Annotated in this window: 57 protein-coding genes (1 of these 57 cut by a window edge); 38 read left to right on the plus strand and 19 right to left on the minus strand. The window is 69.1% G+C overall.

Annotated features, from left to right (window positions below):
* Positions 1–60: 60 nt before the first annotated feature.
* The gene (locus L687_RS40565; RefSeq protein WP_021201573.1) at positions 61–528 is read right to left on the minus strand and encodes an Lrp/AsnC family transcriptional regulator; all 468 of its coding nucleotides are present in this window, start codon (positions 526–528) and stop codon (positions 61–63) included.
* Positions 529–640: 112 nt separating this feature from the next.
* Here L687_RS40565 and L687_RS40570 point away from each other — a divergent pair, with 112 nt between their 5' ends.
* On the plus strand, positions 641–1,891 hold the full coding sequence (locus tag L687_RS40570; RefSeq protein WP_021201574.1) for a trans-sulfuration enzyme family protein: 1,251 nt from the start codon (positions 641–643) through the stop codon (positions 1,889–1,891).
* 28 nt (positions 1,892–1,919) lie between these two features.
* On the opposite strand, the gene L687_RS40575 is transcribed toward L687_RS40570, so the two are convergent.
* Positions 1,920–2,393 carry an acyl-CoA thioesterase gene (locus L687_RS40575; RefSeq protein ID WP_021201575.1) on the minus strand — a complete coding sequence of 158 codons (474 nt, stop codon included), beginning with the start codon at positions 2,391–2,393 and terminating at the stop codon, positions 1,920–1,922.
* A gap of 214 nt (positions 2,394–2,607) precedes the next feature.
* Here L687_RS40575 and L687_RS40580 point away from each other — a divergent pair, with 214 nt between their 5' ends.
* The 3 genes from L687_RS40580 to L687_RS40590 all read left to right on the plus strand — a co-directional run bounded on the left by L687_RS40580 (position 2,608) and on the right by L687_RS40590 (position 5,464).
* Positions 2,608–4,035 carry a hypothetical protein gene (locus tag L687_RS40580; RefSeq protein ID WP_084487476.1) on the plus strand — a complete coding sequence of 476 codons (1,428 nt, stop codon included), beginning with the start codon at positions 2,608–2,610 and terminating at the stop codon, positions 4,033–4,035.
* 227 nt (positions 4,036–4,262) lie between these two features.
* Entirely contained in the window at positions 4,263–4,877 is a 615-nt protein-coding gene (locus L687_RS40585; protein ID WP_021201577.1) for a ClpP family protease, read from the plus strand.
* On the plus strand, positions 4,874–5,464 hold the full coding sequence (locus tag L687_RS40590; RefSeq protein WP_021201578.1) for a ClpP family protease: 591 nt from the start codon (positions 4,874–4,876) through the stop codon (positions 5,462–5,464). Before L687_RS40585 ends, L687_RS40590 begins: the two co-directional genes overlap by 4 nt.
* A 111-nt stretch (positions 5,465–5,575) precedes the next feature.
* Here L687_RS40590 and L687_RS40595 read toward each other — a convergent pair whose 3' ends face one another.
* The 4 genes from L687_RS40595 to L687_RS40610 form a co-directional block, all read right to left on the minus strand.
* Positions 5,576–5,905 (minus strand): helix-turn-helix domain-containing protein, encoded by a 330-nt coding sequence (locus tag L687_RS40595; protein WP_021201579.1) that lies wholly within the window; start codon positions 5,903–5,905, stop codon positions 5,576–5,578.
* Between the two features lie 63 nt (positions 5,906–5,968).
* Entirely contained in the window at positions 5,969–6,889 is a 921-nt protein-coding gene (locus L687_RS40600) for a helix-turn-helix transcriptional regulator (RefSeq protein ID WP_021201580.1), read from the minus strand.
* A 71-nt stretch (positions 6,890–6,960) separates the two neighbouring features.
* Positions 6,961–7,434: a MarR family winged helix-turn-helix transcriptional regulator gene (locus L687_RS40605; protein WP_021201581.1), complete on the minus strand. Its 474-nt coding sequence runs from the start codon at positions 7,432–7,434 to the stop codon at positions 6,961–6,963.
* Between the two features lie 38 nt (positions 7,435–7,472).
* On the minus strand, positions 7,473–8,132 hold the full coding sequence (locus L687_RS40610) for a GTP cyclohydrolase II (protein ID WP_031208311.1): 660 nt from the start codon (positions 8,130–8,132) through the stop codon (positions 7,473–7,475).
* 129 nt (positions 8,133–8,261) lie between these two features.
* Between L687_RS40610 and L687_RS40615 the strand changes: the two genes are divergently transcribed.
* Entirely contained in the window at positions 8,262–9,281 is a 1,020-nt protein-coding gene (locus L687_RS40615) for a zinc-dependent alcohol dehydrogenase family protein (RefSeq protein ID WP_031208314.1), read from the plus strand.
* Here the strand turns inward: L687_RS40615 and L687_RS40620 are convergent.
* Positions 9,271–10,263 (minus strand): DMT family transporter, encoded by a 993-nt coding sequence (locus L687_RS40620; protein ID WP_235045258.1) that lies wholly within the window; start codon positions 10,261–10,263, stop codon positions 9,271–9,273. The genes L687_RS40615 and L687_RS40620 overlap by 11 nt on opposite strands.
* Positions 10,264–10,382: 119 nt before the next feature.
* On the opposite strand from L687_RS40620, the gene L687_RS40625 reads away from it, so the two are divergent.
* Entirely contained in the window at positions 10,383–11,222 is an 840-nt protein-coding gene (locus L687_RS40625) for a sulfurtransferase (protein WP_021201585.1), read from the plus strand.
* On the opposite strand, the gene L687_RS40630 is transcribed toward L687_RS40625, so the two are convergent.
* Positions 11,210–12,133 (minus strand): hypothetical protein, encoded by a 924-nt coding sequence (locus tag L687_RS40630; RefSeq protein WP_021201586.1) that lies wholly within the window; start codon positions 12,131–12,133, stop codon positions 11,210–11,212. The genes L687_RS40625 and L687_RS40630 overlap by 13 nt on opposite strands.
* Positions 12,134–12,438: 305 nt before the next feature.
* Here L687_RS40630 and L687_RS40635 point away from each other — a divergent pair, with 305 nt between their 5' ends.
* The 4 genes from L687_RS40635 (at position 12,439) to L687_RS40650 (ending at position 18,412) form a co-directional block, all read left to right on the plus strand.
* Positions 12,439–13,089, plus strand: coding sequence for a hypothetical protein (locus L687_RS40635; protein WP_021201587.1), 651 nt, complete (start codon positions 12,439–12,441; stop codon positions 13,087–13,089).
* Complete coding sequence (locus L687_RS40640) at positions 13,086–13,442, plus strand: hypothetical protein (protein ID WP_021201588.1); 357 nt, start codon at positions 13,086–13,088, stop codon at positions 13,440–13,442. The genes L687_RS40635 and L687_RS40640 overlap by 4 nt, the downstream gene beginning before the upstream one ends.
* A gap of 241 nt (positions 13,443–13,683) precedes the next feature.
* A complete protein-coding gene (locus L687_RS40645) occupies positions 13,684–16,887 on the plus strand; it encodes a glycosyl hydrolase family 95 catalytic domain-containing protein (RefSeq protein ID WP_021201589.1) in 3,204 nt (1,067 codons plus the stop codon).
* Positions 16,888–16,978: 91 nt separating this feature from the next.
* Complete coding sequence (locus L687_RS40650; RefSeq protein WP_021201590.1) at positions 16,979–18,412, plus strand: MFS transporter; 1,434 nt, start codon at positions 16,979–16,981, stop codon at positions 18,410–18,412.
* Positions 18,413–18,488: 76 nt separating this feature from the next.
* Here the strand turns inward: L687_RS40650 and purB are convergent, their stop codons facing one another.
* Together purB and L687_RS40660 are read right to left on the minus strand one after the other, a co-directional pair.
* A complete protein-coding gene (gene purB, locus L687_RS40655; protein WP_046399053.1) occupies positions 18,489–19,871 on the minus strand; it encodes an adenylosuccinate lyase in 1,383 nt (460 codons plus the stop codon).
* Between the two features lie 23 nt (positions 19,872–19,894).
* Entirely contained in the window at positions 19,895–20,344 is a 450-nt protein-coding gene (locus tag L687_RS40660) for a low molecular weight protein-tyrosine-phosphatase (protein ID WP_021201592.1), read from the minus strand.
* Positions 20,345–20,552: 208 nt separating this feature from the next.
* On the opposite strand from L687_RS40660, the gene L687_RS0122240 reads away from it, so the two are divergent.
* Both L687_RS0122240 and L687_RS40665 read left to right on the plus strand, forming a co-directional pair.
* Positions 20,553–20,810 (plus strand): hypothetical protein, encoded by a 258-nt coding sequence (locus tag L687_RS0122240; protein ID WP_029260649.1) that lies wholly within the window; start codon positions 20,553–20,555, stop codon positions 20,808–20,810.
* Positions 20,811–20,832: 22 nt separating this feature from the next.
* Positions 20,833–22,149 (plus strand): hypothetical protein, encoded by a 1,317-nt coding sequence (locus L687_RS40665; protein WP_021201594.1) that lies wholly within the window; start codon positions 20,833–20,835, stop codon positions 22,147–22,149.
* A 56-nt stretch (positions 22,150–22,205) separates the two neighbouring features.
* On the opposite strand, the gene L687_RS40670 is transcribed toward L687_RS40665, so the two are convergent.
* The 3 genes from L687_RS40670 to L687_RS40680 form a co-directional block, all read right to left on the minus strand.
* Entirely contained in the window at positions 22,206–22,607 is a 402-nt protein-coding gene (locus L687_RS40670) for a phage holin family protein (RefSeq protein ID WP_021201595.1), read from the minus strand.
* A 238-nt stretch (positions 22,608–22,845) separates the two neighbouring features.
* Positions 22,846–23,022 carry a hypothetical protein gene (locus L687_RS43190; RefSeq protein ID WP_021201596.1) on the minus strand — a complete coding sequence of 59 codons (177 nt, stop codon included), beginning with the start codon at positions 23,020–23,022 and terminating at the stop codon, positions 22,846–22,848.
* A 3-nt stretch (positions 23,023–23,025) separates the two neighbouring features.
* Positions 23,026–23,232 (minus strand): ribbon-helix-helix protein, CopG family, encoded by a 207-nt coding sequence (locus L687_RS40680; protein ID WP_021201597.1) that lies wholly within the window; start codon positions 23,230–23,232, stop codon positions 23,026–23,028.
* An 84-nt stretch (positions 23,233–23,316) separates the two neighbouring features.
* Between L687_RS40680 and L687_RS40685 the strand changes: the two genes are divergently transcribed.
* The 5 genes from L687_RS40685 to L687_RS40705 all read left to right on the plus strand — a co-directional run bounded on the left by L687_RS40685 (position 23,317) and on the right by L687_RS40705 (position 30,238).
* The gene (locus L687_RS40685; RefSeq protein WP_021201598.1) at positions 23,317–24,384 is read left to right on the plus strand and encodes a histidinol-phosphate transaminase; all 1,068 of its coding nucleotides are present in this window, start codon (positions 23,317–23,319) and stop codon (positions 24,382–24,384) included.
* A 115-nt stretch (positions 24,385–24,499) separates the two neighbouring features.
* Complete coding sequence (locus L687_RS40690; protein WP_031208325.1) at positions 24,500–25,642, plus strand: thiamine pyrophosphate-dependent dehydrogenase E1 component subunit alpha; 1,143 nt, start codon at positions 24,500–24,502, stop codon at positions 25,640–25,642.
* A gap of 11 nt (positions 25,643–25,653) precedes the next feature.
* Positions 25,654–26,619, plus strand: coding sequence for an alpha-ketoacid dehydrogenase subunit beta (locus L687_RS40695; protein WP_029260644.1), 966 nt, complete (start codon positions 25,654–25,656; stop codon positions 26,617–26,619).
* 28 nt (positions 26,620–26,647) lie between these two features.
* Entirely contained in the window at positions 26,648–27,994 is a 1,347-nt protein-coding gene (locus tag L687_RS40700) for a dihydrolipoamide acetyltransferase family protein (protein ID WP_021201601.1), read from the plus strand.
* Between the two features lie 93 nt (positions 27,995–28,087).
* A complete protein-coding gene (locus L687_RS40705) occupies positions 28,088–30,238 on the plus strand; it encodes a prolyl oligopeptidase family serine peptidase (RefSeq protein ID WP_021201602.1) in 2,151 nt (716 codons plus the stop codon).
* Positions 30,239–30,281: 43 nt separating this feature from the next.
* Here the strand turns inward: L687_RS40705 and L687_RS40710 are convergent, their stop codons facing one another.
* Complete coding sequence (locus L687_RS40710) at positions 30,282–31,502, minus strand: ROK family protein (protein WP_021201603.1); 1,221 nt, start codon at positions 31,500–31,502, stop codon at positions 30,282–30,284.
* Between the two features lie 100 nt (positions 31,503–31,602).
* Between L687_RS40710 and L687_RS40715 the strand changes: the two genes are divergently transcribed.
* The 18 genes from L687_RS40715 to L687_RS40800 all read left to right on the plus strand — a co-directional run bounded on the left by L687_RS40715 (position 31,603) and on the right by L687_RS40800 (position 49,283).
* Positions 31,603–32,952, plus strand: a complete 1,350-nt coding sequence (locus tag L687_RS40715; RefSeq protein WP_046399054.1) for an ABC transporter substrate-binding protein — start codon at positions 31,603–31,605, stop codon at positions 32,950–32,952.
* Positions 32,949–33,887, plus strand: coding sequence for a carbohydrate ABC transporter permease (locus L687_RS40720; RefSeq protein WP_021201605.1), 939 nt, complete (start codon positions 32,949–32,951; stop codon positions 33,885–33,887). Before L687_RS40715 ends, L687_RS40720 begins: the two co-directional genes overlap by 4 nt.
* Entirely contained in the window at positions 33,887–34,765 is an 879-nt protein-coding gene (locus L687_RS40725; protein ID WP_021201606.1) for a carbohydrate ABC transporter permease, read from the plus strand. Before L687_RS40720 ends, L687_RS40725 begins: the two co-directional genes overlap by 1 nt.
* A gap of 84 nt (positions 34,766–34,849) precedes the next feature.
* Positions 34,850–36,538, plus strand: a complete 1,689-nt coding sequence (locus L687_RS40730) for a glycoside hydrolase family 13 protein (RefSeq protein WP_021201607.1) — start codon at positions 34,850–34,852, stop codon at positions 36,536–36,538.
* Between the two features lie 179 nt (positions 36,539–36,717).
* A complete protein-coding gene (locus L687_RS40735) occupies positions 36,718–37,749 on the plus strand; it encodes a metal ABC transporter solute-binding protein, Zn/Mn family (protein ID WP_021201608.1) in 1,032 nt (343 codons plus the stop codon).
* Positions 37,746–38,609 carry a metal ABC transporter ATP-binding protein gene (locus L687_RS40740; protein ID WP_021201609.1) on the plus strand — a complete coding sequence of 288 codons (864 nt, stop codon included), beginning with the start codon at positions 37,746–37,748 and terminating at the stop codon, positions 38,607–38,609. The genes L687_RS40735 and L687_RS40740 overlap by 4 nt, the downstream gene beginning before the upstream one ends.
* Positions 38,606–39,484 carry a metal ABC transporter permease gene (locus L687_RS40745; RefSeq protein WP_021201610.1) on the plus strand — a complete coding sequence of 293 codons (879 nt, stop codon included), beginning with the start codon at positions 38,606–38,608 and terminating at the stop codon, positions 39,482–39,484. Before L687_RS40740 ends, L687_RS40745 begins: the two co-directional genes overlap by 4 nt.
* Before the next feature lie 46 nt (positions 39,485–39,530).
* Positions 39,531–39,947 (plus strand): Fur family transcriptional regulator, encoded by a 417-nt coding sequence (locus L687_RS40750; RefSeq protein WP_021201611.1) that lies wholly within the window; start codon positions 39,531–39,533, stop codon positions 39,945–39,947.
* Entirely contained in the window at positions 39,944–40,984 is a 1,041-nt protein-coding gene (locus L687_RS40755) for a permease (RefSeq protein WP_021201612.1), read from the plus strand. Before L687_RS40750 ends, L687_RS40755 begins: the two co-directional genes overlap by 4 nt.
* Positions 40,977–41,843 (plus strand): TIGR03943 family putative permease subunit, encoded by an 867-nt coding sequence (locus L687_RS40760; protein WP_021201613.1) that lies wholly within the window; start codon positions 40,977–40,979, stop codon positions 41,841–41,843. Before L687_RS40755 ends, L687_RS40760 begins: the two co-directional genes overlap by 8 nt.
* Entirely contained in the window at positions 41,833–43,737 is a 1,905-nt protein-coding gene (locus tag L687_RS40765; RefSeq protein WP_231924892.1) for a hypothetical protein, read from the plus strand. The genes L687_RS40760 and L687_RS40765 overlap by 11 nt, the downstream gene beginning before the upstream one ends.
* A 1-nt stretch (position 43,738) precedes the next feature.
* Positions 43,739–44,527, plus strand: coding sequence for a DNA-3-methyladenine glycosylase (locus tag L687_RS40770; protein ID WP_021201615.1), 789 nt, complete (start codon positions 43,739–43,741; stop codon positions 44,525–44,527).
* A 139-nt stretch (positions 44,528–44,666) separates the two neighbouring features.
* Entirely contained in the window at positions 44,667–44,903 is a 237-nt protein-coding gene (gene rpmB, locus L687_RS40775; RefSeq protein ID WP_017203559.1) for a 50S ribosomal protein L28, read from the plus strand.
* The gene (gene rpmG, locus L687_RS40780) at positions 44,903–45,073 is read left to right on the plus strand and encodes a 50S ribosomal protein L33 (RefSeq protein ID WP_017203558.1); all 171 of its coding nucleotides are present in this window, start codon (positions 44,903–44,905) and stop codon (positions 45,071–45,073) included. The genes rpmB and rpmG overlap by 1 nt, the downstream gene beginning before the upstream one ends.
* Positions 45,074–45,076: 3 nt before the next feature.
* Entirely contained in the window at positions 45,077–45,382 is a 306-nt protein-coding gene (gene rpsN / locus L687_RS40785) for a 30S ribosomal protein S14 (RefSeq protein WP_017829734.1), read from the plus strand.
* A 313-nt stretch (positions 45,383–45,695) separates the two neighbouring features.
* Positions 45,696–46,520, plus strand: a complete 825-nt coding sequence (locus L687_RS42300; RefSeq protein ID WP_021201616.1) for an endonuclease domain-containing protein — start codon at positions 45,696–45,698, stop codon at positions 46,518–46,520.
* Positions 46,521–46,897: 377 nt separating this feature from the next.
* Entirely contained in the window at positions 46,898–47,185 is a 288-nt protein-coding gene (locus L687_RS40795; RefSeq protein WP_017203554.1) for an HU family DNA-binding protein, read from the plus strand.
* 166 nt (positions 47,186–47,351) lie between these two features.
* Complete coding sequence (locus L687_RS40800; RefSeq protein WP_046399059.1) at positions 47,352–49,283, plus strand: cytochrome c oxidase assembly protein; 1,932 nt, start codon at positions 47,352–47,354, stop codon at positions 49,281–49,283.
* A gap of 18 nt (positions 49,284–49,301) precedes the next feature.
* On the opposite strand, the gene L687_RS40805 is transcribed toward L687_RS40800, so the two are convergent.
* A complete protein-coding gene (locus tag L687_RS40805) occupies positions 49,302–50,372 on the minus strand; it encodes a hypothetical protein (RefSeq protein WP_021201618.1) in 1,071 nt (356 codons plus the stop codon).
* Positions 50,373–50,485: 113 nt separating this feature from the next.
* Between L687_RS40805 and L687_RS40810 the strand changes: the two genes are divergently transcribed.
* Positions 50,486–51,880 (plus strand): ATP-dependent DNA helicase, encoded by a 1,395-nt coding sequence (locus tag L687_RS40810; RefSeq protein WP_021201619.1) that lies wholly within the window; start codon positions 50,486–50,488, stop codon positions 51,878–51,880.
* A gap of 38 nt (positions 51,881–51,918) precedes the next feature.
* On the opposite strand, the gene L687_RS40815 is transcribed toward L687_RS40810, so the two are convergent.
* Both L687_RS40815 and L687_RS40820 read right to left on the minus strand, forming a co-directional pair.
* Positions 51,919–52,566 (minus strand): biliverdin-producing heme oxygenase, encoded by a 648-nt coding sequence (locus tag L687_RS40815; RefSeq protein ID WP_021201620.1) that lies wholly within the window; start codon positions 52,564–52,566, stop codon positions 51,919–51,921.
* A 46-nt stretch (positions 52,567–52,612) separates the two neighbouring features.
* Positions 52,613–52,927, minus strand: coding sequence for a DUF2470 domain-containing protein (locus L687_RS40820; RefSeq protein ID WP_021201621.1), 315 nt, complete (start codon positions 52,925–52,927; stop codon positions 52,613–52,615).
* Between the two features lie 96 nt (positions 52,928–53,023).
* Between L687_RS40820 and L687_RS40825 the strand changes: the two genes are divergently transcribed.
* Entirely contained in the window at positions 53,024–54,316 is a 1,293-nt protein-coding gene (locus tag L687_RS40825) for a serine hydrolase domain-containing protein (protein ID WP_021201622.1), read from the plus strand.
* Between the two features lie 36 nt (positions 54,317–54,352).
* Entirely contained in the window at positions 54,353–55,369 is a 1,017-nt protein-coding gene (corA, locus tag L687_RS40830; RefSeq protein ID WP_021201623.1) for a magnesium/cobalt transporter CorA, read from the plus strand.
* Positions 55,370–55,383: 14 nt separating this feature from the next.
* Here corA and L687_RS40835 read toward each other — a convergent pair whose 3' ends face one another.
* Together L687_RS40835 and L687_RS40840 are read right to left on the minus strand one after the other, a co-directional pair.
* Positions 55,384–55,611, minus strand: coding sequence for a hypothetical protein (locus tag L687_RS40835; protein ID WP_021201624.1), 228 nt, complete (start codon positions 55,609–55,611; stop codon positions 55,384–55,386).
* On the minus strand, positions 55,598–55,651 hold the end of the coding sequence (locus L687_RS40840; RefSeq protein WP_021201625.1) for an APC family permease. It continues 1,332 nt past the right edge of the window; the window shows 54 of its 1,386 coding nt (coding positions 1,333–1,386); its start codon lies off the right edge, out of view; its stop codon occupies positions 55,598–55,600. The genes L687_RS40835 and L687_RS40840 overlap by 14 nt, the downstream gene beginning before the upstream one ends.

Raw genomic sequence — 55,651 nt, forward strand, 5'->3', positions numbered from 1 at the left:
CCGGTCGCACTTCGTGCCGTCTGAAACGGGATCGGACGGCACGAAGTGCGACCGGAAGGGTCAGGTGGAGAGCACTCCCGGTCCGTCGCGCAGTTCGAACACGAGCTGGGTCTCGGTGCCGCGCACGACGGGGTGCACCGTGATGTGCTCGAGAACGATGTCGCGCAGGGCCGTCGCATCCTGCACGGCCACATGCACGAGGAAGTCGTCGACGCCGGCGACGTGGAACACCTGAAGGACGCGCGGGATGTCGACCAGGGCATCGAAGAGGGCCGTCACCTTGTCTCCTGTGTGGTTCGCCAGGCGCACCTTGATGATCGCCTGCAGCGGGAAACCCAGAGCGGCCCCGTCGACGCGGATGCGCGTGTCGCGGATCACTCCGCGCTCGCGCAGCGCCCGCACCCGATGTGCGCAGGTCGACTCGGCGAGGCCGAGGCGATGTGCGAGCGCCTTGTTCGTCGTCTCGGCGTCGCGGCTGAGGACCGCGAGCAGCTCGAGGTCGGTCTCGTCGAGTTGTGCTTTCGCCAACGGGGGGCCTCCTTGCCCTTCGGATCCTGCACAGAATAGCGTTCAGCGTCGAATTCCTGGCGGCTTCTGTCGAGTTCCTGCGGTTTCATCGTGATTCCGGCAACGTGGAGTCATGACTGCACCGCTGCATCCCGACACCGTCGCCGTCCACGGCGGCCGCTCCGACCTCGAGGGGCTCGGGGTCCACGCGCTGCCGATCGATCTGTCGACCACGAACCCGCTCCCGGACATCGAGCGCGGCGGCGACTCGTACGAGGCCATGGCGACGGGAGGGCGTCCTCCGGCGGACGGCAGCATGGTCTACGCGCGACTGTGGAACCCCACGGTCGCCCGCTTCGAGGAGGCACTCGCCGAGCTCGAGCACGCCGAGGCCGCGGTCGCCTTCGCCTCGGGCATGGCCGCGATGACGGCCGTGATCCTGGCGCACACGGGAGCGACCGGGGCGCGCCACGTCGTCGCGGTGCGTCCGCTCTACGGGGGGACCGACCATCTGCTCGGCTCCGGCCTGCTCGGCGTCGAGACCACCTACTGTCGCCCCGATGAGGTCGCGGCGGCCGTGCGCCCCGACACCGGCCTCGTCGTGGTGGAGACCCCGGCGAACCCCACCCTCGACATCGCCGACATCGCCGACGTCGTGCGCCAGGCCGGCACGGTACCGGTCGTCGTCGACAACACGTTCGCGACCCCCGTGCTGCAGAATCCGATCGACCTCGGGGCGGCGATGTCTCTGCACAGCGCCACCAAGTACCTGGGCGGGCACGGCGATGTGATCGCCGGCGTCGTCGCGTGCAGCGAGGAGACGGCGGAGGCTCTGCGCCGCGTGCGGGCGGTGACGGGAGGGCTGCTGCATCCCCTCGGGGCCTATCTGCTGCACCGCGGTCTCACGACCCTCCCCGTGCGGGTGCGGCACCAGCAGGAGAGTGCGCGGCGGATCGTGCAGTGGCTCATCGATCGCCCCGAGGTCGCCGAGGTGTTCTACCCGGGACTCGACGGCGACCCGCGCGGCATCCTGGAACGGCAGATGCGCGGTACCGGCGCGATGATCGCGATGCGCATGCGCGGGGGTTTCGCCGCGGCCTCTGCGGTCACCACCGCGACCGCACTGTTCACGCACGCGGTGTCGCTCGGCGGAGTGGACTCGCTGATCCAGCATCCGGCGGCGCTCACGCATCGGCCTGTCCCTCCCGAAGCGCGTCCGGCAGCCGACGTGCTGCGTCTGTCGATCGGCTTGGAGGATGTCGACGACCTCATCGCCGACCTCGCCCAGGCGTTCGCCGGCGTTCCGGCCTTCGAGGTCGACGCGCCCCTCTCCGACCGGGTCACCTCCTCGCGCGCGGCACACCGGGGGGCAGTTCGCGCCTGAGGAGGTGGCTCGGCGTTCCTGTGGCGGATCAGAGGGAGGGGAGTCGGATCGTGCCGGTGGCGATGCGCTCGGTCGGCATCCGGTCGCGGTCGTAGGTGATCTCCGTGTAGCCGTGCGGGGTCGGCACCCCATCGTCGTCGAGGCTGACGAACACGATCTTCTCGATCGTGAGGATGCGCTTGCGCGTGATCATGTTCCTGGCCACCGCGCGCATGGTGAGCGACGTCGTGCCGAAGTGCGTGGCCTGCAGGCCGATCTCGATCAGATCGCCCTGCACGGCCGAGGCCTCGAAGTTGATCTCCGAGATGTGCTTGGTGACGGCACGGTAGTTGCCGAGCTGGACGATCGCATAGATCGCCGCTTCTTCATCGATCCACTTCAGCAGGCTGCCGCCGAACAATGAGCCGTTCGCGTTGAGGTCCTCCGGACGGACCCACTTGCGCGTGCGGAAATTGAGTCCGTCCTCCGACCACTGCCACGCCGGTGCCTTCTGCTTCGCCATGGGCACGAGGCTAGGCGGGTCGTGAGTCCGCGATGTTACGGCCCCTTTTCGCGCAGGGCACAGGGGCCTGGCACCCCCGTTTGTGCACTAGCCACAAGAAACTGAGTTTCATCGGTGCTGAGACTTGGTTTCGAGCGGCAAATCCGGGGGTCGCGAGTCGGGGTGCCCATACAGTCGCCGGTGGCAACGACGCCACTGACCCCGGGAGTCCTCAATGACGAGTACCACGCCCCACTCGCACGGAATCGGCATGCGCATCGCCGTGATCGTGCTCAGCCTGCTGCTGGCCGCGATGGTGATCCTGTTCTTCGCGACGACGAGCAAGATCGCCGCCGGTGCCTCCGAGCTCGCCGACGGAACGACGTCCGCGAAAGACGGATCGGCCGACCTCGCTGCCGGTGCCGCAGACCTCTCGGCCGGTGCGTCGCAGCTCGCCACGGGGACAGGTGTCCTCTCCGCGGGCGCGGCCAGCGCGCAGGAGGGCTCCCAGAAGCTGAGCGACGGGGCCACGACGGCGGCGAGCGGTGCCATGAGCCTGGCCGACGGCGCGAGCAGCCTCGCCGCCGGCGCATCGACCGCGGCAGCCGGTGCCGGCAAGGTCAGCGGGGGAGCCCAGAGCGCGCTCGCCGGGGCTCAGGAGCTCTCGACGAAGATGGCGCAGGCGGATGCCGGGGCGCAGACGCTGGCAGCGGGAGTGTCGACCCTGGCCGCCGGAGTCAACGGAGCGCACGCGTACGCCGGGCAGGTACTGGCGGGTGCGAGCGCGCTCAGCGGCACGCTCGGCACGAAGGTCGACGCGAACGTGATCGCTCTCGCGCAGCCCGAAGCGAAGAGCCTCCTGCAGGGAGTGGCCGCTGCGGCGCCAGGGCATTCGCAGCAGCTCGCCGATGCTCTCGCCGGGATGCTCGCCGCCGACCCGAAGAACCCGCAGCTCCAGGCGCTCGCCGGCCTGGCTGCCGGCGTCGATCAAGAGGTCGATGCGATGGCTCCCGTGGCGGCCAAGGGGTCCGACCTCGCCCAGGGGCTCGTCGCCGCCGCCGGCGGGTCGGCGAAGGTCACGGCCGGGGTCAACGGCCTCATCAACGGCGACGTCGCGAACAAGTGGCCGGGCACCGTGGCGCTGGTCGCTCCCCAGGGGGCGCCGGCCCTCGTCGCGGGCGCGCAGTCCCTGCACTCCGGCACGTCGCAGCTCTCGGCCGGCGCCGCCACGCTGGCCGCCGGGCTGCAGACGCTCTCCACCGGGGCCTCCTCCCTCTCCTCCGGCACGGCGAACCTCAGCGCGGGCGCAACCCGCCTGAACGACGGCGCCAGCACGCTCGCCACCGGCGTCGGTGCGCTGCAGGCCGGTGCCGGCGACCTCAACATCGGCATCGAGAAGCTCTCCGCCGGCGCGGCGACGGTCGCGGACGGCTCCGGCGATCTCGCGGACGGCGGCGACAAGCTCGAGGCCGGGGCCGCCGACCTCGCCGCGGGGAACGGGTTGATCGCCGACGGCTCCGACACCCTCGCCACCGCCACCGCGGGGGCCGCGCCCTCGATGCTGCCGTGGATCCTCGGCATCGCCCTGGCCGGGCTGATCGCGATCGGCTTCTGGGTCGGTCACCGCATCTCCCACCGCCGCTCGCTGGCCCTCGCCGCCTGATCCGCGTCCGCTCACCCCACCCGCCTCCATCCCCACCCGAGGGCCTGGGCGGATGCCTCCCCACCGGCATCCGCCCAGGAACTCGCATCTGCCCGCATCCGCGCGCATCTGCCCGCATCCGCTCGCATCCGCTCGCATCCGCTCGCATCTGCCCGCATCCGCTCACGGCAGAGCCGCCCAGGGCAGAATCCGCTCCGCACGCCCGCGGGGCGACAGAGGCTGGGGGCATGAGCGAAGACAACCCCATCCCGCAGTTCGGTCCCGAAGCCCGGCGCGCACTGTTCCACGAGCGGGTGCTCGTGCTCGACGGTGCTCTCGACGACGACAACGGCACGCTGCTGATGACCCAGCTGCTCGCGCTGTCGGCCGAGGACCCCGTCGCCGACATCGCGCTGTGGATCCACTCGCCCGGCGGCTCCGTGCCGTCGATGCTGGCCATCCGCGACATCATGCGGCTGATCCCCAACGACGTCGCCACCCTCGCCCTCGGACTCGCCTGCAGCGCCGGACAGTTCCTGCTTTCCGCCGGCACCCCCGGCAAGAGGCGGGCGCTGCCGCACGCACGCATCCTGATGCATCAGGGTTCCGCGGGCATCGGCGGATCCGCGGGCGAGCTCGAGACGCAGGCCGACGACCTGCGGCATATGCGCGACACCGTGCTCGGCCTCATCTCCGACGACACGGGCCAGCCCATCGCGCGCATCTTCGAGGATTCCCTTCACGACCGCTGGTACACCGCGGTGCAGGCGCAGGACTACGGCTTCATCGACGGCATCGTGGCCTCGATCGCTGAAGTGATGCCGCGACGACGTGCGCGCGTCGGACTGGGGGCGGACGCATGAGCGGCTACACCATCCCGAACGTCATCGCGCAGCATCCCCGAGGCGAGCGCATCATGGACGTCTATTCGCACCTGCTCGCGGAGCGGGTCATCTACCTCGGCACGGGCATCGATGCGGGGGTCGCGAACGCCCTCATCGCGCAGCTGCTGCATCTCGACGCGGACAGCCCCGAATCCGGCATCCAGTTCTACATCAACAGCGAGGGCGGCGATCCGGGCGCAGCGCTCGCGATCTACGACACCATGCAGCACATCCGTCCCGGCGTCGCGACCACCTGCGTCGGGCAGGCCATCGGACCGGCAGCACTCCTCGTCGCTGCCGGAGAACCGGGGGAGCGAGCCGCTCTCGCCCACGCGCGCATCGTGCTGCACCAGCCGGCCGGACAGTCCCGGGGTGCGATCCCCGACCTGATCCTCGCGGCCGACGAGGTGGTGCGGGTGCGCTCCGACATGGAGGAGATCCTGGCCAGGCACAGCGGCCGGACGGTCGCGGAGCTCCGGGTCGACACCGATCGCGACCGGGTGTTCACCGCCGCCGCCGCCCTCGACTACGGGCTGGTCGACACGGTGCTGGGAGCGCGGAGCTGATCTGCAGTCCGGGCTCGCGGACGGATGCATGAGCGGCGGACGATTGCATGACCGATGCGGTGCCTGTGGTCATGCATCCGTCCGTCGATCATGCAGATGACGGCTCCGGGATCACGCGGCGAGGGCGAACGCGCCACGCGAAGGGGCCGTCGATCGCAGGCTGTCGGCAACGTCGCTCGTCAGCTCGACGAGGCTCGTGTCGAGGGCTCCGGCGATCGCGGCGATCATCTCGCTCGACGGCTCCTTCAATCCACGCTCGACCTCGGAGAGGTACTGCGGCGAGACACCGGCCTTGTCGGCGGTCTCGGAGAGGGTCTCCTCGCGGTCGTGACGTCGGCGGCGCAGCTGGTCACCCAGCAGGTGTCGCCACAGGGGCTCGGGATCGCTCGGGCGGGGGCGTTCGGAGCGAGGGGTGCGCGGGAATGCGAGGATGTCGGCCATGCCTCACGATAATCCGCGGCATCCGGCGGCTTCGAGCGGTTCTGCTCAGAGCAGAACCGTGGTTCAGGAGTCTGCGCGCCCCGAGGTGTGATCGGGAGTGGGAGTGGGAGCGGGCTCGGGCTCCGCGGCGACAGATGCGGCCGCATCCGTCGCCGCCCAGCTGGCGAGCATCCGCAGCTTGTCCGCCGACGCCGTGCCCGGCTCGGCGGTATAGGTCGACAGGTGGAGTCCCGGGTCGGCCGGCAGTTCGAACGCCTCGTAGGTCAGCTCCATCTCTCCGACGATCGGATGCGCGATGCGCTTCACGCCCGTGCGGTGGAAGCGCACGTTGTGGGCGGCCCAGAGGGTGCGGAACCGCTCGCTCCGCGTCGAGAGCTCGCCGACGAGATCGGTGAGCTTCCGATCGAACGGATTGCGGCCGGCCTCACCGCGCATCGCCGCGACGAGCTCCTGCGTGTTGCGGTCCCACTCCGGGTAGAACTCCTGCGCCGCCGGATCGAGGAACGCGAAGCGGGCGCTGTTGGGCTGCGGCTGCGCGAACACCGGCGCGTAGAGGGCACGGCCCAGGGCGTTCGCGGCCAGGTAGTCGAAGTAGTTGTTGCGCACGATCGCCGGCGCCTCGGTCATGGCATCGAGCAGGCGGAGGATGCTCGCACGCAGCTCCGTGGCCTTCTTCCGCGGCGTGCGTGCGACCGGCGAGGCGTTCGCGGTGCGGGCGAGGTCGAACAGGTGCGCGGTCTCGGCCTCGTCCAGCTGGAGCGCGCGGGCGAGGGCGTCGAGCACGCTGTCGGACGCGCCGGACAGGTCGCCGCGCTCGAGCCGCGTGTAGTAGTCCACGCTGACACCCGCGAGGAGCGAGACCTCCTCGCGGCGCAGGCCCGGTACGCGGCGGTTGCCCCCGAATGCGGGGAGGCCTGCCTGATCGGGGGTGATGCGTGCGCGCCTCGTGGAGAGGAACTCGCGCACCTCGCTGCGGGTGTCCATGCCTTCGACGGTACGCGCTCAGCGACCGTGGAGGGAGGTACTGGCGGTACCGGTGACCGATCCGCGACGCCTCACAGTGCCGCGGTCACCCCGGGCAGCAGCTTGCCGAGGATCGCCCCCAACTGTTCGCGCTCCTGTGCGGTGAGCGGATCGAGCACGAGCTCCCGCACCTGCTCGACGTGCACGGGGGCGGCCGTGCGCAGCATCTCCCGTCCGGCCGGAGTCAGTGCGGCCGAGAGGGTGCGCTTGTCGGACCCGCACGAGGTGCGGGTGACCCAGCCGCGTTCCTCGAGAGAATCCAGAGCGTGGCTCAGGCGGGATCGGCTGAGGCCGGCGATGCGGGCGAGCTCGGTCATGGTGACGGCGCTCTCACCCTGACCTGCCAGGGTGACGAGGATCGCGTATCGGGCGTGGTTGAGCCCGACCTCTTCCTTCAGCGTGCGATCGAGCACCTGCGGCAGCAGCTGGACGAACCGGATGACGGGGAGCCAGGTCTCCATCTCGGTGTCGTCGAGGCGACGCGGATGCTGCTGCTCCGCCGTCATGCTGTCCTCCTGGGTGTCACTCGGGTATCCCGCGGGTGTCACGCTGCCGACAGGTCGAGCGTGTGCGCCGTGTGGTCGCGCTTCGCCTGCAGGTAGCGGGTGTTCGCTTCGGACAGGTGCACCTCGGTGCGCACGCGTTCGGTGACGCGGATGCCGAGCGCTTCGAGCTGCACGGCCTTGTCGGGGTTGTTGCTCAGCAGGCGGATGCCGTCGACGCCCAGCGCGTTCAGCATCTGGGCGGCCACCGTGTAGTCGCGCTCATCTTCGCCGTGGCCCAGGGCGACGTTCGCCTCGTACGTGTCGAGGCCCGCGTCCTGCAACGCGTAGGCGTCGAGCTTGGCGTACAGGCCGATGCCCCGGCCCTCCTGGCGGAGGTAGAGCAGGAACCCGCCTTCGTCGGCGATGCGCTCGACGGCTTCGCGCAGCTGGGGGCCGCAGTCGCAGCGCTCGGAGCCGAACACGTCGCCGGTGAGGCATTCGCTGTGCGGACGGACGAGCGGTGCGTCCCCGCCGTCTATCGCGCGTTCGAGTGCGGCGCGCCAGTCGCCGAGCCCGAGCAGCAGGTGCTCGCGGCCGTCGACGAGGCCGTCGAAGGTGACCACGTCGGCGGTCGTGGAGAAGCCGTCGCCGAAGCGCAGCGGCACGCGGACGCGAGTGCGTTCCGTGGCGACCGGAGCGACGGTTGAAGTTTCAATCATGTCGGGTGCAACGCGGCGTTCGGCGGACTATTCCCGGATCCCAGGATTTCGGAGGGGCTCCGTCAGAACCTCCCATCCGCGAGGGATTCGGTGTGGACTGGAGTCCACGCGACAGAAGGAGCAACACGAATGCGCGGAGTAGTCATGCACGCCCCCGGAGACGTCCGGGTCGAAGAGCGCGAGAAGCCCACCATCTCCCGGCCGACCGATGCGGTGATCCGCATCGCCGCGACCTGCATCTGCGGCTCGGACCTGTGGCCCTACCGCGGTGCCAACGACGTCGACCACGCGCCGATGGGGCACGAGTATGTCGGCGTGGTCGAGGAGATCGGCACCGAAGTGCAGACGCTGCGGGTCGGCGACTTCGTCGTCGGATCCTTCATGGCGTCGGACAACACGTGCGAGATCTGTCAGGCGGGGTACCAGTCCCGCTGCGTGCACGTGGTGCCGATGGGGCGCTACGGCACGCAGGCCGAGTACTCGCTCGTCCCGCACGCCGACGGCACGCTGGTCGTCACGCCCGGCCGGCCCGACGCCGATCTGATCCCCTCACTGCTCGCCGCGTCCGACGTCCTCGGCACGGGATGGTTCGCAGCCGTGGCCGCCGAGGTCGGACCGGGGAAGACCGTCGCCGTGGTCGGCGACGGCGCGGTCGGGCTCCTCGGGATCCTCGCCGCACGGGAGCTCGGTGCCGAGCGCATCATCGCGATGAGCCGGCACGCCGATCGGCAGGCGCTGGCGCGCGAGTTCGGCGCGACCGACATCGTCTCCGAACGCGGGGATGAGGGAGTGGCCCGCATCAAGGAACTCACGAACGGTCTCGGTGCGCATTCGGTGATCGAGGCCGTCGGCACCCAGGAGTCGATGATGCAGGCGATCCGCTCCACCCGCCCCGGTGGCCACGTCGGCTTCGTCGGCGTCTCTCACGACGTGGCGCTGCCCGGCGAGGAGCTGTTCTACTCCGGCGTGCACCTGCACGGCGGACCCGCGCCCGTGCGCCGCTTCCTCCCCGAGCTGATCCAGCTCATCTGGGACCGGAAGATCGACCCGGGCAAGGTGTTCGACCTCACCCTTCCGCTCGAAGAAGCCGCCGAGGGCTATCGGGCCATGGACGAGCGCCGCGCCACGAAGGTGCTGCTCACGGTGTGACCTCGCGGCGGGCGGAGATCTCCGTGTCGGGCGGAGATTCGACAGGAGATTCTCCGCCCATGGCGTGGTTCTCCTCCCGAGCCTGCGGCGATGTGTGTGGCTGTGCCCTGCGCCGCACGATCCTCAACTCGCTCGCGAGGATGCCGAGCACGACGAGCGCTCCGCCCACGAGCGCGGTGGCGGGCAGGCGTTCACCGGCGATGCGTCCGATGACTCCTGCCCACACCGGTTCCCCGGCGTAGATGATGGTCGCGCGGGTGGGGGAGACCGACTTCTGGGCCCAGTTCATCGTCAACTGGATCAGGCAGCTCGCCGCTCCCAGGCCGACCGCACAGCCGACCCAGATCCACGAGAACTCCGGCACGCCTTCGCCGACCACCGGCATCGTGAGCAGTCCCAGCACTCCCGCGGTGAGCAGCTGCACCACGGTGATGCGTCCGAGGTCGATCTTCCCGGCGAAGAGGCTGATCAGGATGATCTCGGCGGCGATCGGCAGCGTGCTGATCATGGTCGCGATCTCGCCCGCGCCGAGAGTCAGCGCGAAGGCATCGGGGCCGGCGATGAACAGCAGCCCGACGAAGGCCAGACCCGCCCCGACGAACGCCATGGCGGGCGGGCGCTTGCGGAACACGGCCCACTGCGCCAGCGGCACCAGCGGCACGTACATCGCGGTGATGAAGGCCGAGGTGCTGCTGTCGATGGTCTGCAGCCCCAGCGTCTGGAGGCCGTAGCCGAGGTAGATCATCACCCCGATCGCGACGCCCGCGCCGACATCGCGCCAGCGGATGCCGCGCAGCACGCGTCGGAAGATCACGACGCTGATCAGTCCCGCGATGAGGAACCGGATGCCGACGAAGAACCAGGGTCCGGAGTGCTCGATCGCCCAATGCACGAGCAGGAACGTGCCGCCCCAGACGGCGGTGATCGCGATGAGCGCGGCTTCCTGCGGTCGGAACCGCATCCAGCGGAGACGAGAGGGCATCGTTGGCCCTTTCTCGACGTTGCCGGATCGAGCCTAGTGCGCCGGACCCGTCGCTCGGATCGTGACGGAAGAAGACGATGGCGCACCGGACGCCGCCGCCGACTCGGTAGCCTCGCAGCATGAGCGACTTCGTGAGTGCCGTCGAACTGAACGACCTGCTGACCCGGGGTGCACCGGTGCGCGTGATCGACGTGCGGTGGCGCCTGGATCGTCCGGAGGCCGGGCACGACGACTACCTCACCGGGCACATCCCGGGCGCCGTGTTCGCCGCGCTCGACACCGAGCTCTCCACCCATGGCGAGCCGTCGGAGGGACGGCACCCGTTGCCGTCGACGGCCACCCTCCAGGACGCGGCGCGTCGGTGGGGCGTGCGTGCGGGCGACACGGTGGTCGCCTACGACGACTTCAAGGGGATCGCGGCCGCCCGTGCCTGGTGGCTGCTGCGTCAGGCCGGCGTCGATGTGCGGGTGCTCGCCGGCGGCATCCGCGGGTGGAAGGATGAGGGCTTCGCCGTCGCGACCGATGATGTGGCGCCGGATCGTGGCGATGTCGTCCTCACGGAGATCGGTGCGGATGCGCTGACGATCGACGAGGCCGCCGCGTTCCCGGCATCCGGTGTCCTGGTGGATGTGCGGGCCCCCGAACGCTACCGCGGCGAGACCGAGCCGCTCGATCCCGCGGCAGGACACATCCCCGGCGCACGCAACCTGCCCACCCTGCTGCATCTGGACGCCACAGGCCGCATCCTCGACCGGGAGACCGTGCTGGCGAACTTCGCCGAGATCGGCGTCACGCCGGGCACGGCCGTCGCGGCATACTGCGGTTCCGGCGTGACGGCCGCGCACACCGCCCTGGTCCTGCATGAGGTCGGCATCGAGGCGAAGGTCTTCCCCGGGTCGTGGAGCCAGTGGTCGAACACCCCTGGCCGGCCGGTCGCGACCGGAGATCAGCCTGGCTGATCCTCCCGGGGGCCATAGCCCCAGTGCAGTCCGAGGGCGCCGGGGCCGAAAGCCCGGCGCACCAGATGCACCGACGTTCCCCGGGGCGGCGGCAGCGGCGTCATGATGACGCCGTCCGGTGTCTCGAGGTGCTCCTCGCACCAGTCAGGGATCGCGTCTGGATGGAAGCGTGTCCACACCAGCAGCTCTCTGGCCTTCTGCGCCAGGGCGTGGCCGGTGTCGCGCGTCGCGGGGTAGTCGGGCGGGTACTCCACCGACCACTCCACCATCGCCGTCTCCGGCGCGGTCAGCGGCACATCGAGCTCGAACAGCACCCCGTGCACCTCGCCGTCGGGGTGGGAATAGCGCGCGGCGATCCGGCCCCCTGCCACCGCCTTCAGCAGAGGTGCGGGGGTGCGCACCCCGCGGGTGATCTCGAGGAAGGGGATCGCCGTGATCGTGCCGACCGTGGACTGCACGATGCTGCGCGTGATGCTGAATGCGACGTTGCCGTCCGCGCCGACATCGGTCACCGAATGCGTCGTGAGCTCGCGGGAGGTGTCGGGGTAGGAGGCGCCGAGCGCGCGGAAGGCGTCGATCACCGCCAACTCGAGCTCTTCCTCGTCGATCGGGAACTGGTTGGGTCCGAGCGGACCTGTGCGGTTCGTCGATCGGAGCAGTCTGCTCAGCGCCCCCGTGTCGAGTCCGAGGAGTTCCTCGATGTCGCTGAGCGCGGCGAGCGACTGCGCCCCCTCCGGCCGTCGCGCGCCGGATCGCCAGTAGCTCAGCGTGGCCATCGACACGCGGTTCCCGCGCGCCTTGAGCTGACGCTGCAGCCACGACAGCGTCACCGGCTTCGCGTTTATCGCGTCGCGCAGGGCGTTCGCGAAGTCATCGGGTTCGGCTCTGCGCGCGTCATCTTCGAAACTCATCACAGATCCCCTCCGGTATGTGAAGATCAGCGCCTTAGAGTGAGCATACGACCGCACGCGCGTACCTCAGGGGACCGGGTGGGCATGTGGGGTCACTTGGCCGTCTTCGCAGGCAGGGTGCCCGACCCTGCGATCACCGGCCTGACGCAGTGATGCCCCCCTTGCTGCGTATGTCGTGAAGCCCGGCAATCGATCTGGGGAGATCAGCCGGGCTTCACGAATCCTCCCTCCGCAGGGCTCCCGGCGTTGCGGCTCCGCCGCCCCGCGTAGACTGGGAGCAACACCCCGGAGGACTCTGGACCGTCATGTCTGCCCCTGCTCGCGCATTCACCATGCGCCACGTGCAATTGCTGCGCGCCCTGTTCGCCGCAGTCGCTGCACTGATGATCACGTTCTCGTCTGATCACTCCGCCGCCGTCGGCCTGTCCGTGTTCAGCGGCTTCGTCTTCATCACCGCTCTCGTCCAGGTGCTCGCCGCCTGGCTGGTGCTCCCCGCCGGCTCACGCTGGTCGTACGTCCTGCTCGCCGCGGTCGGCGTCGTCGCCGGCATGGTGAGCGGAATCCCGGTGTGGCGTTCCGACGACCTGTTCTTCATCATCGTCTCCTCCTGGGCCATCGTCAGCGGCGGCATCGAGCTGCTCGCCGGCATCCGCTCCCGGCGCACCGGCGGCATGCTGTCGCGCGATGCGATCACCGTCGGGGGCCTGGGTGTTCTGCTCGGCGTGGCCCTGCTGCTGATCCCGGCCGGGTTCCTGCAGGAGTACACGATCGACAAGGCCGGCACGTTCGTCCTCTCCGGGATCATCCTCGGCGTCGGCATGTTCGGCGGCTATGCGGCGATCGTCGCGGTCTTCCTCGGCATCGCCGGCCTCACGCCGAAGCAGGTCGATGCCGTCGCCACGGTGTCCGAATCGAACGACAGCGCCGCCCCCGCGGAGCATGGAGGAGAGCGATGAGCGACGAGAAGCCCACCCGCCGGGACATTCTGCGGCCCCTGCACCTGCTCCTCATCGCGCTCGGCTGCGGCGTCTTCGCCATGGTCGTCACCCTGGTCTCGACCGGAGCCTTCACCGCACGCGTGAACGCGTCGATCGCCGACGGCACCTACGACGGGCTGACCCCGATCGCGCTGGGGCTCGTCGTCGGCGGTGGGGCGTTCATCGTGACGCTGCTGATCCTGGCGATGCTCATCCTCGCCGTCGATCCGTCCGACGTCACCAAGACGATCGATCGTCCGGTGCTGTACGACCCGGAGCCCGACGGGGAGAGCCCTGACTCCGAGGCTTCCGGCCGCCCGGCGTCCTCCTGACGCGCTCCGCAGGAGCGGTAGATCTGCTCGTCGACGGGACCCTCTAACATCCGATTAAAGAGCGCGTCAGGCGTTCTGAATTGCGCGGATCTCGGGTACTTTCGGCGTACCCTCTGGACAATCGTCTCTAGACATCCGATGTCTCGTGTCGGACACTGACTTCTGACGCGCCCCGCATCCACGACCGGTTGCGAGACCGCACGGCCCCAGATGATCAACGATGCTCCGGAGGTTTGCTGTGATGATGGACCCCATTTCCCGCCGACAGGCGCTGCAGGTGGGCGGCCTCGCCCTCCTCGCCCCGCTCGTCCCTCAATTCCTGGCCGCTCGGCCTGCGGCTGCGAACGCATTCTCGGTGGACGCCGCTCTGCGCGCCGTCCCCGCCGGTGCGATCCCGCGTCCGCAGCTCTCGCCGTACGCCCTCTGGTACGCGACCCCGGCGACGAGCTGGGAGACGCAGGCGCTCCCCATCGGCAACGCGCGCCTCGGCGCGAAGTTGTTCGGGAACCCGGACGCCGAAGTGATCCAGTTCAGCGAGCAGAGCCTGTGGGGCGGCGTCAACGACTATGACAACGCGCTCGCCGGCCAGCCCGACGGAGCGTACGACACCAGCGTCACCGGTTTCGGTTCGTTCCGCGACTTCGGCGAGGTGACCGTCGCGTTCGGCGCACGCACCGTCGTGAGCTCGCCGGGAGGCCCGTACGAGGTATCGGGTGGCGAGAGCGTCGAGAAGACCTTCGACGGGAATCCGGCCACGAAGTGGTGTCTGATCGCGCCGCCCGCCGAGGTGATCTGGCAGGCCGATCTCGCGGAGCCGGTCGCCGTCTCCTCCTACGCGCTCACGAGCGCGAACGACGTCCCCGCCCGCGATCCGCAGGACTGGCGGTTCGAAGGGTCTGCCGATGGAGCGGCCTGGGTCGCGCTCGACACGCGGGCTGAAGCGCCGTTCCCGCAGCGGCTCCAGACCAAGAGCTTCTCGTTCGCGAACACGACGGCGTACGCGCACTACCGCTTCGTCTTCACGCCGAAGGCGGGGGTCAGTCACTTCCAGGTCGCCGAGGTCGCGCTCGGCGGGGTCGACCTCGCACAGGGGAGCGCCGTCTACGTGTCGTCGCCCAGCGGCCACGCCGACTCCCTCGTCGGCACCGTGGACGCCGACCCCGCGACCGTCTGGGCGGTTCCGTCGACCGGGCCAGGGGCGGTCTGGCAGGTCGAGCTCAGCGCCAAGCTCGCCCTGAACGGCTACGTGCTCACGAGTGCTCCCGACGCGCCGGAACAGGATCCGCGGGACTGGACGGTCTCCGGCTCGGACGACGGGCTCGGCTGGAAGACGCTCGACACGCGCACCGGGGAGACGTTCCCGGAGCGCGGCACCGGGCGGGTCTTCTCATTCGCGAACACCACCGCCTACACGATGTACCGCATCTCGTTCTCCGCACCCGGCGCGCTCCGTCTCGGCGGCATCGCCTTCACCGGCGGTGGCTTCAGCACCGCCGGAGCCCGCGCCGTCGTCGATTACCGACGTGCGCTCGACATCGCGGACGGCACCCACAGCACCCACTTCGCCACCGCACAGGGCACGGTGCTGCGTGAGGCGTTCGCCAGTCGGGATGCCGACGTGATCGCGGTGCGGTTCACCGCCGACCGCCCCGGTGCGCTCACCGCTCTCATCACCCTGGTCTCGAAGCAGGACGGCGTCGCGACGACAGTCGACGCGGGCGGCCGCCGAATGGGCTTCGCCGGAACCATGGCCAACAACCTCACGCACGCGGCCGCGGTGCGCATCGCGGAGACCGACGGAGAGGTGGTCGCCGCCGAGGGCGGACTGCGCGTCTCCGGCGCCGCGAGCATCACCCTGCTGCTCGACGCCCGCACCGACTACCGCCTGAGCGCCGCACACGGATGGCGCGGTGCGGCGCCGCAGCCGGCGATCGAGAAGGCCCTGAACGCGGCGGCCTCCCGCTCGTGGAAGAGCCTCCGCTCGGCGCACACCGCGCAGGTCTCCGAGCTCATGCAGCGCGCGAAGGTCGAATGGGGGGTCACCGACGGCGCCGTGATGGCGATGCCCACCGACCGTCGACTGCTCCGCTACGGCACGGGCGAGGCCGACCCGACGCTGGAGCAGACGCTCTACGCCTACGGGCGCTATCTGCTCCTCAGCTCGTCGAAGCCCGGCGGGCTGCCCGCCAACCTCCAGGGACTGTGGAACAACAGCAATCAGCCGGCGTGGGCCAGCGACTACCACACGAACATCAACATCCAGATGAACTACTGGGGGGCCGAGACCGCCGACCTCCCGGAGTCGCACGAGGCCCTCGCGACCTTCATCCGTGAGGTGGCCGTGCCTAGCAGAATCGCCACGCGGAACGCGTTCGGCGCCGACGTGCGCGGGTGGACCGCCCGCACCTCGCAGAGCATCTTCGGCGGCAACGCGTGGGAGTGGAACACGATCGCCAGCGCCTGGTATGCGCAGCACCTCTACGAGCACTGGGCGTTCACGCAGGACAAGAAGTACCTGCGCGATCTGGCCTACCCGCTGATCAAGGAGATCTGCCAGTTCTGGGAGGACCAGCTCAAAGAGCTCCCCGACGGCACCCTGGTCGCACCGATGGGCTGGTCTCCCGAGCACGGCCCGCGCGAAGACGGGGTGATGCACGATCAGCAGATCATCTGGGACCTCTTCCAGAACTACCTCGAGTGCGCGAAGGCCCTCGGCGTCGACAAGAAGTACCAGGGGACGATCGCCGACATGCAGCAGCGCCTGGCCCCGAACAAGATCGGCCGCTGGGGGCAGCTCCAGGAGTGGCAGACCGACCGCGACGACCCGAACGACATCCATCGGCACACCTCGCACCTGTTCGCCGTGTACCCGGGGCGCCAGATCACCCCGGATACTCCGGAGCTCTCGGCGGCGGCACTGGTCTCACTCAAGGCGCGTTGCGGAGAGAAGGAGGGCGTGCCGTTCACCGCTGCCACGGTCTCGGGCGACAGCCGCCGTTCCTGGACCTGGCCGTGGCGCGCGGGACTCTTCGCGCGCCTGGGCGACGCCGAGCGGGCAGGCATCATGGTGCGCGGCCTGCTCACGTACAACATCCTGCAGAACCTGTGGGCGAACCATCCGCCGTTCCAGCTCGACGGCAACTACGGCATCGTCGGCGCGATCGCGGAGATGCTCGTGCAGAGTCATGGCGACGTCATCCGGCTGCTGCCCGCCGTCCCCGCGGACTGGGCGGTGAGCGGATCGTTCGCCGGGCTCCGCGCACGGGGCGGATACCGCGTGGACTGCACGTGGCGGGACGGGAAGGTCGTCGCCTACGACGTCGTCGCCGATCGGGCACCGAACATGAGCAACGTGATCGTGGTCGTGAACGGAGAACGTCGCAAGGTGAAGCCGGGCAACCCGAAGAACGGCAAGCCCATGCGCGACCTCGGCCCGGCGCACTGACCCCGGCGGCACCGACGTCGGAGGGCGACGTCGGTGCCGCCATCCCGCATGAATCCGGAATACCGCTGCGGTGGATCGGCTTGTCCCTGTAGTGACTGCCTCCGTCGACCGCGCCTCCATCGGACTCCGGTCGGAGCGGGGCCCCATTCTCGGTGCGCTCATGCTGGCCACCGGCCTGATCGCGATCGACGCCACGATCCTCGCGACCGCCGTGCCCAGCATCGTCCGCGACCTCGGCAGTTACCAGCAGTTCCCGTGGCTGTTCTCGGTGTACCTCCTGGCACAGGCCGTGAGCGTCCCCATCTACTCCCGCTTCGCGGACACCGTCGGACGCAAGCCGATCATCCTGCTCGGCATCGCCCTGTTCCTGCTCGGCTCCATCCTCTGCGGATTCGCGTGGAGCATGCCGGCGCTGATCGTGTTCCGCATCATCCAGGGCATCGGCGCCGGTGCCGTCGCACCGATGTCGATGACCATCGTCGGCGACATCTACACCGTCGCCGAACGTGCCAAGGTGCAGGGATACGTCGCGAGCGTCTGGGCGATCTCGTCGGTCGTCGGCCCGGCGCTCGGGGGGATCTTCGCGCAGTTCGACGCCTGGCGGTGGATCTTCTGGATCAACATCCCGCTCTGTCTGATCGCCGGATGGATGCTGCTGCGCAACTACAAGGAGCAGAAGCAGACCCAGAAGCACAGCATCGATTACGGGGGAGCGGTGCTGCTCACGATCGGGCTGACCGCGCTCATCCTCGGCATGCTCGAGGGCGGGAACGCCTGGGCGTGGCTGTCGGTGCAGAGCGCCCTCTGCTTCGGCCTGGGAGTGATCGCGCTGATCGCCTTCGGGTTCGTCGAGCGCCGCGTCGCCGAGCCGATCGTCGACCTGCGCCTCGCGGGTCGACGGCTCATCCTCACCACCACGATCGTGTCGCTCGGTGTCGGCGCACTGATGCTCGGTGTCACCAGCTTCGCTCCGGCCTACCTCGAAGGGTCCACCGGCATCGCCCCGTTGCTCTCCGGTCTCGCGGTCGCCGCTCTGACCCTCGGCTGGCCGCTCGCCGCCGCGAACGCGGGACGCCTGTACCTGCGCATCGGCTTCCGCCGCACCACGTTGATCGGCATGAGCATCACGACGGTCGCCGCCATCGCCCTGGCCTCGGTCGCCTCGTGGCCGAATCCGTTCGTGATCGCCGGCATCGCGTTCCTCTTCGGCTTCGGGCTCGGATGGAGTGCGGCGCCGACGCTGATCGCTGCGCAGGCCTCGGTCGGCTGGGGCGAGCGCGGGGCGGTGACGGGCATGAACGCGTTCGCGCGCTCGGCCGGGAGCGCTGTCGGCGTGGCCGTGTTCGGGGCGATCTCCAATGCCGTGATCGCGCAGGGCGTCGGTCCCGACGATCCCGGCACGATCATCCATGCGTCGGTGTGGGTGTTCGTCGCGGTCGCCGTGACCGCGGTGCTCACCCTGCTCGCCGCCGCCTTCATGCCGAAGGACAGTGTCGAGGAGCACTCCGGAGAGTCAGCCCCCTAGCCCGCGTGCCTTCCTGCCCGCGTGCACTCGTCGATCGTGACGGCGACTGGGGGAGGAGTCAGGCTCAGCCTCGCGGCTACTGCGCGAGCTTCTCTGCGATACCCGTGTACGTCGCCGGGGTCAGCGCGAGCAGGCGCTGCTTGGCGGCGTCGCCGATCTCGAGACCCTGCACGAACTCGGCGAGGTCGGCCGCGCCCACCCTGTGGCCGCGCGTCAGCTCCTTGAGGAGTGCGTACGGATCGGTGATCGTGGAGCGTCCGGCGACGACCTCGGCGCGGATGACGGTCTGGATGGCCTCGGCCAGCACCTCCCAGTTCACGTCGAGGTCGGCGAGCAGCACGTCGCGCGACAGCGAGATCGCGTTCAGGCCGCGGCGCAGGTTGTCGAGCGCGAGCAGCGAGTGCCCGAAAGCCACGCCGATGTTGCGCTGCGTGGTCGAGTCGGTCAGGTCGCGCTGCAGGCGGCTGGTGACCAGCGTCTGGCCGAGCGATGCGAGCAGGGCGCCCGAGATCTCGAGGTTCGCCTCGGCGTTCTCGAACCGGATCGGGTTGATCTTGTGCGGCATCGTCGACGAACCGGTGGCCCCGGCGACCGGGATCTGCGCGAAGTAGCCGAGCGAGATGTAGGTCCAGATATCGGTGGCGAGGTTGTGCAGGATGCCGCCGGCGTGACGCACGCGGTCGTACAGCTCGACCTGCCAGTCGTGCGACTCGATCTGGGTGGTGAGGATGTTGAAGCCGAGCCCCAGGCCCTCGATGTACTCGCGGGCGATGGTCGGCCAGTCGGCGTCGGGGTCTGCGGCCAGGTGCGCAGACCAGGTGCCGGTCGCGCCGGAGAACTTGGCCAGGTAGTCGGAGGCGGCGATCTGACCGCGCACCCGCTCGAGGCGCCAGGCGAACACCGCGAGCTCCTTGCCCATCGTCGAGGGCGTCGCGGGCTGGCCGTGCGTGCGCGAGAGCATCGCGGCGTCGGCGTGCTCGACGGCGAGCTCGCGGAGCTTCGCGATCACGGTGTCGAGGGCCGGGAGCCAGACCTCCTCGACAGCGCGCTTCACGGTGAGGGCGTAGGAGGCGGAGTTGATGTCTTCACTCGTGGCCGCGAAGTGCGTGAGTTCGGCGATGCCGTCGAGTCCGAGCGTCGAGAGTCGATCGCGCACGAGGTACTCGATCGCCTTCACGTCGTGCTGGGTGACGGCTTCCTTCTCGGCGAGCCAGTCGATCTCGGCCTGACCGAAGTCGCGGTAGAGGGCGCGCAAGCGCTCCTTGTCCGACTCCGGCAGCGGCGAGGTCTCGAACAGCGAGCGGTCGGTGAGGGCGATCAGCCACTCGACCTCGACCTCGACGCGCGCCCGGTTCAGGCCGGCCTCGGACAGGAAGTCGGCGAGACCGGTGACGGCGCCGCGGTAGCGACCGTCGAGCGGGCTCAGGGGCTGCGGCGGGAGCGAAGGCTGGAAAGTCAGGGGAGTCCTCCTGATCGGGCCCCTCAGATGCGGGGCGTGCGGGGGAGACGCAGAGCGGGTTCGAGCTGGCGGAACAGGCCCCGAGTCGCCGCCTCAATCATACCGAGCACGGAATCGAACATCTCCGCGCCCGCGTAGTAGGGGTCGGGCACGTCATGGGTCGTGGCGTTCGGGTCGAAGGCGAGCAGCAGGGTGACCTTCCCCTCCTCGTCCTCGTCGTGCGCCCATTCCCGCAGGATGCGCTCGTGCGTGCGATCGAGGGCCACGACGAGGTCGTTGTCCGCGAAGGCCGCGGCGGTGAACTGGCGGGCGCGGTGCTGGGAGCCGTCGTAACCGCGACGGGCCAGGGAATCGATCGTGCGGTGGTCGGCGCGCTCGCCGAGATGCCAGTCGCCTGTTCCGGCGCTGCGCGAGAGGATGCGCGGGCCGAGTCCCTGCCGCTCGGCGAGGTCGCGGAAGACGACCTCGGCCATGGGAGAGCGGCAGATGTTCCCCGTGCAGACGAAGATCACGCGGAAGGGATCCGGGGATGTCACACCTACATTCTGCCCGGCCGCGGGCCTCCTGCACAGCGCGCACCGCCTCGCGCGATCCTCTGCACACCCTGACCGGGCATCCATCTCTCCACCGTTCGCGGCGATCGGGCAGGGCGAGAAGCCCGTGATCCCGGAAGCTGGGGCCATGTACTCGTTCGTCAACATCCTCGATGTCGGCTCCGCGCACCTCGGCGACCTGCTTCTCGCCTCCCAGGAGATCGGAGAGGCGATCTCCACGCTCGAAGAATCCGGGGCGACTCTGGTCGCGCTCACCGATCGCTCCGACTGGCAGTCCGAGGGGTTCCGCGCGCTGAACGCGTTGCTCGAACGGCTGCGCGACGACACCGGAGTCGAGATCGGACACCTCACGGTGCGGAGATGGGAACTCGGCGGGGCGGTATGAGCGGCGGAATGAGGGCGGCGGAATGAGCATGGTCGCAGGCAGGGAACCGTCGGCGGATGGCGGGGGATTGAGCATCGATCACGGCGGGGCGATCGCCGTCGACACCGAGCAGCTGCGCGATCTCGGGGCACGGATGCGATCGGTGGCGTCGGAGTACGAACACGCACGCGCCGCGGTCCGCCGGGCACACGCGCTCATCTCCTCGGCGCCGGAGACCGGTTCGGGAGTCGATGTCGGTGCACTGCAACGGAGTGTCGAGCGGATCGATGAACTGTGCGTCGAGATCGAGAACGCCTGCACGGGAACCCTGGTGATGGCTGACGCGTTCGAGGTGGTCGAGCTGCGCGCGCAGGCGGAGGCGCTCGCCCTCACCGATGCCGCGGCGGCGAGCGCCGTGCAGGCGCGCGCCGACCGGCTCGTCGCCGATGACGAACGGATCGGGACCATGGCCGAGTGGCTGGTGGCCGGCTGGAAGGAGCGGCGATTCGAGGGACTGGGCGAGCAGTACGACCTGGCGGGGGCGCTCCCGCCGCTGTTCCTCGCCGGGGCGATGGTGGGCGTCGCATCCGGGCTCGGCACGGTCCGGCCGGGGATGACGCTGGCGGGGAAGGCCGATCCCGTGCAGGTGATGCCCGTGAAGACGTCGGCTCCGAATGCGCCTGCCGGCCTCGCTGCGGCATTCCGTCGCATACCGGGAGCGGCCTCGCAGGTCGCGGTCGAGAAATACACGATGGTCGGTGGGGCGACCCGGTATGTGGCCTACGTCGCCGGGACTCAGGAGTCCCTGCCGTGGCGGTCGGGGAAGTCCGAGCCGTGGGACATGAAGTCGAACATCGAGCTCTATCAGGGCCGCGCATCGGCGTCGTATCAGGCCACGGTCGACGCGTTGGGCGCGGCGGGGGCGAGGCCGGGGGATCAGGTCGACGTGGTCGCGCATTCGCAGGGCGGGATGATCGCCGCCCATCTCGCAATGGAGAGCGATTTCGAGGTGTCGATGCAGCTGACCGCGGGGAGCCCGACCGAACCGACGCTCGGAGAGGATCAGACCCTGATCCAGCTCCGCCACACCGACGACGTCGTCTCGGCGCTCGCCGCCGGGGGCTCCGCGGCCGGCACGGGATCCCCCGACAGCTTCACGGCCTCGCGCGAAGGGGATCCGCACGACGGGATGCAGGACCTGACGCTGCAGACCCACCATCTCGAGACCTACATCGAGACAGCGGAGATGGTGGATGCGTCGGGCGATCCCCGCGCCGAGGCTCTCGACGAGTACTGGGACGAGCTCGGCCAGGCGGTCGAGGTCGAGCGGACCGAGTACCGCGCCGAGCGAAAGGGGTGATGACCGACTTCGAGATCAGCCGGCTGCTTTTCGAGCGGCTGGAGGAGCGCGCTTTCTCAGTCGCGGCGGCTCTTGCTCTGCGGGCGCAGGATGAAGCCGAAGATGCCGTTGATGATCGAGATGATGAGCGCGGCCACCACGCCCCACCAGAAGTCGCCGACCGTCAGGCCCCAGCCGAAGCCACTCGTGATCCAGGCCGTCAGCCACAGCAGGAAGCCGTTGATCAGGAAGCCGATCAGACCGAACGTGATGATGTAGAGCGGGAACGCGACGATCTTCACCACGGTGCCGATGATCGTGTTCACGAGGGCGAAGATCGCGGCCACCGCGAGCAGGGTCAGCACCAGCTGCAGCGTCTCGCCGGGCGGGAAAGCGGTGATCACGACCTGCAGAGCGGGGATGAGCGTGACGACCCAGAGGGCGAAGGCGTTGACGACGACGCGGATGATGAAGCGCATAGTCCGACCAGTGTCCCACGGACGCCCGCGAGATGTCAGCGCGCCGTGTCTTCCCGGATATGGGCGGCAATGACCTGCGCGATCTGCTTCAAGTCCAACCGACTCTGTGCGACGTCGAGGACGAGGTCGAATGCCTCGTCGTTCGTGAACGTCGGCTCGTAGCCGTTGAGTCGGATGAAGATGAAGGTGAGGTAGAGCGAGACGCGCTCGTTGCCATCGAACAGCGCGTGGTTCTGAGCTACCGAACTGTCAGCGCGGCGGCCTTCGCTTCGAATGTCGGGTACGCGTCGGCGCCGAGCATCCCTGCGGATGGTCGAGCGAGCGCGGAGAAGAGCAGTCCTTCGTCGCGGACGTGCAGGCCGAGCTTCGCGATCAGGGCGAGGGCCTGTTCCGGCTCGACGTACTCGATCGCCATCGCTCAGGCGTCTTCGAGGCGCTTGAGCGTGTCGGCGTAGCGCTCGGTGATCTCGTCCGCGATGGAGAGCACGCGATCCGTCTTCGACTCGCTGTTCGCGAAGCGCGTCGCCGCCTCGATGATCACCGCGTGCTTCGAGGTGTGCCGGGCGCGCGCGATCGCCTCGAGCTGAGCATCGAGTTCTTCCGGAAGTCGCACCGTCATCGCCATACCAGAATGGTACGACCGCGAATCGGTCGTCGACAGGGGAGAAGCCGCCGGGGAAGAGCCTGCTGCCCTCGTAGACTCGACCTCGTGACCGAGCCGATCCTGCCCCGCATCCGTCCCGCCATCGCCGCTCTCGCGCCGTACCGTCAGGGCAAGCAGGCAGGGCCCGATGCGTTCAAGCTGTCGAGCAACGAGAACCCCTTCGATCCGCTGCCCTCGGTGCTCGAAGCCCTGCAGAGCACGACGCCGATCAACCGCTACCCGGATGCCACCGCCGGCCGCCTGCGCGCGCGTCTCGGAGCCCGTTACGGGGTCGAGCCCGACCAGGTGCACGTCGCTTCCGGCAGCGTGTCGATCCTGCACCAGCTGATCCTCGCGACCGCTTCGGTCGGCGATGAGGTCATCTACGCCTGGCGTTCCTTCGAGGCGTACCCGAGCCTGCCGCTCGTGGCGGGCGCGACCGGGGTGCAGGTTCCGCTCACCGCCGATTCCCGCCACGACCTCGACGCGATGGCGGACGCCGTGACCGATCGCACGCGCGCGATCATCCTGTGCACGCCCAACAACCCGACCGGTCCGATCATCACGTCGGCCGAGTTCACCGCCTTCGTCGAGCGCGTCCCGAACGATGTCCTGATCATCCTCGACGAGGCGTACGCCGAGTTCGTCACGGCGCCCGACGCGGTCGACGGTCTCGCCGAGCGCGTGTTCGAGCAGCACCCGAACGTCGTGGTGCTGCGCACCTTCTCGAAGGCCTACGGCCTCGCCGGCCTCCGCGTCGGCTACGCGATCGGCCACGAGAAGGTGCTCGACGCCGCGCGCACCACCGGCATCCCCCTCTCGGTCACGTCCGCCGCCGAGAACGCCGCGATCGCGAGCCTCGACGCCGAGCCCGAGCTGTTGGAGCGTGTCGCCGTGATCGTCGAGCGACGCGCCCGCCTGGTCGAGGGCCTCCGCTCACAGGGCTGGGACGTCCCCGACTCCCAGTCCAACTTCGTCTGGCTGCCCGCAGGAGAGCGCACCGACGAGGTCGCTGCGGCCTTCGTCGAGAACGACCTCATCGTCCGGCCGTTCTCGGGGGACGGCATCCGCATCTCGGTGGGCGAGGAGGGCTCCATCGCCCGCGTGCTCGAGGTGGCCGCTTCGGTCCGCTGAGCCGTCGCCGCACCGGCCCGGGGCGGTTTTCCGCGGTTTTCTCCGGGTTCCGGGCAGTTACAAGGGCGTCCTAGGTATGCGTGACGACGCATGCGGGCGCGGGTAGCGTGAGAGCGTGACCACCTCCGAGACACCCCTTGTGAGCGTTCTGGACGAGACCGGACGGTACGCCCCGTCGGCCGCCGCAGAACGGTACCTTCCCCTGATCGAAGCGATCGGCGACGCCGAACTCGAGCAGTTCTACCGGGACATGGTCGTCATCCGCGCGATCGACACCCAGGCGACGAACCTGCAGAGGCAGGGGCAGCTCGCGCTGTGGCCGCCGAGCCGGGGGCAGGAGGCGGCGCAGGTCGGCTCCGGTCGTGCGGCCCGTGCGCAGGACACGATCTTCCCCTCGTACCGCGAGCACGCGGTGACCCGCATCCGCGGCGTCGACCCGGTCGACATCATCAAGCTGATGCGCGGTGTCTCGCACGGCGGGTGGGACCCCACCGACCCCAAGAACGGCAATACCCGGCTGTACACCCTCGTGCTCGGGTCGCAGGTGCTGCACGCGGCCGGCTACGGGATGGGTCTCGCGTTCGACGGCCGCACCGGTACAGGCGACCCGGACCGCGACGAAGCGGTCATCGTCTACTACGGCGACGGTGCGTCCAGCCAGGGAGACGTGCACGAGGCGATGGTCTTCGCCGCGAGCTACCAGGCGCCGACCGTCTTCTTCCTCCAGAACAACCACTGGGCGATCTCCGTGCCCGTCTCCACGCAGTCGCGTGTGCCGCTGGTGCAGCGCAGCGCGGGCTACGGCATCCCGAGCGTCCGGGTCGACGGCAACGACGTGCTCGCCAGCTATGCGGTCTCGCGCACGGCTCTCGACGAGGCCCGTGCCGGCAAAGGTCCGCAGGCGATCGAGGCCGTCACCTACCGGCTCGGCGCGCACACCACCAGCGACGACCCGACGAAGTACCGCGGCAGCGACGAGGAGCAGTACTGGGCCGGTCGCGACCCCATCGTCCGGATGCGCGCGTTCCTCGAAGGACGCGGTGCCTCGGCGCAGCTCTTCGACGACGTCGAGGCCGAGGCGGCGGATGCCGCGGAGGATCTGCGCGCCCGCACGGTCGAGCTGGGGCCGCCCAGCCCGGACAAGATGTTCGACCACGTGTACAGCGAGCCGCATCCGCTGATCGACCAGCAGAAGGCCTGGCGCGCGCAGTACGAGGCGTCGTTCGAAGACGCGTCGCTCGAAGGAGGAGCCCGGTGACTCTCGAGACGATGCCGCTCAGCAAGGCGTTGAACGCGGGTATGCGCAAGGCGATGGAGAACGATCCGAAGGTCCTGCTCATGGGCGAGGACATCGGCAAGCTCGGCGGCGTCTTCCGTGTGACGGAGCACTTGCAGCGCGACTTCGGCGACCGCCGGGTGCTCGACACTCCGCTGGCCGAGTCGGGCATCGTCGGGACCGCGATCGGCATGGCGATGGTCGGTTTCCGTCCGGTCATCGAGATCCAGTTCGACGGTTTCGTGTTCCCTGCGTTCGACCAGATCACCACCCAGCTCGCGAAGCTCACCAACCGGCACGAGGGCGCCATCAGCATGCCCATCGTGATCCGCATCCCCTACGGTGGACACATCGGCGCGGTCGAACACCACCAGGAGAGCCCCGAGGCGTACTTCGCGCACACCCCGGGCCTGCGCGTGGTCTCGCCGTCGACGCCGAACGACGCGTACTGGATGATCCAGGAGGCGATCGCCTCGAACGACCCGGTGATCTTCATGGAGCCGAAGAGCCGCTACTGGCAGAAGGGCGAGGTCGAGCTCGACGCCTCCGCCGTTCCGCTGCACTCCTCGCGGGTCGTGCGCACGGGCAGTGACGTGACCCTCGTCGGACACGGCGCGATGGTCACCACGCTCCTGCAGGCCGCGGCGCTCGCCGAAGCCGAGGGCACGAGCTGCGAGGTCGTCGACGTGCGCTCGCTGTCGCCGGTCGACTACGAGCCCATCCTCGACTCGGTGCGCAAGACCGGGCGCATGGTCTACGCGCAGGAGGCCCAGGGGTTCGGAAGCATCGGCGGTGAGATCGCGGCGACCGTCATGGAGCGGGCGTTCTACGCACTCGAGGCTCCGGTGCTGCGCGTCTCCGGCTACGACACCCCGTTCCCGCCCGCGAAGCTCGAAGGCGCGTACCTCCCGGATGCCGACCGCATCCTCGAGGCCGTCGATCGCTCACTCGCCTACTGACATCCCCGCTCGGCCGAAAGGACTCGTCATGAGCACGCAGAACTTCACCCTCCCCGACGTCGGGGAAGGCCTGACCGAGGCCGAGATCGTGGCCTGGAAGGTCGCCCCCGGCGACACGGTCGCGATCAACGACGTGCTCTGCGAGATCGAGACGGCCAAGTCGCTCGTCGAGCTGCCGTCGCCGCACGCGGGTGTGGTGGGCGAGCTGCTGGTCGAGGAGGGAGCGACGGTCGAGGTCGGCACGCCCATCATCACCTTCGTGACCGAGCCTGCGGCGGGTGCAACGGCCGCTCCCGTTGCCGTGGCTCCCGCCGCAGAAGAGGGCGGCGGATCGGTGCTGGTCGGCTACGGCACGGGAGGCGGCGCCACTTCGCGTCGCAAGCGCCCGGCCGAGCGTCCGGTGCGCTCGTCGGTGGGCGTGATCGCGAAGCCGCCGATCCGCAAACTCGCGCGCGACCTCGGCGTCGACCTCACCACGGTCGCAGCGACCGGCGCCGACGGCGAGGTCACCCGGGACGACGTCATGAAGCACGCGTCGCAGGCGAGCGTCTTCCGCAACATCGAGACTCCCGAGTGGGGAGCCGTGCGCGAGGAGACCGTGCCCGCACCGCAGGCTGCACCGGCAGGGCTCGCACGTGGACTCACTCCGACCCAGCCTTCGGCCGCCGGCGACGACCGCACCGAGTCGATCCCGGTCAAGGGTGTGCGCAAGGCCACGTCTTCGGCGATGGTGCAGAGCGCGTACTCGGCCCCGCATGTGACGGTGTGGAAGGAGATCGACGCCAGCCGCACGATGGAGCTCGTGAAGCGTCTGAAGGCCTCGCCCGATTACGCCGATATCCGCGTCTCGCCGCTGCTGATCATGGCTCGCGCCGTGATCTGGGCCGCCCGTCGCACGCCGATGGTGAACGCGGCCTGGATCGAGACCGAAGCCGGTGCGGAGATCGCCGTGCGCCACTACGTGAACCTCGGGATCGCCGCCGCCACCCCGCGCGGCCTGCTGGTGCCGAACATCAAGGACGCGCAGGACCTCGGCATGAAGGACCTGGCGCGGGCTCTGAACCGTCTGACGCTCACGGCGCGCGAGGGCAAGACTCCGCCGGTCGATCAGCAGGGCGGCACGATCACGATCACGAACATCGGTGTGTTCGGGATGGATGCCGGGACGCCGATCATCAACCCCGGCGAGGCGGGCATCGTGGCGATGGGCACCATCAGTCAGAAACCGTGGGTCGTCGACGGCGAGGTGCGTCCTCGTTGGGTGACCACGGTCGCAGGCTCCTTCGACCACCGCGTGATCGACGGCGACGGCATGAGCCGCTTCATCGCCGACGTCGCCTCCGTGCTCGAGGAGCCCGCGCTGCTCGTGGACTGACGGAATACAGTCTCTCGGCGGTGCGTTGCCGATCCCTAATGCCGGATTCCGATCTCGTCGGACTCGTCCGCACGCCACAGATCGGAGCAATGCATGAATTCTGAGAACACGGCGGATGGGGTCCCTGCGACGCGTCTCGCCGACGTGGTGGAAATCCTCCACGGACGGGCGGTATCGGATCCGTACCGGTGGCTCGAAGAGCCTGACTCCGCTGAAACCGCGGCATGGGTGCGTAGCCAGAACGACTTCACGGAGTCTCAGTTGTCAGCACTCCCCGAGCGCCAATGGTTCCAGCGCGTGCTCTCCGATGTTCTTTCGGCTCCCCGGTCCGGCGCGCCACGGAAGGCGGGCGGTCGATATCTCGTCTCCCGGAACGACGGCGCCCAGAACCAAGATGTGTGGTGGCAGGGAGCGACGCTGCATGAGCTTGCCACGGGAGGGGGGAGCGTTCTCCTCGACCCCAACCGATGGTCCGACGACGGTACGACCGCAGTCCTCGACGTCGAGGTGAGCAAGGACGGACGGACCCTGGCTGCCGTCGTCAGCGAAGGAGGAAGCGACTGGAGTGAGTATCGCCTGTTCGACGTCGAGACGGGGGACCCGGTCGCCGATGATGCGATCCAGTCGAAGGGCATGCCGCCGGCCTGGCTTCCCGACAGCGCTTCGTACGTCTATGCGGCGCCCGTGCGGGACGCGACGATGACCGGAACCGAGACCGGTGCGACCGGGCGCTGGAGATTGCTCCACCACCGCGTGGGAACTCCGGAGTCGTCCGACCGCGTGCTCCTGGACCACCCCGAAGAACCTGGGGCTCTCTACCTCTACTCCGTCTCGCACGATGGTCGTTGGCTCGTCGTCGACCTTCGAATCGGCACTGCGCTGTCGAATCGACTCTGGGTCTTCCCCCTCGAGACGCAGGAGGACCGAACGTCCGTGGGTGAACCTCTGCGCGTGATCGACGAGGACGAGGCGGCATTCGACTTCGTACGAATGGCCGGAGAACGGCTGCTGTGTCGGACGGATCTGCATGCGGAGCGCGGGCGGATCGTCAGTATCGACCTCGCCTCCTTCCGCCAGACGGGGGTGGCCGACGTCACCGAGGTGATTCCCGCGGGCGAAGGCACCCTGACGTTCGCTTTGGCAGCAGGTGACGAACTGCTGTTGGTGCGGCTGTCGAACGCGGTTCCCCGGATCGAGAGGTACAGCCTCGCGGGCGAACGGCGGGGTGTGGTCGATGCTCCGGCCGGAGAGCCGATCGAGGGCCGATGGTGGGCGTCGCCGGACGATGAGGAGTACTTCGTCGCCTGGACGACCCCGACCCGCCCGTCGTTCGCCCTTCGAGCCACCACAGGGACGAATCGTCTCGAGCCGATCCCCGGCCTCTCCGTGAGCAGCGGAGCGGACGGCGCGGAGGATGCCGATATCACGCAGGCATGGGCGACGAGCAAGGACGGCACCAGGGTTCCGTACTTCGTCGTGCGCCCGGCGGGGCAGGAGGATGTCGGACCTCGACCGACGATGCTCTGGGGATACGGCGGCTTCGGGGTCGTCATCGGCACCGATTACTACCCCGCGCTTGCCGGGTGGCTGGCTGCCGGGGGTACCGTCGCCATCGCGAACCTGCGCGGGGGAGGGGAGTTCGGTCGCGAGTGGTACGACGGAGGGCGGCGTGCGCACAAACAGAACGTGTTCGACGACTACATCGCCGTCGGTGAGCATCTGCTCGCGACGGGAGTGACCGGACCCGATCAGCTGGTCCTTCATGGGGCGAGCAACGGCGGCCTTCTGGTCGGGGCGGTCATCACCCAGCGCCCGGATCTCGCTGCCGTCGCGCTCCCCAACGTCGGTGTCATGGACCTGCTTCGGTTCCACCTCTTCACGTTTGGCGCCGCATGGATCTCGGACTACGGCGACCCGGACGAACTCGAGGACTTCGAGATCGCGATCGCCTACTCGCCAGTGCACAACGTGAAGCCGGCCGCCTATCCGGCGACGATGGTGACGACGGGTGACCACGACGACCGGGTCGTTCCCCTGCACAGTTACAAGTTCGCCGCAGCCCTGCAACGGGCCCAGCGCGGCGAAGCACCGATTCTGGCCAGGATCGAGACGAACAGCGGACACGGCGCAGGCAAGGGTCGAACCAAACTCATCGCCGAGCTGGCCGACATGCTCGCTTTCGCGGCACGCCACAGCGGATTGGACGTGCTCGGGCGCGACAAGGCTTCGGGAGCATCGGCCTGACCTCATGGACGAGCGTGGTGGCGGAGCGTCGCCGGATCCCGCGTCAGGCGCTCGCGCGGAGGCGCTCCTCCGCCAACCGTGGCACCGCGTGCTCCCTCGCCGCCTTCCGGGCGGTCGCCACGGCTCCCCGTGACACGACTTCGGCCCCGAGCGTCGACGCGAGGATCTCCGGCGCCGGCAGGTGCAGCTCTTCGGGGAGGATGCGACGGGCTGCGGTCAGCACGGGCTCGATGCTCTCGGCGACCGCTCCGCACACGATGACGCGCGCCGGGTCGTACATGCTGCCGAGCACGCCGACGATGCGGGCGACGGTGGCCCCGACGCGCGAGGTGACCAGCGCGGCGTCCGGATCGCCTGAGGCCGCGAGGGTCAGCACCAGACGGGGGTCGATGCGGTCGGCCTCGACGAGCCGGCCGACGGTGCTGTCGCCGGCGATCTCCCCGGAATCCACGGCTGCACGCACCTGATCCTGCACGGCGTAGCGGAGCCCGAACGCCGAACCCACACCCACGATGTGGTCGAAGACGACGCCCTCGCCGACACCGCCGTGCGCACCGTGCAGCACATGGCCGTCGACCACCACGCCGCCGCCGAACCGTTCGCTCGCGAGCAGCGCCACGTAGTCGCGGCATCCGATCGCCGCGCCCTCAGCGCCCTCGGCGATGGCGGCGAGTTGCGCGTCGTTCTTGATCTGCACGACCGGGGCCCAGTCGCTCAGTGCCTCGGCGAGTCCAGGGTTGGTCCGTTCCCAGAAGCCGTCCGGGTGAGGTGGGGAGATGCCGTCGCGGTTCACGGGCGCCGCGACGCCGACGCACAGCGCGAGCACCTGGTCGCGCGTCACCTCGGCCTCGGCGAGCGCATCGTCCAGGCGCTCCAGTATCGCCGTGCGCCGCTCGGGCGCCGTCTGCCCCGGCTCGAACTCCACGCGGTGATGCACGAGGGTCCGATCGAGGGGGTCGGCCACGGTCACGGCGAGGTGGGTGTCTCCCGCGTCGACACCGATCACGACCCCGAGATCGGGGGCGAGGACGAAGCGACGCGAGGGGCGGCCGGAGCGGTAGGTGCCCGCGGCGCGGGCGTTCGGCAGCTCGCGCAGCACCTCGGCCCCGACCAGCGTGTCGATGGCGTCGATCGCGGTGGAACGGGTCAGGGAGGTGCCGGCCATCGCCTCGGTCGCGGTGAACTCGCCGGCGGTCCAGGCGAAGTCGAGGACGGCACCGACGCTCGCGCGTCCGGTTCCCAGGTCTGCGGAGACTTCTGTCATGGCCCTTGACCTCCCTGTCCTCCAATGAGAGAGTACCGTTCGATAGAGTAAATTCGCTCACTAGATTTAGTGCAGGAATTTATATGACGGAAGGACGACGGTGTCTGAGAGACGAACACGCGCGGTGCGAGCGGCGGCCGCGGCCCTGGGGGTCACCCTGGTCGGCACAGCCCTCGCGGGTTGCGCCGCCGACACGGGAGCGGAGACCATCCGCTTCACCTTCAGCAAGCGCGAGGCGATCGAGTTCATGACCGCCCTCGTCGCCGAGTACAACTCCTCGCAGAGCGACGTGAAGGTCGAGATCGACACCTCGGGCGTCGATGTCGTCTCGGCGAGTTTCGTGCGGGGCAACCCGCCCGACATCATGCTCGCCAACTACAACTACGAGATCGCCCGGTTCGTGCAGCGCTGCGCGCTCACCGATCTCGCAGGCACCGACGCCGCCGCGGGCATCCGCGACGACCTGCAGCCGCTGATGGACCAGTACGGGTCCTGTGAGGGCCGCACCAGCGCCCTCCCGTACTCGGTGATGGCCGCGTCCGTCATCTACAACAAGGAGATCTTCCAGGCGCAGGGCCTCGAGGTCCCGCAGACCTGGGACGAGCTGCTCGCGGTGTGCGACCAGCTCAAGGCCGCCGGCATCGATCCGTTCTACGGCACGTTCAAGGACGACTGGACCGTGGGCCAGGGGTGGTACGACTACACCGCGGGCGGCTCGGTGGACGTGATCGATTTCTTCGATGCCCTCGCCGATGAGGGCGCGGACGTCGGTCCCGACTCCGCGGTCTCGTTCTCGAAGGACTTCGCCGAGCCGATGGACAAGATGATGCAGCTCGCGAACGACTACACCAACGCGGATGCGCCGAGCCGCGGCTACGGCGACGGCAACCTCGCTTTCGGCAAGGGCGAGGCCGCGATGTACCTGCAGGGCCCGTGGGCCTTCAGCGAGATCGCGAAGACCGCACCCGACCTGCAGCTGGGCACCTTCCCGCTGCCGATGACCGACGACCCGGCCGACCTCGGCGTGCGCGTCAACATGGACCTGGCCGCGATGATCCCCGAGGGTTCTCGCCATCAGGAGGCCGCCCGCGACTTCCTCGAGTTCCTCTACGAGCCGCAGAACATCGAGGAGTACAACGCCTCGCAGCTCGGCTTCACCCCGACGAAGGGTGCTCCCGCCCCCGACGACCCCCGCATCGAGGGAATGGTCGAGTACTACGACAACGGGCAGATCTACCAGGGCCCGTCGGTGCTCGTGCCCAAGACGCTTCCGATCATGAACTACGCGCAGGCGATGGTGCTCGGCGCCTCTCCGACCTCCATCCTGCGCACGATGGACGCGGACTGGGCCCGCATCGCCTTCCGCGCGCCGATCCCGTCGACGAAGGACGCCGCGTCCGCTTCCGGCGCCCCATCCGCTTCCGGCGAGACAGAGGAGTCCGCGCCATGAGCACCACCACCCCCACCACGCCCGGTGACAGCACGACCCTCATCGTCACCGGCGGCGACCGGAAGCTCCGGCGGCACACGCGTCGCGTGGAGCCGATCTACTACCTGTTCCTGCTGCCGACGCTGGTGCTCTTCACGCTCGCGATCACGGTTCCGGGAGTCATCGGCATCTTCTTCAGCTTCACCGACTCGATCGGCATCGGGGAGTGGAGCTTCAACGGACTGACGAACTACATCGCGCTGTTCAGCGATCCGTCGATCCTGCAGAGCTACCTGTTCACCTTCGGGTTCTCGATCGCTACGGTGATCGTCGTCAACGTGGTCGCGTTCCTGCTGGCGGTCGGGCTCACCTCGCGCATCCGCTTCAAGACGGGCCTGCGCACGATCTTCGTGATCCCGATGGTGATCTCGGGCATCATCATCGCCTACGTCTTCAACTTCCTGTTCTCGAACTCGATCCCCGCGGCTGGCGCGGCGGCCGGCATCCCGTGGCTCGAGACGAGCCTGCTCGCCAACCCCGACCTCGCCTGGATCGCCATCGTCATCGTCACCGCCTGGCAGGCCGTGCCCGGCACCCTGCTGATCTACATCGCCGGCCTTCTCTCGGTTCCCGGCGAGGTGTACGAGGCGGCGAGCATCGATGGCGCCAGCAAGGCGCAGCAGCTCACCCGCATCACGCTCCCGCTCGTCGCGGGCTATGTGGTGATCAACGTGATCCTCGGATTCAAGGGGTTCCTGAACGCCTACGACATCATCGTCGGCCTCACCAACGGAGGCCCCGGAACCTCCACCCGCAGCGTCGCGATGACGATCATCGCGGGCTTCAACGGCGGCGACTACGCCTATCAGATGGCCAACGCGACCATCTTCTTCATCGTCGCCGTGCTCATCTCCCTCCTCCAGCTGTCGCTGACGCGCGGAAGGAACGCACTCTGATGTCGACGCAGACACTCACCACTGTCCCCACCTCGGGCAAGAAGCCGCGCGTGCGCATGGAGCGCGTCAACTGGTCGGGCACGATCATCCTGATCCTGTGCGCCGTGACCGTGCTCCTGCCGCTGTACGTGACTATCTCGATGGCGCTCAAGACCACGGGTCAGGCGGTCGACGGCAATGCCTTCTCGCTGCCGGCCCCGTTCAGCGTCGACGGTTTCGTCGAGGCGTGGACGCTGACGAAGTTCCCCGTCGGTGCGGGCATCTCGCTGCTGGTCACCGCCGGCACCGTGATCGCGACGATCGTGCTGGCGGCCTTCGCCTCCTACGCCATCGTGCGCAACTGGGACCGTCGGCTGTTCCGCTACTCGTTCTTCTACCTGCTCGCGGCGATGTTCATCCCGTTCCCGGTCGTGGCCCTGCCGCAGATCCAGCTCACCGGACGCGTCGGGCTCGACAACCCGTTCGGCGTGATCATCCTCGCGACCATGTTCCAGTTGAGCTTCAGCGTGCTGCTGTTCACCGCGTTCCTGCGCTCGATACCGATCGAGCTCGAGGAGAGCGCGCGCATCGACGGAGCCACGACCTGGCAGACGTTCTGGAAGCTCATCTTCCCGCTGCTCGCCCCGATGAGTGCGACGGTCGGCATCTTCGCCTTCCTCTACGCCTGGAACGACTTCATGATGCCGTCGCTCATCATCGCCGATCCGGCGCTGCAGACGCTGCCGGTGCGGCAGAACCTGTTCCAGAACCAGTTCAGCAACAACTACAACGTCGCCTTCGCCTCGTACCTCATGGCGATGGCGCCCGCGATCGTGGCCTACCTGTTCACGCAGCGGTGGGTCATGGAGGGCGTCACCCAGGGCGCCGTCAAGGGCTGACCGCCGCACCGCTCGAACCGCCCGAGCCGCTCGAAGCCACCGAAGCCACCGAACCACCGGAAACACAGAAGGAGTCCTCCCCTCATGACCGACGCGCTTCTCGCCGAGACCCGCACCGCCGAAGACGCCGCGTGGTGGCGTCAGGCCGCCGTCTACCAGATCTACCCGCGCAGCTTCGCCGACGCGAACGGCGACGGCATCGGTGACATCCCGGGCATCGTCTCCCGGGCCGACTACCTGCAGGGCCTCGGTATCGATGCGGTCTGGCTCAGCCCGTTCTATCCGTCCGCGCTCGCCGACGGCGGATACGACGTCGCCGACTACCGTGACGTCGACCCGCGGCTGGGCTCCCTCGCCGACTTCGACGACATGGTCGAGGCGCTGCACTCCCGCGGCATCCGCGTGATCGTCGACATCGTCCCGAACCACTCGTCCGACCAGCACGAGTGGTTCCAGGAGGCGCTCGCTGCGGGGCGCGGCTCGGCGGCGCGCGACCGCTACATCTTCCGCGAGGGCACCGGACCCGACGGCTCCGAGCCGCCGACCGACTGGGACTCGGTGTTCGGCGGCAGTGCCTGGGAGCGCGTGGAAGACGGGCAGTGGTATCTGCACAACTTCGCCGTGGAGCAGCCCGACCTGAACTGGGACCACCCCGAGGTGCGCGCCGACTTCCTGAAGACGCTGCGCTTCTGGTCGGACCGCGGTGTCGACGGATTCCGCATCGACGTCGCCCACATGCTCACGAAGGACCTCAGCGAACCGCTGCCCTCGCGTGCCGAGCTCGACGCGATGGACCGCACCTCGGGCACGCACCCGATGGTCGACCGTGACGACGTGCACGAGATCTACGCCGAGTGGCGTGCGGTGTTCGACGAGTACGACCCGCCGCGCACCGCCGTCGCCGAGGCCTGGGTGGAGACGCCGGAGCGCCGGGCGAAGTACGCGTCGGCCGAGGGGCTCGGGCAGGCGTTCAACTTCGATCTGCTGGTCGCCGACTTCGACGCCGCGCAGTTCCGCAGCATCATCGCCGACAACCTGCAGCAGGCGGCGGCGACCGGATCGTCGACCACCTGGGTGCTGTCGAACCATGACGTCACCCGCCATGCCACCCGCTACGGGCTCCCGGCACTGAACGGCCGTCCGGTCAAGCAGGGCACCGAGTGGGTGAAGGCCGGCGGTCCGGCGGACGCACTCGACCGTGAGGGCGGGCTCCGCCGGGCGCACGCGGCCACCCTGCTGCTGCTCGGCCTGCCTGGCAGCACCTATCTCTATCAGGGGGAGGAGCTCGGTCTCCACGAGGTCGCGCAGATCACGCCGGAGCAGCGTCAGGACCCGGGCTTCTTCCGTGGCGCGGAGTTCGACGGCCTCGGTCGGGACGGATGCCGCGTGCCGCTGCCGTGGACCGCTGCGGGATCCTCGTACGGATTTGGGGCCGCAGGCGCGCACCTTCCGCAGCCGGAGTGGTTCGCGCAGTATGCGGTCGACGTCGAGGCGGCGGACCCGTCGTCGACGCTCTCGCTGTACCGGGAGGCCCTGCGCCTGCGGCACCTGCTGCAGACCGGCGAGACCCTGGAGTGGATCGAGACCGGCCGCGACGATGTGCTGCGCTTCGCCCGCCCGAACGGCTGGCAGGTGGTGTCGAACTTCGGCGCCGAGCCCGTCGACCTCGGTGCGGATGCCGCCGACGTCGTGCTCGCGAGTGCTCTGCTCGAGGGCTCGACGCTTCCCGGCGAGGCCACGGTCTGGATCGCGCCGGCCGAGCTGCGCGCCTGAGCTCCCGCAGCTGCGAAAAAAGAGATGATCCGCGTCACGCGCGGGGTGTTGATCACAGACACCCCGCGTGAACGTCGAATCGTCTCCGTTTTGGCGGGCGGGCAGGCAGGCAGGCAGCGGGGCGGGCAGGCAGGGCGAAGGATTTGATAATGGTTCTCATTAGCGTTTAGAGTGAGGGCATGAAGAAGCCCGTCGTCGCCCTCGCCCTCGCATCCGTCGCCGCTCTCACGCTGGCCGGATGCTCCACCCCCTCGGCGGGGGAGGGCGACGACGGCACCATCACGGTCGTGGCGAGCACCAACGTCTACGGCGACATCGCGGCGACGATCGGCGGAGACCGCGTCGACGTGCAGTCGATCATCACCTCCGCCTCGCAGGACCCGCACTCCTACGAAGCCAGCGCCCGCGACCGGCTGACCGTGCAGAAGGCCGACCTCGTGATCGAGAACGGCGGCGGCTACGACGCCTTCATCGACACGCTGCTGCAGGACGCGAAGGACCCGCATGTGGTCACAGCCGTCGAGTACTCGCACGACTTCCCCGGGAACGAGGGTCACGACGAGGCGGGCCACGACCACGCCGACGAGTCGGCGAGCGCTGCCCCCGAGGAGAGCGACGCGCCCGAGGGCGAGGCGCACGATCACGCCGACGACGAGGCCGGGCACGAGGGCCACGACCACATCGAGGGCTTCAACGAGCACGTCTGGTTCGATCCGCACACGATGATCCACGTCGTGGATGCCATCGCCGATGAGCTGACCGAGCTCGACCCCGACGGAGCGAAGGAGTTCGCCGCGAACGCGGCCACTCTCACGGCCGACCTCGAAGGCTTCGAGACCGAGTTGGCGACCCTCAAGACGGAGGCGCCCGACGTCGACGTCTTCATCACCGAGCCGCTGCCCGGCTACCTCGCTGCAGCCGCCGGATTCACCGATGTCACCCCCGACGGATTCGCCGAGTCGGTCGAAGAGGGCACCGACGTCGCCCCGGCCGTGCTGCTGCAGGCGCTCGACGTGATCGGCAGCGGTCAGGTGACGGCACTGCTGACCAACGCGCAGACCGGCGGGTCCGAGACGCAGCGCGTCGAAACCGCGGCGAAGGACGCCGGCATCCCCATCGTCGCCTTCACGGAGCTGCTCGAGGACGGATCGTCGTACTCTGAGTGGATGAGTGACGCGATCCAGAGCCTCGCCGCCGCCGTCAAGTCGTGAGCGGCGCCGCACAGCGCGGGAATCCGGTCCTCGAGATCTCCGACGCGTCGCTGCAGCGCGGTGATCGCGAACTCTGGTCAGGCCTCGACCTCACGGTCGAGCCGGGGGAGTTCATCGCGGTGCTCGGCCCCTCCGGATCGGGCAAGACCACCCTGCTGCGGAGCATCCTGGGCCTGCAACCGCTGTCTTCGGGCACGATCCGCGTCGCGGGTGAGCCCGTGCACCGCGGTAACTCCCGTATCGGGTACATCCCGCAGCAGCGCTCGCTCGCCCCCGACACGAGCATGCGAGCCCGCGACCTCGTCGCCCTGGGCGTGCAGGGGAGCCGCTTCGGCTTCCCGATCCCGCACCGTGGCGACCGCGCCAAGGTCGACCACCTGCTCGAGGCGGTCGGCGCCTCGCACTTCGCCGATCGCCGGGTCGGACTGCTCTCGGGCGGCGAGCAGCAGCGGTTGCGGGTCGGTCAGGCCCTCGCCGACGAGCCGGCCCTGCTGCTGTGCGACGAGCCGCTGTCGAACCTCGACCTCGCGAACCAGGTCGCCGTGACCGACATCATCGATCGTCAGCGCCGTGAGCGCGAGGCGGCGGTGTTGTTCGTCACCCATGACATCAACCCGATCCTCGGCCGGGTCGACCGCATCCTCTACATCGCCGGCGGACGGTTCCTGCTCGGAACCCCCGACGAGGTGCTGCAGACGCGCGTGCTCACCGACCTCTACGGCACTCCGGTGTTCGTGCTCCGCGCGGGCGACCGGCTGGTGGTCGTGGGCGTGCCGGACGCCGAGCCCCACCACGACCACGGCGACCACGAGCACGGACACCACGACCACGGACACCACGAGCACGGAGGAGCGGCATGAGCGTCGCACTGGGCATGGTGCCGCTGGTCGATTGGAGCGACGTCTTCTCGTTCCAGGACTACGGCGAGCTCGTCACCCTGCTCGCGAACTCGATCATCGCCGGCGCGGTGCTCGGCATCGTCGGCGGACTCATCGGCGTCTTCGTGATGCAGCGCGACCTGGCTTTCGCGGTGCACGGCGTGAGCGAGCTGTCATTCGCGGGAGCGGCTGCCGCCCTGCTCTTCGGCGGCAGCGTCGTAGCCGGGTCTCTCGGCGGAGCGCTCGTCGCCGCCATCCTGATCGGGGTCCTCGGGGCCAAGGCCAGGGACCGCAACTCCATCGTGGGTGTGCTCATGCCGTTCGGCCTGGGCCTCGGCATCCTGTTCCTCTCGCTCTACGACGGCCGCAGCGCCAACCGCTTCAGCCTGCTCACCGGCCAGATCGTTTCGGTCTCGAGCCCCGACCTCGGCTGGCTGATCGGTATCAGCATGGTCGTGCTGATCGGTCTGCTGGTGATGTGGAACCCGCTGCGGTTCGACTCGCTCGACCCGGAATCGGCCGCGGCCCGCGGCGTGCCGACCCGTGCCGTCAGCCTGCTGTTCATGGTGCTGCTCGGCCTGATCGTCGCGGTGAGCGTGCACATCATCGGGGCCCTCCTGGTGATGGCGCTGCTGGTCACCCCCGCGGCCGCCGCGATGCGCGTCACCGCAGGCCCCATCGCCGTGCCGTTGCTGGCCGCGCTGTTCGGCTTCGTGTCCGCGGTCGGCGGCATCCTGCTGGCCCTCGCCGGCACGCTCCCGGTGAGCCCGTACATCACGACCCTGTCGTTCACGATCTACGTGGTGTGCTGGATCGTGCAGAAGGCGCGGGCCCGAGTGCGCCGTGTGCGTGCCTGAGATCCTCTCCCAGCCCTCGCCAACCCCCGCGGCCTAGACTCTTCGTATGGCTCAGCGGAACACCTGGCAGCGCGAACGTGTGCGCGAAGCACTCGCCGACGCGCGCGGATTCGTGAGCGCGCAGAGCCTGCACGCCGCGCTGCGCGACGACAACACCGGCATCGGCCTCGCCACCGTCTACCGTGCGCTGGCCGGACTCGCCGCCTCCGGAGACGCCGACTCGCTGCAGAGTCCCGAGGGTGAGGCGCTGTACCGCGCCTGCACCACGCAGGGCCACCATCACCACCTCATCTGCCGATCCTGCGGTCTGACCGTCGAGATCGAGGCCAAGGACGTCGAGCAGTGGGCGCACCGCACCGCGGCACTGCACGGCTTCACCGAGGCCGCCCACGTGGTCGACATCTTCGGGCTGTGCACCCCGTGTGCGAACAAGCGCGACGCCGAGAGGGCCGCGTCCGCGTGAGCTCCTCGGCAGCAACGGCGACCCGTCACGGCCACTCCCATCGCCCGGCGCCCTCGCCGCGATCGGCATGGATCGGCGTCGGCCTGGGCGCTGCCATCATCGCCGCGCTCTTCCTGATCGATGCCTTCCTGCCGACGCTGTTCCCCGCCTCGCTGCCCACCCGCGCGCAGGACGGTCTCACCCTCGCGCTGAGTGTGCTCATCGAAGCCCTGCCGTTCGTGATCCTCGGCGTGCTGCTCTCGATCGTGGTGCAGGTGTGGCTCCCGGCCGATGCGATCCACCGCTGGCTGCCGAAGCGCGCGTGGGCCCGCCGTGCGGTGCTGTCGCTGTTGGGCATGCTGATCCCGGTGTGCGAGTGCGGCAACGTGCCCTTCGCCCGTGGCCTCATGATGCGCGGCCTCGCGCCGGCCGAAGCGATGACGTTCCTCATCGCCGCGCCGATCGTGAACCCGATCGTGATCCTCACCACGCACGCCGCTTTCGGCTGGGACGGTGGGATCCTCGTCGCCCGGCTCGTGGGCGGCTACCTCATCGCGAACCTCATCGGCTGGATCTACAGCCGCCACCCCGACCCGGACGGCATGCTCACCCAGCGCTTCGTCGACACCTGCGAGCTGGTCACCCACGAACCGGGCACGCCGGTGCGCCGCAGTCTCACCCAGTTCCTGATCGAGCTGCGCGCCGTCATGCCTGCACTCGTGATCGGCTCGGCGCTCGCCGGGGCCGTGCAGGTACTGATCCCGCGCGAGTGGCTGCTCGCGATCGGGTCGAACCCGGTGCTGTCGATCGTCGCCATGATGGCGCTCGCGATGACGGTGGCCATCTGCTCGAACGTCGATGCGTTCTTCGCGCTCTCGTTCGCCTCGACGTTCTCGTCCGGCGCCCTCGTCGCCTTCCTGCTCGTCGGTCCACTCGTCGACATCAAGATGCTGGCGCTCATGCGCACCACGTTCACCGCGCGCACGCTCGTCGGGATCGTCGGCATCGTGCTCGCCTCGGCTTTCGCGATCGGTATCGGGGTGAACGTCCTTGTCTGAGCAGACGGCGCGGTCCGAGCAGACCGCCACCCGCATACGTGCACTCGGCACCCGCTGGCTGGGTGTGGGGCTCGCGACCGTCATCTCGGTCGTCACCCTCGGCCTCGGTCTCACGGGGCGTCTCAACCTCTACATCAGCCCGGAGTCGGTGTGGTTCGCCTGCACCGCCGCGGTCGTGACTCTGGCCGGAGCGATCTGGTCGTGCACCCTCCCGTTGGGGGAGGAGAGCGACCACGGCCACGACCACGGGCCTGTGCCCGCTCCCGCAGTCCACGGTGATCACGACGGTGCGGATCACGACGGTGCGGATCACGACGGTGCTGATCACGATGGTGCCCCGGCCTCCTCTCGCCGCGCGCTCGCCGGAGTCGCGGCCGTCGCCGGCGGAGTCATCGCCTCGGGTGTCGTCGTGGCGGGTCTCGTCCTGCCGCCGGCCTCCCTGTCGGTCGAGCTCGCGATGTCGCGCGCGGGAGAGCAGAGCGCATTGTTCGCCGGCGCGGACTCGGTCGCTCTCGGCGTGGCCGACACGTCGACGTTCGGCGTCGGCGACTGGGCGAGTGTCTTCACGGCGGCGACGAACACGGCCGCCTACGACGGCGCCGCGGTGAAGCTCACGGGCTTCGTGACGCCGGGCGCGTCGGGAGACGACGGTGTGAACCTGACCCGTCTGGTCATCACGCATTGCGTGATCGATGCGCAGACCGCCGTTCTGCCCGTCGATGTGAAGCCCGACGAGTACGCGACCGGCCAATGGGTCGAGATCACCGGCACCGTGCGCGCGGATGCCGACGGCAAGCTCCGCATCGAGCCGACCGATGTCGTCGCGATCGATGAGCCGGGAGACCCCTATGAGTACTGACGACGAGCGCCCAGAGGTGCCCGCCGTCCCGCGCACCCGCGCGGAGATGCGTGCAGCGCGAGAAGCTGCCGAAGCGGCGGAGGCCGAGCGGATCGACCGCGCGGTGGCGTCTGCCGACCATGTCGCACCGCCCGCCGACCAGCCCACCCCGGCCGATCGGCCGGGCGATCAGCAACCTGCCGGTGCAGACGAAGCGGCTGCGCGCGAGGCGGCTGCGCGTGAAGCCGCTGCTCGTGAAGCCGCGGTCCGTGAGGCAGGTGACCGTGAGGTCGCGGAGCAGGAGGCCGCCGCCCGCAAGATGGCCGCCTTCGAGGCTGCGGCGCGCGAGGATGCGGAGGCGACCGCTCTTCCGCCCGTCCCCCTCGCGACCGAACCCGTGTTCGTCGGCGCCGCACCGGAACCCGTCGTCGAGAGCGCGGTGGCCGGTGCAGCGGCCGGTGCGGCGGCACAGGACGCGACAGCGGACCCGTATGCGCCGCCGATCCCCCGCGCCGCCGCCGAGCGCCGGGTCCCGCCCCCGCCGGGGAGCCGACGCCGGTTCGTGCTCACGGTTGCCGCGGTCCTCGGGGTGCTCGTCGTCGTCGGGACGGGGTTGGGCATCGCCAGCCTCCTTCAGGGCCCGCGCATCAGCGATGTGCAGGTCGATGCGGCACAGGCGATCGAATCGTCCGGCAGCCGCGTGATCCTCACTGCGAACCAGGCACTCGCCGACATCGACCCGGCGCAGGTCACGGTCGAGCCGGAGGTGCCCTTCACGGTGGATGCCTCGGGGCGCGGCGTGGGCGTGCGATTCACGGTCCCGCTCGACGACTCGACCGAGTACACGGTCCGTGTCGCCGATGTGGTCGGTGCCGGCGGTGGCCCGAAGACGACGCTGACCACGAGCTTCACGACGCCGCCGTCGAACATCTTCCTGCTGCGTCGCGATGTCGCGGGCAAGGACAAGATCTTCCTCACCGACCTCAGCGGCGAGAAGGCCGTCCCGGTCTTCGAGCACGACAAGATCAACGACTTCCGCGCGACCTCCACGCAGCTCGTGGTGTCGGTCGAGGAGGACGACGGGTCCCGCCTGCTCGTGATGGACCGCGACGGCAAGAACCAGCGCGAGCTCACTCTTCCCGGTGAGGGATACGTGGGCGCGATCCAGGTCTCCGAACGCGGCGGCCTCGTCGGCTACAGCTACTCCGACAAGGAGCTCAGCGACACCGAGGGGCGTGCGAGCGTGCTGGTCACCCAGTCGCTGAGCGGCGATGACGACCCGCAGATCATCGAGGTCGCCGGCGCCGAGGCGAGCGTCTTCGTCTGGCAGTTCGTGCCCGACAGCGCAGCCGTGCTGTTCATCGACTTCGACGGAGCCCTCTCGCTCGTCGACCGTTCGACCGACACGGGTGTGCAGTCCCTCGGCCTCGCGGCCACCATCCAGGGGATCTCCCGCGGCACCTACACGGCGATCGTCGAACGGCTCGACGGCGCCGTGGTCGAACTCAACCTCGCAGACGGGTCGGAGCAGCCGCTCGCGGCATCCGATCCCGACTACGGGACGGCGAGCTCGATCACGCCGTATCCCGGTGGCACGTTGCGCCACGTGATCGCTCGCGACGACGAGGGGCTGCCGATCGGACAGGTGGTCGTGCGCGTCAACGACGACGGCGCGGCGACCCCGCTGGTCGAGGTCGGATCCACGGACTCGATCCTGCAGGCCTGCGCGTCGCCGAGCGGCCAGTACGCCGCCGTCGTCGTCGCTCCCGACCTGGCGAACAACGCCTACGACGGGATGCTGCTGCCGCTGCCCGAGAACGTCGAGACCCACCTGATCGACATGGCTTCCGGCAAGGAGATCGTCGCCCTCACCGGCTTCGACGCCTCGTGGTGCCAGACGGCTCCGCGCTTCTGAGATGACGGACGGTTCCGACCTCCTCCGCGGCGTCGACCTGCCGCACGAAAGCCTGCGCCGTGCCGTCCGTGCAGACCTGAGCGCCTCTGCGGTCGACGTCGCACCGCGCCTGCTCGGAGGCGAGCTGCGCACGGTCGTCGCGATCGGGAGCGACTCCGTTCCCGTCGAGGTGCGGTTGCGCATCACGGAGGTCGAGGCGTACCACGGGCAGGGCACGGGCGAGATCCCCGATCCGGGTTCTCATGCGCGCATGGGGCGCACGGCCCGCAACTCCACGATGTGGGGCGAGCCGGGTCACCTGTACGTGTACCTGAGCCACGGCATCCACTCGTGCGTGAACGTCGTGTGCGGCCCTGAAGGGCAGGGCGACGGCGTGCTGCTCCGGGCGGGCGAGATCGTGAGCGGCACGGAGGCGGCGGCCCTCCGACGTGGCGTCGCGCTTCCCCTTCGGCGCACGACGCTGCGGGACCTCGCCCGCGGGCCGGGTCGTCTCGGACAGGCGGTGGGATTGCGGCATCCCGTGCACGACGGGATCGACGCGATCACGGGTGGGGAGCGTCGCGGAGCACGAGCCGAGCTGTGGCTGGGTCCGCAGCGGGACGACGTGGCCAGCGGTCCGCGCGTCGGTGTCGCCGGCGTCGCCGGGACCGCGGCTTTCCCGTGGCGCTTCTGGATCGACGCGGACCCGACGGTGTCGCCGTTCCGATGGGGCAGGGGCGCGGCCGAGGCTGCTGCCGAACTCGCTTCGGGGGAGCCGGGATCGACCGGGTCGGCGCCCGTGCTAAACTGACTCTTTGTCTGCGCACACTCCTGTGCGCAGTTCGCGTGCTTCCCCTTCTGCGGCCGAGAGATCGGCGGGTCGTGGTTGCGTGCAGACAAGGGATCTTGGGTGGGGCCGTCCGGCCTCACGGTATAGAAGGAGTCACATCATGGCAGCAGTGTGCCAGGTGACCGGAGCTGTTCCCGGCTTCGGACACAATGTCTCGCACTCGCACCGCCGGACGAAGCGCCGCTTCGACCCGAACGTGCAGAAGAAGACGTATTTCGTTCCCTCGCTCGGTCGTAAGATCACGCTCAACGTGTCCGCCAAGGGCATCAAGGTGATCGACGTCCGTGGCATCGAGAACGTGGTCAAGGACCTCCAGGCGAAGGGTGTGAAGCTCTAATGGCCAAGAAGGCTCAGGACGTACGTCCGATCATCAAGCTGCGTTCGACGGCAGGTACGGGATACACGTACGTGACCAAGAAGAACCGCCGCAACACCCCCGACCGCCTCGTGCTCAAGAAGTACGACCCGGTCATCCGTCAGCACGTCGAATTCCGAGAGGAGCGTTGATCAATGGCTAAGAAGAGCAAGATCGCTCGCAACGAGCAGCGCAAGGTCATCGTCGAGCGTTACGCCGAGCGTCGCGCCGAGCTGAAGAAGACCCTGGTCGACCCGAACGCCACCGACGAGGCCCGCGAGGCCGCACGCGTCGGCCTGCAGAAGCTGCCGCGCAACGCGTCGCCGGCTCGCGTGCGTTCGCGCGACGTCATCGACGGCCGCCCCCGTGGTGTCCTCACGAAGTTCGGCATCTCGCGTGTCCGCTTCCGTGACATGGCGCACCGTGGCGAGCTGCCCGGCGTGACCAAGTCGAGCTGGTAAGTCTCAGCAGACAGCCGAAAGGGGCGAGGATCTTCGGATCCTCGCCCCTTTCGCGTCTCCACCCTCACGTTCGCTCCGCGCCTCTGTCTCCTCTGTCTCCTGTCTCCTGTCTCCTGTCACCTCTGTCTCGTGAAGCGCCACGCGAAGGGCGGACTTCTCGCTGATAGGCGGACTTCGGTGATGGGGTTCGCCGCCCATCACGAGGAAGTCCGCCCGAAGACTGCCCCTGCACAGCGAGTAGCCACTGCTAAGGAGTGAACAGAGGGCGGATCTGTGGCGCTGCGGGGCCGTCGAGGCGCGGCAGGCTCGAGGCATGGATGTCGTGCGCGCCCTCACAGCCAGGAACGGGATCGCGCGGGTCGTCACCATGCGCCGAGCGGGGGTCACCGAGCACGCGCTGCGGCAAGCGGTGCGCGCAGGGGCGGTGGTCTCGGTGTGCCGGGGGTGGGTGGGGCTCCCCGGTGCGGACCCGATGCTCGTCGCGGCGGCGAAGCGAGGAGTCGTGCTCAGTTGCGTCACCGTTGCCGCGCGGAAGGATCTGTGGGTGACGGCCGTATCGCGACCGCACCTGGCGGCACCCCCGAAGTCCGGTCACGCGAAGGATGCTCGTGGGGTCGTGCACTGGAGCCGGCCGATCTTCCCTCGAGATCCGGATCTGCTCGAGGACTCGATCGAGAACGCGCTCGTGCTCGTGGCGCGCTGTCAGCCATATGAAGATGCGCTCGCGACCTGGGAGTCCGCGATGCGGGCAGGGGCCGTGGACCCCGACGTGCTCGAACGGGCACCCCTGCCGCCGGCGGCGAGGCGGCTCCTGGGCGACGCCCGTCCCTTCGCCGACGCGGGGACGGAGACCATCTTCCGCACGCGGATGGCATGGCTGGACCTGCCGATCACGCCGCAGGTCTGGATCATCGGGCACCGAGTGGACTTCTTGATCGGCGAACGACTCGTCGTGCAGATCGACGGTGGGCATCATGTCGGACCCCAACGCACGAGCGATATCGCGCACGACGTCGAGCTGATGCTCCGCGGCTATCACGTGATCCGCATCGGCTACGACCAGCTCATGAACCACTGGGCGGACGTGCAGAGCCTGATCCTGGCTGCGATCGCTCAGCGCCTCCATCTCGCGCGCTGATCCTCGCACCTCTGCACACCGCGACGGGCGGAGAACTCCCCGTCGGGCGGAACCACTCAGGAACATCCTCCGCCCATCGGCGAGGACTCCTCCCCACGGGGGGGGCATGGGGGTGTGGGGGACGGGGAGGACCGCGTCGCGCCGGCTTTCGCGCGCACGTCCAGCGCCGTGATCAAGGCGCACCGGCCCCGTTGAGGGCCTTGGTTTCTGTGACTGGAGTGACAAAAGTGACGCGACACGCCCAGTAATTGCCCAAAACCCGCGAAATGACGCGGAAATGAGGGTGGTGGTTGGTACATTCGAGGCGGTCGCTAGACCAGGAGCACCCGCTCCGATACCCACAACGATGCGACGGGATCTCGTCGCTGGAGGATGACATGGCTGACAAGTCCATCACCAAGACCGAGCTCGTCGCGAGCATCGCAAGCGCCACGGGCCAGAGCCAGGCCACCGTCTCCGGTGTCCTCGACTCGCTGTTCGCCACGGTCTCCGACGCTGTTGCCAAGGGCAGCAAGGTCTCCATCCCGGGCTGGATCTCCTTCGAGCAGGTCGACACCGCTGCTCGCACGGGCCGCAACCCGCAGACCGGCGCCGAGATCAAGATCCCGGCCGGCAAGCGCGTCAAGGTGACCGCTGGTTCCAAGCTCAAGGCTGCCGTCAAGTAATTCGACCGCACCTCTTCGAAGGCCGCTCCCGTTCCGACGGGAGCGGCCTTCGTGCTTTCTCACCGCCGGTCGCGCCTAGGCTGGAGGGGTGAGTTCCCGCAGCGAGTCGACGAGTCGGATTTCGGCGTATCGAATCGCGGGAATCGTCATCCTCCTGCTCGCCGCGATGGCAGCCCTCGTGCTGGCGCTGCTCGTCGGCGGAGGCGCCAAGCCGCCGCTCCTGCAGGATCCGGGGCCGTTCGTGCTCTGGGGCACGCCGATCGCCAAGCTCGTCATGAACATCTCGGGCGCGGTCATGCTCGGCTCGCTCGTGCTCGCGCTGTTCGGACTGCGCGCGGGGGACCGATCATTCGACGCCGCCCTGAACATCGCCTCGGTGGGAGCGGCCGTGTTCACGGTTTCCGCGGGTCTCGCCGGCTTTCTCGCCTTCATGGCCGCCTTCAACCCGAAGCTCAGCATCGAACGCGAGTTCGGCACGCAGCTCGGTCGATTCCTGCTGGAGCTGCCGCTGGGGCAGTCCTGGCTCATCACCACCATCTTCGGTGCGATCATCACGGTGCTGGCGTTCGCGTGGCGTTCGTGGACACCCACACTGATCACGGCCCTCCTCGCCGCCGCATCCTTCCTCCCGCTCGCGACTCAGGGCCATGCCGGCGACCTCGCCGGGCACAACATGGCCGTCAACTCGATCCTGTTGCACACGATCGGCGCCGCCGTCTGGCTCGGCGGTCTCCTGCTCCTGGTCCTGTTGCGCGGACGAGCCGATGTCGACACCGCGCAACTCGTCGGGCGCTATTCGTCGCTCGCGATCGCCGCTTTCGCCGTGGTCGCCGTGTCGGGCGTCACCCGGTCCATCGTCGCCGTCGGCAGCTGGGATGCGCTGTGGGCGACGCCCTACGGCTGGATCGTGCTGGCCAAGGTCGTACTCCTGGGGGGAATGGGGCTGCTGGGGGCCTGGTACCGCGCCCGCCTGATCCCCAAGCTCTCCGGTCAGCGCGCGGCCGGCTGGTTCTGGCTCCTCGTGCTGTGCGAGGTCGCGTTGATGGGTCTCGCCTCGGGTGCTGCCGCCGCACTCGCACGCACACCTCCCCCCACCGGGGAGGTCGCCGCGTTCGCCCAGACCCCCGCGCAGATCCTCACCGGCTCGACGCTGCCGCCGGAACTGACGATCGAGCGCTGGTTCACCGCCTGGGACTTCGACGTGCTCTGGCTCGTCGCCGCCGGCTTCGGACTGTTCCTCTACCTGGCAGGAGTGCGGCGACTGCGACTGCGCGGCGACCGCTGGCCGATCCATCGCACCGTGTTCTGGGTGCTCGGCATGCTGATGCTCGTCTGGGTGACCAGCGGGCCGCTCAACGCCTACCAGGAATACCTCTTCAGCATCCACATGATGGGCCACATGATGCTGTCGATGGCGATCCCGCTGCTGATGGTGTCCGGTGCCCCCATCACCCTCGCCCTGCGTGCGATCCACAAACGCGACGACGGCACCCGAGGCGGTCGCGAGTGGATCATGTGGGCCGTGCACTCGCCCTTCGCCCGCGTCGTGACGCACCCGTTCGTGGCGGCGGCGATCTTCATCCTGTCGCTCTGGGCGTTCTACTTCACCGACCTCGTGCGCTGGTCGATGTACGAGCACCTCGGCCATGAGTGGATGATCATCCACTTCCTGATCTCGGGCTACCTCTTCGTGATGAGCCTGATCGGCGCCGACCCGGTGCCCTACCGTCTGCCCTACCCCGGTCGTCTGATCACCCTGATCGCCGTGATGGCGATGCACGCCTTCTTCGGCATCGCGATCATGATGCAGGAGGGCCTCATGGTGGCCGACTGGTTCGGATCGATGGGCCGTGACTGGGGCGTGGACCCGCTGCAGGATCAGTACGTGGGTGGCGGCATCGCCTGGTCGATCGGCGAGATCCCTACGCTCATCCTCGCGATCACGGTCGCGATCCAGTGGAGTCGCAGCGACACCAAGCTGCAGCGCCGCGCGGACCGGCACGCCGATCGCACGGGAGACGCCGAGCTCGAGGAGTACAACGCCAAGCTGGCTGCCCTCGCCGAGCGCGACAAGCGGGAGCAGCGCGCAGGCCGCTGAGGCCGGCTCGCTCGGGCGTCAGCCGACGGGCTGCTCTCCGGGGGAGCCGATCCTGATCGACGCGGTGCCGTCGGGAAGGATCGCGATCGTTCCCGTGAGCTGGAAGGGGACGTCTTCCGACAGCGGCTGGGTCTTGCCGTCGAACAGCGACTTGATGTCGACGTCGACGTGAGCGACCGCATCCGTCGTCGGGATCTGCCACTGCCCGCCGTCGGGGGTGACCGTGACCCGTGGCTGGGTCGCGATCGACCACTTCGGAGCCGAGGCGAGGCGGTTCGTGACCCGCAGGCCGAACGGGCAGGCCGTCGGCTGCAGCACCTCCTGCGTCGTGCACTCGGTGAGGAAAGCCTCGACGCGCTCCTGCACCACGTCGATGAACTCGTCGGTCGGCTCGGTCTGCACATCGAGCGGCGTGACGGCGAGGGGGGTGTCGGCGAGGACTCCGTGGCCGGAGGCCGTCGATATGGGGGTGTCCACCGTGATCGCATACAGTCCGGGGGTGAACACCAGCAGCGGCAGCGGGTCGAGGGGGACGGCATCGGCGCCGTCGATCGACACCTGACGCCGATCGACCTCGAACCCGTTCACGGCGAACTTGTCCGCACCGCGAACCGTGAGATCCACGACGGCCAGGGGGCTCGTCGTGAAACGCCAATGGGGGGTGACTCCCGCCCATCCGTCCTGTTCGATCAGGAACGTACTGGTCCCGGGGTGGCCGCTCGCCTGGTAGCTGACGGTGACGGCGGTGCCGCCGTCTGCGGGCTTCTCCGACGTCACTGTCACGTCGGTCAGCGGCGCGAGCGCGGCGCGGCGGAGCATCGCCTCCGATGCCGCGGGGTCGATGCCCGCGGCATCGAGTGTCTCGCGGTCGATCGCGACCCCGGGAACACGCAGCGCGTCAGCGGCGCGACCGGAGGAGAGCAGGTCGAGGTAGCGGACCACGAACGCCGACGGCCCGTAGAACTGCTGATACAGCGTGACGCCGCCGGCTCCGAGTGCGGCGACGAGCATCATGCCGACGACAGCGAGCATCGCCAGGTCGACCCCCAGGCGCGCGCGCCGGGGCGCGCTCGCACGTGCCCGGTCCATGGCGTCAGTCTAGGAGGGCGTCCTGGGGGGACGCCGAGCGTCGGCGGGCGTGCGCGGATGCCGGGCCGTAGCATGGACGAGCGCCCTGTCCGCCCGCTGCCCCTGTGAGAACCGTGTCCCTTCCCGCCCTGTCCGAGGAGCAGCAAGAGCTGTTCCGCCTCATCGAGGACACCGGCGAGCACGTCTTCATCACCGGTCGAGCCGGGACCGGCAAGTCGACCCTCCTGCAGCATTTCGCGTGGAACACGAAGAAGCAGATCGCCATCTGCGCGCCCACGGGCGTGGCGGCGCTCAACGTCGAGGGGCAGACGATCCACTCGCTGTTCCGCCTGCCGATCGGTCTGATCGGGGACGCCGACATCGATCAGAACGACGCGACCCGTCGCATCCTGAACGCCATCGAGACGCTCGTGATCGATGAGATCTCGATGGTCAACGCGGATCTGATGGATGCGATCGACCGCTCCCTGCGCCAGGCGCGGGGGCGCAGGGGCGAGCCGTTCGGCGGCGTGCAGGTCGTCATGTTCGGAGACCCCTACCAGCTGGCGCCCGTGCCGCCCCGCGGCGATGAGGCCCGCTACGTGCAGGACCACTACCGCTCGTTCTGGTTCTTCGATGCGAAGGTGTGGGCAGGGACCGGCGGCGGTACCGGCGAGTCCGATCAGGACGGACTCTTCGCGGTCGACTCGCGGGCCGAACTGCACGTGCGCGAACTCGTGCAGATCCACCGCCAGTCCGACGACGGGTTCAAGGCCATGCTGAACGCCGTGCGCTACGGACGGGTCACCGCCGAGATTGCCGGGGTGCTGAACGCCCAGGGAGCGCGGACGCCACCGGACCCGGAGCCGGGGGAGGTGCCGATGATCACGCTCGCGACCCGCAACGACATCGTGAACAACATCAACAGTCGTCACCTGGCCGCATTGCCGGGCAAGGAGCAGACCGCACGTGCCGAGGTGAGCGGAGACTTCGGGCGGGGCGAGGCCGCGCTCCCCGCCGAGTCGGAGCTGAAGCTGAAGGTCGGAGCGCAGGTCATGTTCCTGCGCAACGACACCGCGATGTCGGGGGAGCCGCCGCGGTGGGTCAACGGCACCATCGGGACGGTCGTACGCATCCTCGGCAGCGCTGTGCGTGTCGACATCGACGGCGAGGAGGTCGACGTCGAACCGGCCGTGTGGGAACGGTTCCGATACGCGTACGACCAGAACACCAAGAAGCTCTCCCGTGACGTGGTCGCGGAGTTCACCCAGTTCCCGTTGCGCTTGGCGTGGGCGGTCACGATCCACAAGTCGCAGGGCAAGACCTACGAGCGGGCGATCATCGACCTCGGCTCCGGGGCGTTCGCACCGGGGCAGACCTACGTCGCGCTCAGTCGACTGACCTCGCTCGACGGGCTCTACCTGTCGCGTGCGCTGCGACCCCGTGACATCCGGGTCGACGAAGACGTGCGCCGGTTCATGCGCGACGCCTGGCTCGCGGCATCGACCCCGGAGCTGCCGAAGAGCTGAAGGCCCGGCCCTGGCTCAGGCTCCGGCTCTCCAGCGGCTCAGGCGGCGGCGCGTGCGCGGTCGAGGTCTTCGAACAGCTCGGTGTTGAAACGGTAGGCGAGGAGCACCTCGTCGATCACGCGCTCGCGCTCGGCATCGTCCCAGGGAGCGGCGTCGAGCTGCTCGCGGTACACGTCCTTGAAGGCGGCCGGATCCGCGATGTCGTCGAACAGGTAGAAGCCGATGCCGTTGGTCTCGAAGCCGAAGCGGCGTGCCATCACGCGTCCGATGAAGATGCCTCCGGAGAGGTCGCCGAGGTAGCGGGTGTAGTGGTGGGCGACGAAACCGCCGGCCCACGTGGCGCCCACCTGACGGATGCGGTCGACGTAACGCTGCGTGGTGGGCAGCGCGACGATCCGCTCACGCCAGTCGGCACCGAGCAGGAACTCGAGGTCGGCTTCGAGCGCGGGCAGGCGCGTGAGCTTGTCGGTGATGAAGACCGAGGCGACCGGATCCTGGCGCATGCGCTCGCCGGCGCCCTCGAGGGCCTCGTAGATGAAGTAGTGCTGTGCGACGAGCGAGATATAGTCCTCGCGCGATCCCTCGCCCTTCAGGAGGTCGGACATGAAGCCGGCGGTCTCGCTGCGGGAGTGCGATCCGGACGAACGCTCGCGCAGGGCGGCGGAGAAGGAGAGGATCTCGGGCATGAGGCCAGTGTAAGGGTTACCTAACCCCGGAGGGAAGCCGGATCCGTCAGGCGTGCGGGCGAGGTTCGACGCCGAGCCGGGCGCAGGCGGCGTCATACAGCGCCACGACCTCACGGCGCACCGAGGGACGGTCGTCGATCGGGCCGCCGGGCCACGGCACGCGCAACTCGGTGACGGCGCCGTCGCGCGTGATCTCCCACAGCCCGCCGTCCCCGTCGAAGCCGGTCATGATCGATGCGGTGATCTCCGCATCCGACGGCTCCGCGAACGCCCGGGCGATGAGGATGTTGTCATCGGTGTGGTCGCCGTTCATGTGGCGGAGGACGGCGGTGATCACGTCGGCATCGAAGGTGTGGGGCATGACGACAACCTTATGCGGGGCTCGACGTCTGCTCCGGGGCCGACTTTCAGCATCGGCGCTCTAGACTCGGGAGACACGTCTTCGGGGGTTCTTTCCATGCAGCTTCTCTCGTCGCGCCGGTGGCGCGCCGCAACGGCCACGGCGGCCGTGCTCGCTCTCGTTCTCACCGGATGCTCTTCCGAGGAGTCCTTCTCGTACACGCCCCCCGCTCAGGTCGACGGGGCGCTCCCCGATGACACGGTCGCCGCGATGCAGGCCGCCGTCGACAACGCACTCGTCGCGTCGGGTGCGTCGGGCGCGATCGTCGGTGTCTGGGCGCCGTGGAGCGGGAGCTGGGTCGCCGGCATCGGCACGCAGGACCGCGAGGGCGGAGCCGAGGTGTCGACCGACATGTCCTTCCGCATCGCCGATGTGACCCGTCTGATGACCTGCGACGTGCTCTATGCCCTCGCCGACCGCGATGTGGTCGAACTCGATGCGAACGTCGCGGACTACGTCTCGGGTGTCGCCGACATGCGAGACGAGGGCATCACCCTCCTCGACCTCTGCAACGGCACCAGTGGGGCGGGATCCTCCGAGGGAACCGTCAAGTCGGCGTGGCTGAACACCCCCGACCGGGTCTGGTCTCCTCTGGAGCTGGCCGGTTTCGGCCTGGCGCGTGAGCGCGTCGCCCCGCACACCACCTTCCGCGACTCGGATGCCGGCTACCTCCTGCTGGGGCTGGCCCTCGAACGCGCCTCGGGGATGACCGCCTCCGAGCTGATCGCCGAGTACGTCACCGAGCCCCTCGGGCTCCCGGACACCTCACTGCCGAGCCCGACCCCTGCGCCGCCGGGAACCGGAGCGGTACTGAACGGTCATTTCCTCAACGCCGTCGAAGGCGGGTTCGACTGCGCCGCCCCCGTCGACATCACGAAGCTGTCGTCCAGCTCGGGCTTCACCGACTCCGGTGTCGTGTCGACCATCACCGACCTGGGGCGCTACGCACAGGCGGAGGCGCAGCAGGCGCTGCGCACCAAGGAGAAGCCGGACCGCTTCGGTGAGCCGCTCCCGGCTGCCGACGGAGCCGAGTCCTGGTTCCAGGCCACGGGTGGTGCCTACCTCGTGGGATCGATGATCGGTCAGCACGGCTGGACGCCCGGATACGCGACGGCGGCGTACTCCGACCCTGCCACCGGGTTCACCGTGGCCGTCGTGCTCAACGACTCGACGGCCGGGGCGCAGTTCGCCCAGCAGCTCTCGTGGGAACTCGCCGCCATCGCCTCCAAAGCCCCGGCCGCTGCGGGGCAGACCGCGCCCGAGTTCGGCCTTCCGTTCACGGCCGAGCAGTACCACCAGGCGATCGCCGATACCGCGATCCCCTGCGTGGCCCCGCCCGCCGCGCAGTGATCCCGCTCTGACCGACAGGAACGCGAAGGGGCGACGATGGCGATCATCGACAATGCGATCTACGTGGATGGCGTCCGCACCGAGAATCCGGTGACCCTCAGCGAGACCTTCGAGCGCATGCGGGAGCGCGGCGGCATGGGGTGGATCGGGCTCTATCGGCCGAGCGAGGAGGAGATCCGCGCGGTCGCGGACGAGTTCGGCATCCATGCGCTCGTCGTGGAGGACGCCCTCTCCGGTCACCAGCGCGCCAAGCTCGAGCGCTACGGCGAGGTGCTGTTCATGGTGCTGAGGCCGGCGCGTTATCTCGACGACGTCGAGGAGGTCGAGTTCGGCGAGGTGCACGTGCTCGTCGGCCCCGACTTCGTCGTGACGATCAGGCATGCGGAGTCACCGGACCTCGCGCGCGTCCGCCGACGGCTGGAGGCCGACCCCGCCCTCCTCGCCCGTGGTCCCGAGGCCGTGATGTACGCGATCCTCGATGAGGTCGTCGACGAGTACACGCCCGTCCTCGCCGGGCTCGAGAACGACATCGACGAGATCGAGAGCCAGCTGTTCGAGGAGAACACCGACGCCACCCAGCGCATCTACGACCTGGGGCGGGAGGTCATCGACTTCCAGCGGGCCACGCAGCCGCTGTCGGGCATGCTGGAGGCCCTGCTGCGCGGGTCGGACAAGTACCAGGTGACCGAAGAGCTGCAGCGGTATCTCCGCGACGTGCTGGATCACACCCTGCGCGTCAGTGACCGCGCCACGACGTTCCGCACCGTCCTCGACAACGCGCTCACCGTCGAGTCGACGATCGTCGCGCGTCGCCAGAACGAGGAGATGCGGCGGATGACGGAGCTCAGCATCCGTCAGAACGACGAGGTCAAGAAGATCTCGGGATGGGCGGCGATCCTGTTCGCCCCGACGCTCGTCGGCACGATCTACGGCATGAACTTCGATCACATGCCCGAGCTGCACTGGCTTCTCGGTTACCCGATGGCGGTCGGGATGATGATCGCGCTGGGCTTCGGGCTCTACGCGGCCTTCAAGCGCAAGGGCTGGCTCTAGAGCCGGGCCGCGCGTCAGTCCTCGGAATCGGCCTCGGAATCGGCCTCGGGCATCCCGGGACCGGGCCCCGGACGCACCGGTGCCCCCGGCGCGATGTCGATGCGGGTGTTGCCGTCGTGCTCACTGACCTCGACGCGGGGTGCGGCGTCGGCCTCGGTGGCGTCCGGTGCGGACGTCAGCTGATCGTGCCGCTTCTCCGCGCTCGTCATCTCGTCGGCGGACGTGTGCTCAGGCGTGCTCATGGTTCTCCTTCTGGTCGTGGACGGGCTCGCCGTCGGGGCG

Origin of the sequence: Microbacterium maritypicum MF109 (assembly GCF_000455825.1) — a bacterium.
Lineage (GTDB): Bacteria > Actinomycetota > Actinomycetes > Actinomycetales > Microbacteriaceae > Microbacterium > Microbacterium maritypicum_A.

Excerpts from the sequence above, each read along its gene's own strand:
- rpmB (WP_017203559.1), top strand. The coding sequence starts at position 44,667 with ATGGCAGCAGTGTGCCAGGTGACCGGAGCTGTTCCCGGCTTCGGACAC.
- L687_RS40580 (WP_084487476.1), top strand. The coding sequence starts at position 2,608 with ATGACGAGTACCACGCCCCACTCGCACGGAATCGGCATGCGCATCGCC.
- L687_RS40720 (WP_021201605.1), top strand. The coding sequence starts at position 32,949 with ATGAGCACCACCACCCCCACCACGCCCGGTGACAGCACGACCCTCATC.
- L687_RS40695 (WP_029260644.1), top strand. The coding sequence starts at position 25,654 with ATGCCGCTCAGCAAGGCGTTGAACGCGGGTATGCGCAAGGCGATGGAG.
- L687_RS40745 (WP_021201610.1), top strand. The coding sequence starts at position 38,606 with ATGAGCGTCGCACTGGGCATGGTGCCGCTGGTCGATTGGAGCGACGTC.
- L687_RS40630 (WP_021201586.1), bottom strand. The coding sequence starts at position 12,133 with ATGAGTTTCGAAGATGACGCGCGCAGAGCCGAACCCGATGACTTCGCG.
- L687_RS40825 (WP_021201622.1), top strand. The coding sequence starts at position 53,024 with ATGCAGCTTCTCTCGTCGCGCCGGTGGCGCGCCGCAACGGCCACGGCG.
- L687_RS40620 (WP_235045258.1), bottom strand. The coding sequence starts at position 10,263 with ATGCCCTCTCGTCTCCGCTGGATGCGGTTCCGACCGCAGGAAGCCGCG.
- rpsN (WP_017829734.1), top strand. The coding sequence starts at position 45,077 with ATGGCTAAGAAGAGCAAGATCGCTCGCAACGAGCAGCGCAAGGTCATC.
- L687_RS40590 (WP_021201578.1), top strand. The coding sequence starts at position 4,874 with ATGAGCGGCTACACCATCCCGAACGTCATCGCGCAGCATCCCCGAGGC.
- L687_RS42300 (WP_021201616.1), top strand. The coding sequence starts at position 45,696 with ATGGATGTCGTGCGCGCCCTCACAGCCAGGAACGGGATCGCGCGGGTC.
- L687_RS40800 (WP_046399059.1), top strand. The coding sequence starts at position 47,352 with ATGGCAGCCCTCGTGCTGGCGCTGCTCGTCGGCGGAGGCGCCAAGCCG.
- L687_RS40660 (WP_021201592.1), bottom strand. The coding sequence starts at position 20,344 with ATGGCCGAGGTCGTCTTCCGCGACCTCGCCGAGCGGCAGGGACTCGGC.
- corA (WP_021201623.1), top strand. The coding sequence starts at position 54,353 with ATGGCGATCATCGACAATGCGATCTACGTGGATGGCGTCCGCACCGAG.
- L687_RS40765 (WP_231924892.1), top strand. The coding sequence starts at position 41,833 with ATGAGTACTGACGACGAGCGCCCAGAGGTGCCCGCCGTCCCGCGCACC.
- L687_RS40665 (WP_021201594.1), top strand. The coding sequence starts at position 20,833 with ATGAGCATGGTCGCAGGCAGGGAACCGTCGGCGGATGGCGGGGGATTG.
- L687_RS40730 (WP_021201607.1), top strand. The coding sequence starts at position 34,850 with ATGACCGACGCGCTTCTCGCCGAGACCCGCACCGCCGAAGACGCCGCG.
- L687_RS40805 (WP_021201618.1), bottom strand. The coding sequence starts at position 50,372 with ATGGACCGGGCACGTGCGAGCGCGCCCCGGCGCGCGCGCCTGGGGGTC.
- L687_RS40670 (WP_021201595.1), bottom strand. The coding sequence starts at position 22,607 with ATGCGCTTCATCATCCGCGTCGTCGTCAACGCCTTCGCCCTCTGGGTC.
- L687_RS0122240 (WP_029260649.1), top strand. The coding sequence starts at position 20,553 with ATGTACTCGTTCGTCAACATCCTCGATGTCGGCTCCGCGCACCTCGGC.
- L687_RS40625 (WP_021201585.1), top strand. The coding sequence starts at position 10,383 with ATGAGCGACTTCGTGAGTGCCGTCGAACTGAACGACCTGCTGACCCGG.
- rpmG (WP_017203558.1), top strand. The coding sequence starts at position 44,903 with ATGGCCAAGAAGGCTCAGGACGTACGTCCGATCATCAAGCTGCGTTCG.
- L687_RS43190 (WP_021201596.1), bottom strand. The coding sequence starts at position 23,022 with ATGGCGATCGAGTACGTCGAGCCGGAACAGGCCCTCGCCCTGATCGCG.
- L687_RS40615 (WP_031208314.1), top strand. The coding sequence starts at position 8,262 with ATGCGCGGAGTAGTCATGCACGCCCCCGGAGACGTCCGGGTCGAAGAG.
- L687_RS40770 (WP_021201615.1), top strand. The coding sequence starts at position 43,739 with ATGACGGACGGTTCCGACCTCCTCCGCGGCGTCGACCTGCCGCACGAA.
- L687_RS40610 (WP_031208311.1), bottom strand. The coding sequence starts at position 8,132 with ATGATTGAAACTTCAACCGTCGCTCCGGTCGCCACGGAACGCACTCGC.
- L687_RS40725 (WP_021201606.1), top strand. The coding sequence starts at position 33,887 with ATGTCGACGCAGACACTCACCACTGTCCCCACCTCGGGCAAGAAGCCG.
- L687_RS40575 (WP_021201575.1), bottom strand. The coding sequence starts at position 2,393 with ATGGCGAAGCAGAAGGCACCGGCGTGGCAGTGGTCGGAGGACGGACTC.
- L687_RS40735 (WP_021201608.1), top strand. The coding sequence starts at position 36,718 with ATGAAGAAGCCCGTCGTCGCCCTCGCCCTCGCATCCGTCGCCGCTCTC.
- L687_RS40585 (WP_021201577.1), top strand. The coding sequence starts at position 4,263 with ATGAGCGAAGACAACCCCATCCCGCAGTTCGGTCCCGAAGCCCGGCGC.
- L687_RS40595 (WP_021201579.1), bottom strand. The coding sequence starts at position 5,905 with ATGGCCGACATCCTCGCATTCCCGCGCACCCCTCGCTCCGAACGCCCC.
- L687_RS40645 (WP_021201589.1), top strand. The coding sequence starts at position 13,684 with ATGATGGACCCCATTTCCCGCCGACAGGCGCTGCAGGTGGGCGGCCTC.
- L687_RS40820 (WP_021201621.1), bottom strand. The coding sequence starts at position 52,927 with ATGCCCCACACCTTCGATGCCGACGTGATCACCGCCGTCCTCCGCCAC.
- L687_RS40570 (WP_021201574.1), top strand. The coding sequence starts at position 641 with ATGACTGCACCGCTGCATCCCGACACCGTCGCCGTCCACGGCGGCCGC.
- L687_RS40700 (WP_021201601.1), top strand. The coding sequence starts at position 26,648 with ATGAGCACGCAGAACTTCACCCTCCCCGACGTCGGGGAAGGCCTGACC.
- L687_RS40635 (WP_021201587.1), top strand. The coding sequence starts at position 12,439 with ATGTCTGCCCCTGCTCGCGCATTCACCATGCGCCACGTGCAATTGCTG.
- L687_RS40750 (WP_021201611.1), top strand. The coding sequence starts at position 39,531 with ATGGCTCAGCGGAACACCTGGCAGCGCGAACGTGTGCGCGAAGCACTC.
- L687_RS40705 (WP_021201602.1), top strand. The coding sequence starts at position 28,088 with ATGAATTCTGAGAACACGGCGGATGGGGTCCCTGCGACGCGTCTCGCC.
- L687_RS40680 (WP_021201597.1), bottom strand. The coding sequence starts at position 23,232 with ATGGCGATGACGGTGCGACTTCCGGAAGAACTCGATGCTCAGCTCGAG.
- L687_RS40815 (WP_021201620.1), bottom strand. The coding sequence starts at position 52,566 with ATGCCCGAGATCCTCTCCTTCTCCGCCGCCCTGCGCGAGCGTTCGTCC.
- L687_RS40835 (WP_021201624.1), bottom strand. The coding sequence starts at position 55,611 with ATGAGCACGCCTGAGCACACGTCCGCCGACGAGATGACGAGCGCGGAG.
- L687_RS40605 (WP_021201581.1), bottom strand. The coding sequence starts at position 7,434 with ATGACGGCGGAGCAGCAGCATCCGCGTCGCCTCGACGACACCGAGATG.
- L687_RS40600 (WP_021201580.1), bottom strand. The coding sequence starts at position 6,889 with ATGGACACCCGCAGCGAGGTGCGCGAGTTCCTCTCCACGAGGCGCGCA.
- L687_RS40640 (WP_021201588.1), top strand. The coding sequence starts at position 13,086 with ATGAGCGACGAGAAGCCCACCCGCCGGGACATTCTGCGGCCCCTGCAC.
- L687_RS40710 (WP_021201603.1), bottom strand. The coding sequence starts at position 31,502 with ATGACAGAAGTCTCCGCAGACCTGGGAACCGGACGCGCGAGCGTCGGT.
- L687_RS40795 (WP_017203554.1), top strand. The coding sequence starts at position 46,898 with ATGGCTGACAAGTCCATCACCAAGACCGAGCTCGTCGCGAGCATCGCA.